The organism is Proteus sp. STS61-E (genome assembly GCF_040932335.1).
GTDB classification, from domain to species: Bacteria; Pseudomonadota; Gammaproteobacteria; order Enterobacterales; family Enterobacteriaceae; genus Proteus; species Proteus mirabilis_B.
Genome location: NZ_JBFQGE010000001.1, coordinates 634388 through 692058 on the forward strand (window position 1 = coordinate 634388; position 57671 = coordinate 692058).

Annotated in this window: 59 protein-coding genes (2 of these 59 running past the window's edge); 37 read left to right on the forward strand and 22 right to left on the reverse strand. The window is 37.6% G+C overall.

Annotation, left to right across the window (positions count from 1 at the left end; genetic code table 11):
• The 3 genes from AB4J89_RS02980 to AB4J89_RS02990 form a co-directional block, all read left to right on the forward strand.
• A protein-coding gene (locus AB4J89_RS02980; protein ID WP_368468006.1) for a hypothetical protein crosses the window boundary here: on the forward strand, positions 1 to 1432 show its end. Its footprint begins 1457 nt before the window's first position; the window shows 1432 of its 2889 coding nt (coding positions 1458-2889); its start codon lies beyond the left edge, outside the window; the stop codon is at positions 1430 to 1432.
• 248 nt (positions 1433 to 1680) lie between these two features.
• Positions 1681 to 2289 carry a 2OG-Fe(II) oxygenase gene (locus AB4J89_RS02985; protein WP_088495438.1) on the forward strand — a complete coding sequence of 203 codons (609 nt, stop codon included), beginning with the start codon at positions 1681 to 1683 and terminating at the stop codon, positions 2287 to 2289.
• Positions 2290 to 2536: 247 nt separating this feature from the next.
• On the forward strand, positions 2537 to 3121 hold the full coding sequence (locus AB4J89_RS02990; RefSeq protein ID WP_088495439.1) for a molecular chaperone: 585 nt from the start codon (positions 2537 to 2539) through the stop codon (positions 3119 to 3121).
• A gap of 109 nt (positions 3122 to 3230) precedes the next feature.
• Here AB4J89_RS02990 and AB4J89_RS02995 read toward each other — a convergent pair whose 3' ends face one another.
• Together AB4J89_RS02995 and mdtH are read right to left on the reverse strand one after the other, a co-directional pair.
• Entirely contained in the window at positions 3231 to 3785 is a 555-nt protein-coding gene (locus AB4J89_RS02995; RefSeq protein WP_311754893.1) for a lipoprotein, read from the reverse strand.
• A 42-nt stretch (positions 3786 to 3827) separates the two neighbouring features.
• A complete protein-coding gene (mdtH, locus tag AB4J89_RS03000; RefSeq protein WP_368468009.1) occupies positions 3828 to 5030 on the reverse strand; it encodes a multidrug efflux MFS transporter MdtH in 1203 nt (400 codons plus the stop codon).
• Between the two features lie 197 nt (positions 5031 to 5227).
• On the opposite strand from mdtH, the gene rimJ reads away from it, so the two are divergent.
• On the forward strand, positions 5228 to 5809 hold the full coding sequence (gene rimJ / locus AB4J89_RS03005; RefSeq protein WP_088495442.1) for a ribosomal protein S5-alanine N-acetyltransferase: 582 nt from the start codon (positions 5228 to 5230) through the stop codon (positions 5807 to 5809).
• A gap of 96 nt (positions 5810 to 5905) precedes the next feature.
• On the opposite strand, the gene AB4J89_RS03010 is transcribed toward rimJ, so the two are convergent.
• On the reverse strand, positions 5906 to 6553 hold the full coding sequence (locus AB4J89_RS03010; protein WP_368468011.1) for a GNAT family N-acetyltransferase: 648 nt from the start codon (positions 6551 to 6553) through the stop codon (positions 5906 to 5908).
• Positions 6554 to 6657: 104 nt separating this feature from the next.
• On the opposite strand from AB4J89_RS03010, the gene AB4J89_RS03015 reads away from it, so the two are divergent.
• The 3 genes from AB4J89_RS03015 (at position 6658) to AB4J89_RS03025 (ending at position 10232) form a co-directional block, all read left to right on the forward strand.
• Entirely contained in the window at positions 6658 to 7254 is a 597-nt protein-coding gene (locus AB4J89_RS03015; RefSeq protein WP_311754891.1) for a TetR/AcrR family transcriptional regulator, read from the forward strand.
• 144 nt (positions 7255 to 7398) lie between these two features.
• The gene (murJ, locus tag AB4J89_RS03020; RefSeq protein ID WP_088495445.1) at positions 7399 to 8934 is read left to right on the forward strand and encodes a murein biosynthesis integral membrane protein MurJ; all 1536 of its coding nucleotides are present in this window, start codon (positions 7399 to 7401) and stop codon (positions 8932 to 8934) included.
• A gap of 1025 nt (positions 8935 to 9959) precedes the next feature.
• Positions 9960 to 10232, forward strand: coding sequence for a hypothetical protein (locus tag AB4J89_RS03025; RefSeq protein WP_088495446.1), 273 nt, complete (start codon positions 9960 to 9962; stop codon positions 10230 to 10232).
• A gap of 145 nt (positions 10233 to 10377) precedes the next feature.
• On the opposite strand, the gene argS is transcribed toward AB4J89_RS03025, so the two are convergent.
• The gene (argS, locus tag AB4J89_RS03030) at positions 10378 to 12108 is read right to left on the reverse strand and encodes an arginine--tRNA ligase (protein WP_311754890.1); all 1731 of its coding nucleotides are present in this window, start codon (positions 12106 to 12108) and stop codon (positions 10378 to 10380) included.
• A 172-nt stretch (positions 12109 to 12280) separates the two neighbouring features.
• Here argS and AB4J89_RS03035 point away from each other — a divergent pair, with 172 nt between their 5' ends.
• Both AB4J89_RS03035 and cutC read left to right on the forward strand, forming a co-directional pair.
• Positions 12281 to 12835 (forward strand): VOC family protein, encoded by a 555-nt coding sequence (locus AB4J89_RS03035; RefSeq protein WP_088495448.1) that lies wholly within the window; start codon positions 12281 to 12283, stop codon positions 12833 to 12835.
• Positions 12836 to 12989: 154 nt separating this feature from the next.
• Complete coding sequence (gene cutC / locus AB4J89_RS03040; RefSeq protein WP_368468014.1) at positions 12990 to 13742, forward strand: copper homeostasis protein CutC; 753 nt, start codon at positions 12990 to 12992, stop codon at positions 13740 to 13742.
• Between the two features lie 49 nt (positions 13743 to 13791).
• Here cutC and AB4J89_RS03045 read toward each other — a convergent pair whose 3' ends face one another.
• From AB4J89_RS03045 to AB4J89_RS03065, 5 genes are all read right to left on the reverse strand, one after another.
• Positions 13792 to 15366 (reverse strand): ATP-binding cassette domain-containing protein, encoded by a 1575-nt coding sequence (locus AB4J89_RS03045; RefSeq protein WP_311754889.1) that lies wholly within the window; start codon positions 15364 to 15366, stop codon positions 13792 to 13794.
• Between the two features lie 228 nt (positions 15367 to 15594).
• On the reverse strand, positions 15595 to 16425 hold the full coding sequence (locus AB4J89_RS03050) for a hypothetical protein (protein ID WP_311754888.1): 831 nt from the start codon (positions 16423 to 16425) through the stop codon (positions 15595 to 15597).
• A gap of 154 nt (positions 16426 to 16579) precedes the next feature.
• Positions 16580 to 17554, reverse strand: a complete 975-nt coding sequence (gene cmoB / locus AB4J89_RS03055; protein WP_194950580.1) for a tRNA 5-methoxyuridine(34)/uridine 5-oxyacetic acid(34) synthase CmoB — start codon at positions 17552 to 17554, stop codon at positions 16580 to 16582.
• On the reverse strand, positions 17554 to 18306 hold the full coding sequence (gene cmoA, locus AB4J89_RS03060) for a carboxy-S-adenosyl-L-methionine synthase CmoA (RefSeq protein ID WP_088496029.1): 753 nt from the start codon (positions 18304 to 18306) through the stop codon (positions 17554 to 17556). The genes cmoB and cmoA overlap by 1 nt, the downstream gene beginning before the upstream one ends.
• 187 nt (positions 18307 to 18493) lie before the next feature.
• Positions 18494 to 18892: an MAPEG family protein gene (locus AB4J89_RS03065; RefSeq protein ID WP_023582071.1), complete on the reverse strand. Its 399-nt coding sequence runs from the start codon at positions 18890 to 18892 to the stop codon at positions 18494 to 18496.
• A 266-nt stretch (positions 18893 to 19158) separates the two neighbouring features.
• Between AB4J89_RS03065 and aspS the strand changes: the two genes are divergently transcribed.
• The 6 genes from aspS (at position 19159) to ruvB (ending at position 24554) form a co-directional block, all read left to right on the forward strand.
• Positions 19159 to 20943 (forward strand): aspartate--tRNA ligase, encoded by a 1785-nt coding sequence (aspS, locus tag AB4J89_RS03070; RefSeq protein ID WP_368468018.1) that lies wholly within the window; start codon positions 19159 to 19161, stop codon positions 20941 to 20943.
• A 3-nt stretch (positions 20944 to 20946) separates the two neighbouring features.
• Positions 20947 to 21381 carry a dihydroneopterin triphosphate diphosphatase gene (nudB, locus tag AB4J89_RS03075; protein ID WP_162556804.1) on the forward strand — a complete coding sequence of 145 codons (435 nt, stop codon included), beginning with the start codon at positions 20947 to 20949 and terminating at the stop codon, positions 21379 to 21381.
• 27 nt (positions 21382 to 21408) lie between these two features.
• On the forward strand, positions 21409 to 22164 hold the full coding sequence (locus tag AB4J89_RS03080) for a YebC/PmpR family DNA-binding transcriptional regulator (RefSeq protein ID WP_098942656.1): 756 nt from the start codon (positions 21409 to 21411) through the stop codon (positions 22162 to 22164).
• A 124-nt stretch (positions 22165 to 22288) separates the two neighbouring features.
• Complete coding sequence (gene ruvC / locus AB4J89_RS03085; RefSeq protein WP_006536599.1) at positions 22289 to 22810, forward strand: crossover junction endodeoxyribonuclease RuvC; 522 nt, start codon at positions 22289 to 22291, stop codon at positions 22808 to 22810.
• 103 nt (positions 22811 to 22913) lie between these two features.
• Positions 22914 to 23534 (forward strand): Holliday junction branch migration protein RuvA, encoded by a 621-nt coding sequence (gene ruvA / locus AB4J89_RS03090; RefSeq protein WP_075671063.1) that lies wholly within the window; start codon positions 22914 to 22916, stop codon positions 23532 to 23534.
• A gap of 12 nt (positions 23535 to 23546) precedes the next feature.
• Positions 23547 to 24554, forward strand: a complete 1008-nt coding sequence (gene ruvB / locus AB4J89_RS03095) for a Holliday junction branch migration DNA helicase RuvB (RefSeq protein ID WP_102949499.1) — start codon at positions 23547 to 23549, stop codon at positions 24552 to 24554.
• Positions 24555 to 24647: 93 nt separating this feature from the next.
• Here the strand turns inward: ruvB and znuB are convergent, their stop codons facing one another.
• Both znuB and znuC read right to left on the reverse strand, forming a co-directional pair.
• A complete protein-coding gene (gene znuB, locus AB4J89_RS03100) occupies positions 24648 to 25433 on the reverse strand; it encodes a zinc ABC transporter permease subunit ZnuB (protein WP_088495456.1) in 786 nt (261 codons plus the stop codon).
• Positions 25426 to 26151: a zinc ABC transporter ATP-binding protein ZnuC gene (gene znuC / locus AB4J89_RS03105; protein ID WP_088495457.1), complete on the reverse strand. Its 726-nt coding sequence runs from the start codon at positions 26149 to 26151 to the stop codon at positions 25426 to 25428. The genes znuB and znuC overlap by 8 nt, the downstream gene beginning before the upstream one ends.
• Positions 26152 to 26225: 74 nt before the next feature.
• Here znuC and znuA point away from each other — a divergent pair, with 74 nt between their 5' ends.
• The 3 genes from znuA (at position 26226) to lpxM (ending at position 29588) form a co-directional block, all read left to right on the forward strand.
• The gene (znuA, locus tag AB4J89_RS03110; protein ID WP_088495458.1) at positions 26226 to 27170 is read left to right on the forward strand and encodes a zinc ABC transporter substrate-binding protein ZnuA; all 945 of its coding nucleotides are present in this window, start codon (positions 26226 to 26228) and stop codon (positions 27168 to 27170) included.
• 12 nt (positions 27171 to 27182) lie between these two features.
• Positions 27183 to 28508 (forward strand): murein DD-endopeptidase MepM, encoded by a 1326-nt coding sequence (mepM, locus tag AB4J89_RS03115; protein ID WP_088495459.1) that lies wholly within the window; start codon positions 27183 to 27185, stop codon positions 28506 to 28508.
• A gap of 105 nt (positions 28509 to 28613) precedes the next feature.
• Positions 28614 to 29588, forward strand: coding sequence for a lauroyl-Kdo(2)-lipid IV(A) myristoyltransferase (gene lpxM, locus AB4J89_RS03120; protein WP_088496030.1), 975 nt, complete (start codon positions 28614 to 28616; stop codon positions 29586 to 29588).
• 80 nt (positions 29589 to 29668) lie between these two features.
• Here the strand turns inward: lpxM and pyk are convergent, their stop codons facing one another.
• Together pyk and AB4J89_RS03130 are read right to left on the reverse strand one after the other, a co-directional pair.
• Complete coding sequence (pyk, locus tag AB4J89_RS03125; protein ID WP_088495460.1) at positions 29669 to 31111, reverse strand: pyruvate kinase; 1443 nt, start codon at positions 31109 to 31111, stop codon at positions 29669 to 29671.
• A gap of 231 nt (positions 31112 to 31342) precedes the next feature.
• Positions 31343 to 32185 carry a MurR/RpiR family transcriptional regulator gene (locus AB4J89_RS03130; RefSeq protein WP_088495461.1) on the reverse strand — a complete coding sequence of 281 codons (843 nt, stop codon included), beginning with the start codon at positions 32183 to 32185 and terminating at the stop codon, positions 31343 to 31345.
• A 351-nt stretch (positions 32186 to 32536) separates the two neighbouring features.
• Between AB4J89_RS03130 and zwf the strand changes: the two genes are divergently transcribed.
• The 5 genes from zwf to mdtI all read left to right on the forward strand — a co-directional run bounded on the left by zwf (position 32537) and on the right by mdtI (position 36057).
• Positions 32537 to 34012: a glucose-6-phosphate dehydrogenase gene (zwf, locus tag AB4J89_RS03135; protein WP_088495462.1), complete on the forward strand. Its 1476-nt coding sequence runs from the start codon at positions 32537 to 32539 to the stop codon at positions 34010 to 34012.
• Between the two features lie 99 nt (positions 34013 to 34111).
• On the forward strand, positions 34112 to 34369 hold the full coding sequence (locus AB4J89_RS03140; protein WP_088495463.1) for a type II toxin-antitoxin system HicA family toxin: 258 nt from the start codon (positions 34112 to 34114) through the stop codon (positions 34367 to 34369).
• The gene (locus AB4J89_RS03145; RefSeq protein ID WP_088495464.1) at positions 34363 to 34707 is read left to right on the forward strand and encodes a type II toxin-antitoxin system HicB family antitoxin; all 345 of its coding nucleotides are present in this window, start codon (positions 34363 to 34365) and stop codon (positions 34705 to 34707) included. The genes AB4J89_RS03140 and AB4J89_RS03145 overlap by 7 nt, the downstream gene beginning before the upstream one ends.
• Positions 34708 to 35281: 574 nt before the next feature.
• Positions 35282 to 35722: a multidrug/spermidine efflux SMR transporter subunit MdtJ gene (gene mdtJ / locus AB4J89_RS03150; RefSeq protein ID WP_075671146.1), complete on the forward strand. Its 441-nt coding sequence runs from the start codon at positions 35282 to 35284 to the stop codon at positions 35720 to 35722.
• 2 nt (positions 35723 to 35724) lie between these two features.
• Complete coding sequence (mdtI, locus tag AB4J89_RS03155) at positions 35725 to 36057, forward strand: multidrug/spermidine efflux SMR transporter subunit MdtI (protein WP_023582084.1); 333 nt, start codon at positions 35725 to 35727, stop codon at positions 36055 to 36057.
• 141 nt (positions 36058 to 36198) lie between these two features.
• Here mdtI and AB4J89_RS03160 read toward each other — a convergent pair whose 3' ends face one another.
• Positions 36199 to 36543, reverse strand: coding sequence for a RidA family protein (locus AB4J89_RS03160; protein ID WP_088495465.1), 345 nt, complete (start codon positions 36541 to 36543; stop codon positions 36199 to 36201).
• A gap of 85 nt (positions 36544 to 36628) precedes the next feature.
• On the opposite strand from AB4J89_RS03160, the gene AB4J89_RS03165 reads away from it, so the two are divergent.
• The 5 genes from AB4J89_RS03165 to rnd all read left to right on the forward strand — a co-directional run bounded on the left by AB4J89_RS03165 (position 36629) and on the right by rnd (position 43263).
• The gene (locus tag AB4J89_RS03165; RefSeq protein ID WP_368468028.1) at positions 36629 to 38572 is read left to right on the forward strand and encodes an ATP-dependent DNA helicase; all 1944 of its coding nucleotides are present in this window, start codon (positions 36629 to 36631) and stop codon (positions 38570 to 38572) included.
• Between the two features lie 92 nt (positions 38573 to 38664).
• Positions 38665 to 39366, forward strand: coding sequence for a tRNA (adenosine(37)-N6)-threonylcarbamoyltransferase complex dimerization subunit type 1 TsaB (tsaB, locus tag AB4J89_RS03170; protein WP_194950572.1), 702 nt, complete (start codon positions 38665 to 38667; stop codon positions 39364 to 39366).
• A 92-nt stretch (positions 39367 to 39458) separates the two neighbouring features.
• A complete protein-coding gene (locus AB4J89_RS03175; protein WP_088495468.1) occupies positions 39459 to 40055 on the forward strand; it encodes a Slp family lipoprotein in 597 nt (198 codons plus the stop codon).
• Positions 40056 to 40356: 301 nt separating this feature from the next.
• Positions 40357 to 42045 (forward strand): long-chain-fatty-acid--CoA ligase FadD, encoded by a 1689-nt coding sequence (gene fadD, locus AB4J89_RS03180; protein ID WP_088495469.1) that lies wholly within the window; start codon positions 40357 to 40359, stop codon positions 42043 to 42045.
• 99 nt (positions 42046 to 42144) lie between these two features.
• The gene (gene rnd / locus AB4J89_RS03185) at positions 42145 to 43263 is read left to right on the forward strand and encodes a ribonuclease D (RefSeq protein WP_088495470.1); all 1119 of its coding nucleotides are present in this window, start codon (positions 42145 to 42147) and stop codon (positions 43261 to 43263) included.
• Positions 43264 to 43635: 372 nt separating this feature from the next.
• Here rnd and minE read toward each other — a convergent pair whose 3' ends face one another.
• The 3 genes from minE to minC are packed head-to-tail and all read right to left on the reverse strand — an operon-like array spanning position 43636 to position 45445.
• Positions 43636 to 43905: a cell division topological specificity factor MinE gene (gene minE, locus AB4J89_RS03190; protein ID WP_023582089.1), complete on the reverse strand. Its 270-nt coding sequence runs from the start codon at positions 43903 to 43905 to the stop codon at positions 43636 to 43638.
• Positions 43906 to 43908: 3 nt separating this feature from the next.
• On the reverse strand, positions 43909 to 44721 hold the full coding sequence (minD, locus tag AB4J89_RS03195; protein WP_023582090.1) for a septum site-determining protein MinD: 813 nt from the start codon (positions 44719 to 44721) through the stop codon (positions 43909 to 43911).
• Positions 44722 to 44743: 22 nt separating this feature from the next.
• Positions 44744 to 45445 carry a septum site-determining protein MinC gene (minC, locus tag AB4J89_RS03200; RefSeq protein ID WP_311754883.1) on the reverse strand — a complete coding sequence of 234 codons (702 nt, stop codon included), beginning with the start codon at positions 45443 to 45445 and terminating at the stop codon, positions 44744 to 44746.
• 133 nt (positions 45446 to 45578) lie between these two features.
• Here minC and AB4J89_RS03205 point away from each other — a divergent pair, with 133 nt between their 5' ends.
• From AB4J89_RS03205 to AB4J89_RS03230, 6 genes are all read left to right on the forward strand, one after another.
• The gene (locus AB4J89_RS03205; RefSeq protein ID WP_069369136.1) at positions 45579 to 45866 is read left to right on the forward strand and encodes a YcgL domain-containing protein; all 288 of its coding nucleotides are present in this window, start codon (positions 45579 to 45581) and stop codon (positions 45864 to 45866) included.
• Between the two features lie 24 nt (positions 45867 to 45890).
• Positions 45891 to 47018, forward strand: coding sequence for a lytic transglycosylase domain-containing protein (locus AB4J89_RS03210; protein WP_088495472.1), 1128 nt, complete (start codon positions 45891 to 45893; stop codon positions 47016 to 47018).
• Between the two features lie 53 nt (positions 47019 to 47071).
• Positions 47072 to 47728: a fumarylacetoacetate hydrolase family protein gene (locus AB4J89_RS03215; protein ID WP_075671101.1), complete on the forward strand. Its 657-nt coding sequence runs from the start codon at positions 47072 to 47074 to the stop codon at positions 47726 to 47728.
• Positions 47729 to 47764: 36 nt separating this feature from the next.
• Complete coding sequence (locus AB4J89_RS03220; protein ID WP_088495473.1) at positions 47765 to 48208, forward strand: YcgN family cysteine cluster protein; 444 nt, start codon at positions 47765 to 47767, stop codon at positions 48206 to 48208.
• Positions 48209 to 48266: 58 nt separating this feature from the next.
• Positions 48267 to 48743: a DUF6392 family protein gene (locus AB4J89_RS03225; RefSeq protein ID WP_088495474.1), complete on the forward strand. Its 477-nt coding sequence runs from the start codon at positions 48267 to 48269 to the stop codon at positions 48741 to 48743.
• A 524-nt stretch (positions 48744 to 49267) separates the two neighbouring features.
• On the forward strand, positions 49268 to 49999 hold the full coding sequence (locus AB4J89_RS03230; RefSeq protein WP_227719050.1) for a DNA/RNA non-specific endonuclease: 732 nt from the start codon (positions 49268 to 49270) through the stop codon (positions 49997 to 49999).
• A gap of 82 nt (positions 50000 to 50081) precedes the next feature.
• Here AB4J89_RS03230 and fetB read toward each other — a convergent pair whose 3' ends face one another.
• From fetB to AB4J89_RS03250, 4 genes are all read right to left on the reverse strand, one after another.
• Positions 50082 to 50855, reverse strand: coding sequence for an iron export ABC transporter permease subunit FetB (fetB, locus tag AB4J89_RS03235; RefSeq protein ID WP_088496032.1), 774 nt, complete (start codon positions 50853 to 50855; stop codon positions 50082 to 50084).
• Positions 50856 to 50905: 50 nt separating this feature from the next.
• Complete coding sequence (fetA, locus tag AB4J89_RS03240; protein ID WP_368468034.1) at positions 50906 to 51556, reverse strand: iron ABC transporter ATP-binding protein FetA; 651 nt, start codon at positions 51554 to 51556, stop codon at positions 50906 to 50908.
• A 219-nt stretch (positions 51557 to 51775) separates the two neighbouring features.
• The gene (locus tag AB4J89_RS03245; RefSeq protein ID WP_368468035.1) at positions 51776 to 52735 is read right to left on the reverse strand and encodes an acyl-CoA thioester hydrolase/BAAT C-terminal domain-containing protein; all 960 of its coding nucleotides are present in this window, start codon (positions 52733 to 52735) and stop codon (positions 51776 to 51778) included.
• Positions 52736 to 52917: 182 nt separating this feature from the next.
• A complete protein-coding gene (locus AB4J89_RS03250) occupies positions 52918 to 53832 on the reverse strand; it encodes a helix-turn-helix domain-containing protein (protein ID WP_368468037.1) in 915 nt (304 codons plus the stop codon).
• Between the two features lie 90 nt (positions 53833 to 53922).
• On the opposite strand from AB4J89_RS03250, the gene AB4J89_RS03255 reads away from it, so the two are divergent.
• The 3 genes from AB4J89_RS03255 (at position 53923) to AB4J89_RS03265 (ending at position 57204) form a co-directional block, all read left to right on the forward strand.
• Positions 53923 to 54543, forward strand: a complete 621-nt coding sequence (locus AB4J89_RS03255; RefSeq protein WP_088495479.1) for a TetR family transcriptional regulator — start codon at positions 53923 to 53925, stop codon at positions 54541 to 54543.
• Between the two features lie 65 nt (positions 54544 to 54608).
• Positions 54609 to 55085 (forward strand): NUDIX hydrolase, encoded by a 477-nt coding sequence (locus AB4J89_RS03260; RefSeq protein ID WP_088495480.1) that lies wholly within the window; start codon positions 54609 to 54611, stop codon positions 55083 to 55085.
• A gap of 520 nt (positions 55086 to 55605) precedes the next feature.
• Complete coding sequence (locus tag AB4J89_RS03265) at positions 55606 to 57204, forward strand: methyl-accepting chemotaxis protein (protein WP_311754881.1); 1599 nt, start codon at positions 55606 to 55608, stop codon at positions 57202 to 57204.
• A gap of 89 nt (positions 57205 to 57293) precedes the next feature.
• On the opposite strand, the gene AB4J89_RS03270 is transcribed toward AB4J89_RS03265, so the two are convergent.
• On the reverse strand, positions 57294 to 57671 hold the 3' end of the coding sequence (locus tag AB4J89_RS03270) for a 2-hydroxyacid dehydrogenase (protein WP_088495482.1). 621 nt of this gene lie beyond the right edge of the window; only the last 378 of its 999 coding nucleotides appear in the window; its start codon lies off the right edge, out of view; its stop codon occupies positions 57294 to 57296.

The window sequence follows — 57671 nt, forward strand, 5'->3', positions numbered from 1 at the left end:
GAATCACTCACTTACATTATCAAAAAATAAAAAAGATGAAGTCATGTTTTCATTTGTTAATAAAGTGAATACCAATATCTCTGGTGGTCTATCAGCAGGAGTAACAAGTTATAATAAGCAATGGAAGGAAGGTACTATTGATTATGGTCTTATTACTCCCGTCATGGCAAGTGTACTCCTTAATATAAATCAAGAGAAACAATCTAATTTTTCATTTTCAGTTGAATTGAAAAATGTAAGTGAGTTTATTAATAAAGGATTAGATCTCTCTGAAAACGAGCTTCAGTATAATTCAATGCTTGAAAAAAAGAATAAAATAGAATTGTCATTAGGAGGCGAATTAAGAAGTGAGATAAGCTTCAATGTTGAAACTGCGCTCAATAAAAATACAAGTGTTATTATACCAAGAAATGCTATTGGTGGTAATGTTGCATTAAACTTAATGAAATTAAATTCAAATGTAAATAAGCTTATTTCTCATGGACAGGTAGACAATGAAAATTCTGAAAGAAAAGTTGATTTTGATTTTTTTGAACTTAATTTTGAATTTTATCGAGATCTAAAAATAACTCCATCAACAACAAGTTCTCAAAGTACTATTCAATGGTATCCTTTAGCTACCGTTAAAAACTTTGAAACGATGCTACAAAAAAAGATTAACTCTTTATTTAAAACACCTGTTTATGATAGTGAATTTTATAAAAACAAGAAAGAATTTGAAGAAAAAAGGAGGAATTTAAAAGGAATATATAAAAGGGTGCTTAAACTAAATAAGTTATTTGATATATACCCTAAAGAATATGATGTTGCCAGTGGTATTAATAAGCTAGATAATATTTATTTATCTTTATCTTCTAATAAAAAACAAAATGAAAAGTTGAATAGTTCATTAAAAATTGAAAAGTCAAATTATAAAAGTGATTTAATAAATAAGCCAGTATATTTAGCTAATGAAAATGCTAATGTAAAACAATTTTTGTTAGATTTAAAAGAGAGAAAAGAAACACTCTCTTCACAAGAAAAAGATAATATGAATGAAAAATTCAAACCTTATTTTATTTCCAAGTATCAATTAGATGCGAAAAGTGAAAATATTTATACTGAGATTAAAGCAAGAGTTCAAACACTTTTAGATGAAGTGAAAACAAATAATAATCTTACATTAAATGAAATCAAGAGTAAGTTAGATAGCTTATATAATGCGTCTAAGAAAGAGTTAAATAAAATTAAGTATAATATTAATTCTATAGATGTTATGTCTGTGAGTGAGCTAGCTGATAAAGGGAAATCATTACCTCTTATATTTTTGCGGTTGGAAAGTAAAAAGTCGATTTCACACCATCAAGTAAAAGGCGAAATTAAATTTGATTACGAACAAAAAGAAAATGGTGATAGAGCATTGAGTAAAATTAACACAAGCTACTATTTCTAAAGAAATTATTTATTTTTCTTAACTATTCTGTAGTGTTATCAGTTATTTTTTCTATAAATAGCTACATTATCAGAATGTTATAAGGATTATCAGGAATAGTAAGTTTTGTTTTATATTGTGATTGTTTGATATTTCAGGGTTTATCACTAATAAAATGAAGTTATCGAAAAGATAAGTTTATTAAATTGTAATTTCACTTAATTTGGTGATATAAAGTTATTTCCCATGTTAATAAGACAATATACTTAATGAATATAGCAGAACTTCTTGAGCAAATAGCAGAGAAAGGATGGTGTGTATGGGATGATTTCCTTACACCCGAGGCTGTTCAACAACTGCGAACTTGTTTTGGTGACAATGCACAACAAGCTCGTATAGGGCGTCGTGAAAATCGGCAGGCAGAGACGGCGATACGTAGTGATAAAATCAGTTGGTTAGAACCAGAAATGGGAGCACCCGTTCAGCATTATTTAATGCAAATGGAGTCTATTCAACGTGCGGTAAATCGTGAGTTTTTTCTTGGACTTTTTGAATATGAAGCGCATTTTGCTTGTTATGAAAAAGGTGCTTTTTATAAAAAACATCTGGATGCATTTAAAGAAAATGTGACTCGGCGATTAACAACAGTATTGTATCTTAATGAGGATTGGAAAAAAGAAGACGGCGGCGAGTTAGTTATTTATGATTTAGAAGATAATAAACTTGCAACAGTTGCTCCTAAAGGTGGACGTTTGGTTGTTTTTCTTTCAGAACAATTCCCTCATGAAGTACTTCCTACTTATAAAGAAAGAATAAGTATTGCAGGGTGGTTTCGTGTGAATGGTGTAAGAGACAATTTTCTTGATATAGCCAGTTAACAAATGCAATAAAATGCTGTTGTCATAAAGTAGTTTATTATAAAACTGCTTTAGAAGATAAGTAGCATGGGATTAGGCGCGTTTCTTATATTAAGTAAAAGACTTAATAATAAGAGCGCGCTTTTTCTGTTTTAAGCGATTAAAAATAGTAAGATTTATATTAACAATAAAAGAGAAATGACGAAAAAAGTTGATTTTCTTACCGTTAAACGCACAATAACGCGAAACTTTTTAGGGTAAAAATACAATGAATGAATTCTCAATAGTTTGCCGGCTTTTAGGTACATTATTCCAACGTGATCCCAATGATCCTATTTTATCACCAATTATTAAAATGATTGGTGAAGGAAAACTTAGCCAGCTATGGCCATTAGAGCAAGATGAGTTATTTAACACATTAAAAAACAGCGTCAAAGATTTAGCCAGTGTTGAAGCGGATTATCAGTCTCTTTTTGGTAGCGAAACTCCGGCTGTGTCTATTTATGCCCATGATTATGAAGAGATCAAAGAAGACGATATTCGTCAATTTTTGATCGCAAGGGGTATGCCTGTTACAGATAATGCAACAGACAGTTTTGGTGCTTTACTACTTGCTGCTTCATGGCTTGAAGATAACTCAGCAGAAGATGAAGTATTGGCACAAATACAATTATTTGATGAATATCTGTTACCTTGGGCTGGAACATTTTTAGGTAAGGTTGAAGCTCATGCAACAACTGGTTTTTATCGCACACTAGCAGGTATTGCGCGTGGTGCATTATCAGCATTACGTGAAGAACTCTCTGATGATGAAGAAGAGAGTGACGATACTGAAGATATGCAAGCAGAGTAATATAACTATTTCTTTGCAAAAGTATTTTATTATTCATAAAAAAGGCAAACCATTAGGTTTGCCTTTCTCATTAATGACGATAAATATTTTTAATCAACTTGCGTAACTATTAGAGTTGGATCACGAATTTACCCGGTTTAACTTCAATTCCTTTAGCCAGTTTAAACGCGGCAGCTTCAGCACTGTTTTTTTCTGGATTAAGAACATAAACAGGGTGATTATCAAAGTAAGTCGTGATTGTTGTATCCAAATAAGGTTTTAGTGCCACAACCACAGCATCCATTTTTTCTGGAGAGACTTTGTAACTATCAATAGCCATTGATTTTATGTATATCGCCCCTTTATCAGCCTGATAAGAAGGTTGCCCTGATAACGTAAGCTCAACTTTAGCGCTAGTCTTACCAAAGAATGAATTAATTATCAGATCAGTTGTACCAGAAAGACTTATTTTACCCGGCTCAGTACGACCAATTTGAATAGAAAGATTGCTTAATTTAATATCAGCAGATACAACCTCATCTTCACCAATATGTTTCTGAAGATTTATTTTTTGACTGATATAGTCATTAATAAGGTTTTCACTCACATCAAATTGCTTGAGCTGATCACACCCTGTGATTAAGCTTGTTAATACTAATATACTGGTTAGAAAAATTGCTTTCATAAACACTCCTTGATCATTGATAACTAAGAGTTTACCTGATCTCTAGGGAGTAAGCATGGCTGTTTCTATTTTTTTACGATTAAATTGGCGATGTAACGCATAAAGTGTTATTAAACCTACAGTTCCTAGTAAGAACCAAGGTAATTCAGGCATGTCAAATTGATTACCTAAATCATACATCCATCCGCCACCTGTATATCCAATAGCTCCACCAAATGCCAAGCCTAAGCGACTAAACCCCATATAACTACCACGAGCGCGAGGATCAGCAAGTGATGCACTTAAGGTTTCGCGTGCAGGCTCTGCTGTAATGGTACCAAGATAGAATAGACCAATAATCAAGAAGATACTTTGTAATGAATGGATCATGCCAACAGGGAACATGCTGATGCTCATTAAAAATAAGCCAGCCATTAAACGCTGTTCTAATTTGAAACGTTTTTCACTCCAGCGAGCAATAGGATAAAGCAACGTTAAAGAAAGTAGAGCTTCAATGGCATACATCCATTTTACAGCAGTTGGTGTACCCGCAATATCATTGACGATAATAGGAAACATCAACATAACTTGAACAGATAATACAAAATAACCTGTCAGGGTTAAGACATAACTGACAAAGCGCTTATCAAGGCATACTCGCTTTAACCCTTCTTTAATTGGTGTTCGGGTTGTGGAGATACGATAAGCAGGTAATAACCAAGCATTAAATAAGGCTGTGATAACAAAAACACCAGCACCGACCCAGCATACTAAATGAAAATCATACTGTAATAACCAGCTACCAATGAGTGCGCCAATAACGGCACCAGCGCTATCTTGCATTAACAATAAAGAGTAAAAACGACCGCGTTCATAAGGACGGGTTAATTTTATAACTAGCGCTGTGCGAGGTGGATCAAATAAAGTTCCACCTAATGCAGATAAAATGCAAGATAACCAAAGTATCCAAGGTTGATCGGCCATTGCCATTAAAGCAAAACCTAAAGCTCGTAATAACATACCTGTTATTATCATTGGTTTTGCACCAAAACGGTCTGCAATAGCGCCGCCAAAAATGCCAAGGCCTTGTTGTACGAGTTGTCTAAGCCCTAAAGCAAAACCGACAATAACACCAGCCCAACCTAATTGTTCGACGAAACGAATAGAAATAAGCGGAAAAACGACGAAAAAACCTAAGACAACTAACATATTGTCAATTAGGAGGAAGTATTTACCCAAAGTACGGGCTTGTGTTACCAGCGCCATTACTCACCATCAATAAGCAAATAATTTAAATAAAATAAGGGGGGAATGAAATAATTTATTTCTTCGACTATTCTGTCTCTAAATGTGCATAATTCCTAGTAAATTAAAGATGATATTTTTTTATTAAGGTTAGTGGCAGAATAAGAAGAGTTGCTTCAGAATTAGGCTTATTTATATCAAAGGATAATGAGATCGTAATGTTTGGTTATCGTGGCGGAATTCCTAAAATTCGTTTTGAAACACAAAGAATGGTAATTCGTTTAGCATACGAACGAGATGCGGAAAGATTGGCTAATTATTATACATTAAATCGTCGTTTTTTAATTCCATGGGAACCCGTAAGAGATAAAACACATTATATACCCTCTGGTTGGGAACACCGTTTACAATATATGAACGAACTGCACCGACAAGAAAGTGCTTTTCATTTTCTACTATTAACACAAAAGGAAGATGAAATTATTGGTGTCGCTAATTACAGCAATGTTATGCGTGGCGCTTTTAATGCCTGTTTTTTAGGCTATTCAGTCGGTGAAAAATGGCAAGGCGAAGGCTATATGTCTGAAGCTTTAACGGAAACACTTCGTTATATGCAGCGACAGCAGGGGATGCATCGTATTATGGCGAATTATATGCCTCATAATTTACGTAGTGGAAACTTATTAGCTAAACATGGTTTTGAACGTGAAGGGTATGCCAAAAACTATCTTCAAATTAATCAAGAGTGGCGAGATCACGTACTGACTGCATTAACAACGCGAACCTATTTTAAACGTTAATATTGGTCATTATGGAAGAAAAGCACTGTTTATAATCATATTAGAAACGTCTTTATGTCAGTGCTTTTAGCCTCTTTTTGATGATAATCGTAATATTTAATAAGCCATTTGATCTGTTTTTTTCAACATATAGTACCAATGTTGAATATGGAAAATAGACTGTGTTAAGCGTGATGACTCTTCTTTTTCAATATAAAATCCATTCTTTTGATACAAATAAAGCGCACCTTTATGATGAATATCGACATAAAGTGATAAATACGCTTTTTTCAGAACATCTTTACTATATTGGGTTATCCACTCAAGTATAGCGTAGGCAATACCGTGTCCTTGATATGATGATAAAACGGCAATATGTGCCAAGTAAGCTTCATTTTCATTTGGCGTATAATCAAATAAAGAAAAGAAAATCTTTTGCCTAATATAATGAATAATACCAAAGCGCCAATAATTTAAGGAGGGTGTTTTAATAAAGGAATTTGCAATAAAGTCGTTTTCTTTTATTACTAAACAAAATGTTGCGATAATTTTTCCATTATCAGTGACAACAAATTGTTGGCTGTTTTTTTTACATGCTAATGAATTCCAAATAGCTTCTAATTGCTGACGTTGATTAGGATTAGTGCTATCAATATTAAAAGCATTTAATTTAAAACGAAATGCTTGTGCAAATAATTGAATAATTTCAGGAATATCTGAAGGTTCTGCAACACGAAGCTGATAGTGTCCATTAAGTAATTGCATGATATCGTTACTCTGCAATAATAGGGTTAACTTTTTAGACTGTTTGGTCTAGTTATTTATAGACTAATCAGTCTAATTTATTTTGTCCAGAGATTTTTAATGTTATGAACAAGACTGTTACTGAAAAACAAAAAGCGAAAATGAAGCATATTATTGATGCTGCAATACGTTGCTTTGCTGTAAAAGGTTTTCACTCCACATCAACAGCAGAAATCTGTCATGAAGCAGGTATGAGTCCAGGAAATGTATTTCATTACTTTCCAAATAAAAATTCGATTATTGAAGCGATAGCATTAGAAGATGCACAACTATTTGACGATATTTTTTGTCGTTATGAAACTGAAGAAGAGTGCATACAGGCAATTATCGATTTAATGAAGGAAATTATAGAGCTCTATAATCACCCAGAATATGCACGTATTAGCATTGAAATTTTTGCTGAAGCCTCACGTAATGCGAGCATTCACGAGATTTTTATTGAAAATGAGAGAAACAATAAACAACGTTTGATTGCGATGCTGAAAAACGGTATTAAAAAAGGGCAGATAGACTCAACACTTGAGCCTGAGAAAATTGCAACATGGTTGTTAGTTATCGCAGATGGTTCAATGGGAAGAAATGTTATTGATCCTGAATTTAATGAAAGAGAGAACCAAATTATGCTGGAAGTGATGTTGAAAAAAATGCTCACGAAGCCATAAGTTGCTATTTTTTAATCGCTTTGGTTAGTCGAAGATAAGTAGAGTCAGCGTATTCTTAGCTAATTGAAGATTGATTTTTCGATGTTAGAGACGGAGTATAGTCCCTTTCTTTTTATTCCATTCAACAAAAATTAGAATGACTTTATGAATTTACTTAAATCACTCGCCGCCGTGAGTTCAATGACCTTATTTTCACGGGTACTTGGATTTATTCGTGATGCAATTATTGCGCGTATTTTTGGCGCAGGTATGGCAACAGATGCTTTTTTTGTTGCTTTTAAATTGCCAAACTTATTACGTCGTATTTTTGCAGAAGGGGCATTTTCTCAAGCATTTGTTCCCATCTTGGCAGAATATAAAAATCAGCAAGGTGAGGAAGCAACGCGTACCTTTATTGCTTATGTTTCGGGTATGCTGACGCTTATTTTAGCCGTGGTCACCGTGATTGGTATTATTGCTGCGCCTTGGGTGATTTATGTTACAGCACCGGGTTTTAGTAGTTCACCTGACAAATTTCAATTAACAACTGATCTATTACGGATCACCTTTCCTTATATTTTTCTTATTTCATTAGCTTCATTGACAGGCTCTATTTTAAATACTTGGAATCGGTTTTCAGTACCCGCTTTTGCACCGACGCTCCTCAATGTCAGCATGATCTTTTTTGCTTTAGTCGTCGCCCCTTACTGTAATCCTCCTATTATGGCTTTGGCGTGGGCGGTTGTTGCGGGAGGGATATTACAACTTGGGTATCAATTACCACATTTGAAAAAAATCGGTATGCTTGTTTTACCGCGTATCTCATTTAGAAATAGCGGTGTTTGGCGTGTGATGAAATTGATGGGACCTGCTATTTTAGGCGTTTCAGTTAGCCAAATATCATTGATTATCAATACTATTTTTGCTTCCTTTTTAGTTTCTGGTTCCGTTTCTTGGATGTATTACGCAGACCGCTTGATGGAGTTACCGACAGGGGTATTAGGGGTTGCATTAGGTACAATCTTACTTCCTTCATTATCTAAGAGCTTCGCCAGTGGCAACACTGAAGAATATAGAAAACTGATGGATTGGGGGTTAAGACTGTGCTTTTTATTAGCACTGCCTTGTACTATTGGTCTAGCGGTACTATCAGGGCCTTTAACAGCATCTTTATTCCAGTATGGTAATTTTAATGCTCATGATGCATTGATGACACAACAAGCACTAATCGCTTACTGTGTTGGGCTAATGGGGTTGATTATCATAAAAATCTTAGCACCAGGTTTTTATTCTCGTCAGGATATTAAAACACCCGTAAAAATTGCAATTGCCACATTGATCCTCACACAATTAATGAACCTTGCATTTATTGGTAGTTTAAAACATGTGGGCCTTGCGCTCTCAATCGGTATTGCGGCTTGTTTCAATGCTTCTATGTTGTTTTGGCAAATCCGTAAGAAAGATATCTATCAACCTTTAGCTGGCTGGCCTGTGTTCTTATTGAAACTTATTATTGCGCTTGCCGTAATGGGCGCTGTATTAGCTGGAATGTTGTGGATCATGCCAAGTTGGGATATTGGTAGTATGCCAATGCGTATATTGCGCTTGTTGTTGGTTGTAGTTGCCGGAGCAGGGAGTTATTTTGTTGCGCTGTATGCATTAGGGTTTAGACCTCGTCATTTCTCACTACGTGCGTTATAACTGAAACAGTGACTCCTCGCTTTTGTATAAAAGCGAGGAGTTGCAAAATTAACAATGTTTTTATCAACACAACTTTCCTCGTTTAGAACCTTTCTCTATTTTTAGACTATTTATAATGCGTCATAGATCACACTTCTAGCATTTAGTCACATGATTCTGACTACTCTTAGAAAGAGAAAAAAGAGCAAGAAAAAACAAAAAACATTTTTCTTGCTCTTTTTTTTATTAAATTTTTTTTCCAATTTCTAAATAGTTTATACAGATTTTAGGCATTGGAACACATTTTTTGATGGTTATTAATAAGTTTATCTAATCATTAATCATATCGAATATCTTTAGACAATTTGTTTACTAATGGTGAGATTCTACATAAAGTAAAAAAATAGACACTATATTCTAAGCACTTACGGTTTGACGAATTATCTTTTTTTAGATAAACTCTCTTGTGTTGTATAGGTTTAAAAATTGACACATCTGTTAAATATTTCTTACTTAATGATGAGATATTGCAAATATTTCAAAATATTGCAGTATATTTTAAAACATTTAATTTTTTTGATTTAAGACATATTATTATTTCTTTATTCAGGTAGATTAACCGTGACTGTAAAGTTATTTGCTTGTTATCGTTCAGTACTACTGAAAGTGATCATATCTATTTTGTCTGCGCTTCAAATAGGTAACACGATTGCTGGGGATAAGCAGTAAACAATAAGTCGTGTGAATAATGAAATTAATGCTAAATCTATTTTTAATAGATAATTAGATTACTGAGAATTCAGTATGGTACACTAATTATTGCTTTCATTTGTCCGCCGTTGTTTTCTGTTTTTCCCTCTCTTTTCTATTCCTTCTCAATATTTCTTATTTTTTTTTATTAATAGCTCAATAACTCAAATATTTCTCCATTTATTCGTTATACTCAAAGCAGTTATAAATCATTAAATATTTCTAGTTTAAAGACTACTAAATAATCACTTTGTGGTTTTTGGTAAAAATAAAAATAAAAGCGTCAAGGAGCTACTATGAAAAAAGCAATTATCATTTCTGTATCATTAGCTACATTATTTCTTGCAGGTTGTACTGCTGACGGAAAAATTAATACCTCAAGACTCACTCCAGTTAACTGTGTGGGCGTATTTGACAAAACTAATGAGAAGCTTGCTTTCACCGCTAAAGATGTCAATGACCGCTTATACAGCCCTAGTAAGCCAATAGATAGTGTAGATGGTTGGATTGATGCAAAAGATATTAGAGGGCTACTGTGTCAGGATGTTATAACTGCTAATGAAGACTAATGATTAAGTAGCATTTGGAAGTTTGATTAGACAATTGTTTGAAGTGTTATTTTAGCTATATTGAATTAAGACTTAATGCATAATAAAAAACCGATGGTTAATGCCATCGGTTTTTTTATCACTGCTATTTGAAAATAGAGATGAATTACATTCTATCTACGGTTTCAATGCCTAAAGTATCTAAACCTTGTTTTAAGGTTCTCGCGGTTAAACGAGCCAGTTTTAGACGGCTTTGACGAGTGTTTTCATCTTCAGCAGATAAAATAGGGCAGTTTTCATAAAAACCAGAGAAGGCTTGTGCCAGATCATAAAGATAAGCACACATAACGTGAGGCGTTCCTTCACGGGAAACTTGCATAATGGTTTCATCAAATTGGACTAAACGTAATGCAAGTTGTTTCTCATGAGATTGTGTTAGTGCGATAGGTTGTGTTAACGCATTTTCATCAATTTCTGCACGTTTGAAGATTGAAGCAACACGAGTATATGCATATTGCATATAAGGTGCTGTATTACCTTCAAAACTTAACATCAGATCCCAATCAAAGATGTAATCTGTTGTACGGTTTTTTGACAAGTCAGCGTATTTAACAGCACCAATACCCACAACGCGAGCAACGTTATTTAATTCGTCTTTATCCATATCTGGATTTTTTTCAGCGATTAATGTACGCGCTCTTTCTTGAGCTTCATCAAGTAAATCGGTTAAACGAATAGTGCCACCAGAACGAGTTTTAAACGGACGACCATCTTTACCTAACATCATACCGAACATATGGTGTTCGAGTGACATTGAATCAGGGATGTAGCCTGCTTTACGAACAATCGTCCAAGCTTGCATTAAATGCTGGTGCTGACGAGAGTCAATATAATAGAGTACGCGATCAGCGTGTAATGTTTCGTGACGGTATTTTGCACAAGCAATATCGGTTGTTGTATATAGGTAGCCACCGTCTTTTTTCTGAACGATAACACCCATAGGTTCACCTTCCTTGTTTTTATACTCATCAAGGAAAACAACCGTTGCACCTTCACTTTCTACTGCAAGACCTTTTGCTTTTAAATCAGCAACAATACCCGCTAACATTGGGTTATAAAGACTTTCACCCATAATGTCATCTTCGGTTAATGTGACGTTAAGGCGTTGATAAGTCACTTGGTTTTGTTGCATGGTGATATCAACTAATTTGCGCCACATTGTACGGCAGTATTCATCACCACTTTGTAATTTCACAACATAATTACGGGCACGCTCTGCGAATACTTCATCTTCATCATAATGTTTTTTCGCTTCGCGATAGAATTCTTCGAGATCAGACAACGCCATATCAGCGGCATTTTCATTCTGTTTTTTCTCTAAATACGCAATTAACATACCAAATTGCGTACCCCAATCACCAAGGTGATTAGCACGAACAACATTATGACCTAAGAAAGACAAAGTACGCGCACTTGCATCACCAATAATGGTCGAGCGTAAGTGACCAACGTGCATCTGTTTCGCAACGTTCGGAGATGAGTAGTCGATAACAATAGTTTGAGGTTCAACGGGTGTTACGTTTAGATGTTCATCCGCTAATGCGGCTTCAGCTTGCTTGGCAACCCATTGTGGAGATAAAAAGATATTGATAAAACCCGGGCCTGCGATTTCAACTTTATCTGCAACATCCGTAATATCGAGCTTTTCTAAGATCTTTTCTGCGAGTTGTCGGGGTGGGGTCCCCATTTTTTTTGCAGCTCCCATGACACCATTTGCCTGATAGTCACCAAATTGTACTTTGGCTGACTGACGGACAAGAGGTTCGCTATCAGCGGGTGCGCCAGCAGCACACATTGCCACACTGATTTTTTCTGAAAGAAAAGCCTGAATATTCACCGGGTTACCTTAAATTATTGAGAAAATAAAACCTGACGACAAAAGCCTGACAGGTTTTTTATAAAGAATTGGGATTAACCTTGAATTTATAACATATTCCGGCTAGAACATGCTACCATCTCGGCCTTATCTTTAAGGTTTTTTCTCTGTTTTTTCATTAAGGTTATTCAAAATGGTGTTATTTTCTTCAATTCCTCAATTAAATGATTTAACTCACGAGCTTTCTTTGTTTGAAGAAAATATGACGCTATTTGCCAATAGTTTGAGTATAGATTTATCCGCCCATCTCACGGATCACGTATCGTTACGTTGTCACGATTTAGCGTTAGCGGAGCAGTGGAGAGCAGGATTAAGTCAGTGTGGAAAGTGTATTTCTGATAATGTAATTAATGGACGACCAATATATTTATTTCAATTAGAAACGCCATTAACTATTTTAAATCAATCTGTTTCCATCGTTGAGTTACCTTTTCCCACAAATAAAAAATATGAGTATCAAGGTTGGGAGCATATTGAGCAAGTGATCCCCGTTGAGCCAACTGATTTAGTGACTAAAGTTATGTCATTTTTACCTGAAATGTTACCTGAGAGTGTTAGCTTAAAAATCAGTGAACCTAAAGGTGAGAAAGAACGTTTACCTAATCCAACAGTGGCTATTTCTAATGGAAAAGTCACAGTGAAGTATCATCCTTATTCGTTACTTGAAATCGTAGAAAGTGAGTGTTGAGCGACACTTTCAGAAAATAGTTTGCTTGTGTCAGCACAAAATTCTGATAGCAGAATTGAATGAATAACGAGATTCGACAACTATTGTTAGAAATCGCTAAGAAATGATGTTTATTTTCTGATTACTTTCTTTATTAAGGATGGAGAGGGATGATATGGCTACGTTGGAGATTTGTTGTTTTGGCACTGAATGTGCGTTGGTAGCAGAACGAGCGGGTGCAGACAGAATAGAGCTGTGCACGAGTCCAGCAGAAGGTGGCATTACGCCAAGCTTTGGAATGCTAAGACAAGTCAGAGATTTGGTTCGTATTCCCGTTCATCCCATTGTTCGCCCTCGTGGTGGTGATTTTTGTTATACACAAGCTGATTTTTCAGCAATGAAAAATGATATTAGTTTGATCCGTGATATGGGGTTTTCAGGAGCAGTTGTTGGTCTTTTAAATGAAGAAGGGCATATTGATTTACCTAAAATGGAAATTTTAATGGAGCTTGCAGGCCCATTAGCCATTACTTTTCATCGCGCTTTTGATATGTGTATTAATCCATTATTAGCGCTAGAACAACTGACTCAGCTAGGTGTTTCTCGTATTCTAACGTCAGGGCAGCAGGCAAACGCGGAACTAGGTTTGCCATTATTACGAACGTTAAATGAGAAAACACAGGGCCCTATCATTATGGCGGGGGCTGGTGTAAGGCTCAGTAATATCCAAAAATTCCTAGATGTAGGATTAAAAGAAATACACAGTTCAGCAGGAAAAGTAGCACCTTCAACTATGATTTATCGTAAAGCGGGTGTAACAATGAGCTCTGATAGTGAAGTAGATGAATTTACGCATTACTGTGTGGATGAAGATACGGTTGGAGCAATGAAAGATATTATGAGTATTCATGCACCATTAGCATCTTAATTAGCACAAATTAACGATTTTAGAACTGCGCCTTTATGGCGCAGTTTTTTTATATAATCTCGCCTAATAATAACGTATGTGTAATGCCACAGCGTTCCACAAAAGCTTCATCATGCGAAACTAGTAATAATGTCCCCTGATATTCAACGAGTAAATTTTCCAATAGTTGTTTGGACTCGATATCAAGGTGATTATCTGGCTCATCGAGTAATAATACCGCAGGTGGTTTTGGGCTATGAGTTAAGGCCAATAACGTTGCTTTTAATTGCTCGCCACCACTTAGTTTTTCGAGCGGTAGTAAAGATTTATCACCTCTAATTCTCAACATACCAAGGCGTGTTCGCCATTGCTCAATAGAAATAGCAGGCTGATATTGGTGTAGTGCTTGTGCAACAGGCAATGTTTTATCAAGTAAAGCAAGGTGTTGATCGAGATAGCAATAGTCTTTGTTTAGACGAAACTCACCAGAAAGAGGTGCAATTTGTTCGATCAAACATTTTAATAATGTTGATTTCCCACATCCGTTTTTACCTTTAATATGCCAATGTTCATTACCGTAAGCTGAAAATGAAATCGGGCTCTGATAACCATATGGAAGTTGAAGATTATCAACAAATACATTTAAACGGTGACCATCACTTTGATAATTCAACACCATTTTTTGTTGATGAACATGTGATTTTTCCTCATCGACACCTTGTTTTTGAGATTGCATATCATCGATTACGCGCTGATGACGCTTTGCAACTGCAGATTGTCTTTGTTCAGCCCGATTTGTTTGCATATCCAATAAAAGTAAGCACTGGGAGCCACTTTGCCTAATTGATTCGCCTTGTCGTTTTCGTTGTGCTGCTTTTTGTAATGTCGCTTGTTGCTGGCGTTTCTCATTTTTAATTTGGCTGTTTAGTCGATCACTTGCGGCTTCCAACGAGGCTATTTCTGCACTTTTTTGTGTCTCATATAAAGTATAATTTCCTCCATATTCAGATAAACCTTTCTCACTTAATTCAAGAATCGTATCCGCATATGAGAGCAAGTTTCGATTATGACTAACAATAAGAGATCCTGCTTTGTGCTGAGCTAACTGTTTTATTAACCATTGTTGTCCTTGATAATCAAGATGGTTATCTGGCTCATCTAAGAGCAGAAAACTCTGCTCGCATAAAAAAGCGCGGCAAAGTGCTAAACGTGTCTGTTCTCCACCACTTAGATGTGCGATAGGGGTATCTAATGCGACAGGGAGTTGTGCTGAATCTAATAAATTCTGCCACGTAACAGGAAGCTGCCATTTGCCATCGAGTAACTCAATATCTTCTAATGTAGCAATACCTGCATCAACGCGTTGAAATGCCAGATAAATTTCATGAATATCTAACGCTTGAGCAAGTGTATCGCCTTGTAATCGGGTTAATTGATCAACGTGAACAAAAGGCATATTCCAATTAACTTTGCCTGATGTCGGTAATATTTTTTGTGCTAATAATCTTAATAGTACAGATTTTCCTTTACCGTTATGACCGATTAATGCATTTTGCTGACAAGCCAATGAGCGAGTTAATGGTGGAAAAAGAACTTGCTGATTAAATTCGATAGTAAGTTGTGAGAAGTGACAGGCTATTGTCATAGTAATACCTCCTAAACGAAATAGGTGGCAGACAGCCGTGATCTATTTTAGATGCGACGAAATAAATTATTGTCTGCCAGTAACAGAAAATAAATACCCAAAAGGTATTTGAAAAAATTTTCTGGCAGAATTTAATTCATCGTAGGGAAGTGCCTCTTAAAAAATAAAATAGGATAGGGAATGTAACGCGCTCATTATAGCGACAAACATGCCCAGATCAATAGGAGATTAACGTCGTGATCCGCGAGTTGCTTTTTCTCTGTTATAACTATATTTAAATTTAATTTTTCTATAAAGAGGTGAAAACATTGTCATTGTCAGAAAAATAAAAGGAATGGTATATAAAAGTGTTCCTAACGCCATGCCAACATGAGGTGCATTAAAATATTCACTATGAGAGGTGATTAAATTTAAATAATTTACTTTGTTTAAATATTCAGGTGTTAATCCACCATAAGGAACAATAAAGCGAATTATTGCAATTAAGAATATGCAAAATAGAAAATTGAGCGTCATATATGCGGAATTAAGAACGTTTTTATTCCAAGCTTCTCTACTTTTTGCTTGATAGCTACCAATAAGGCGATTAGCGATGATAACCGCGTAGAGCCAAAGTACAATGTTTTCATCGCCCATAACAAAACTATTAATCATAAAGGCGAATACGCTATAAGCAGGGATAAGAACAAAAATAAGTTTAGTTCGTGCTAGCACAGCCATAAATAGGCCTGAATGAACAAGAACAAACTCAAAGATAAAAATAACGGTTAAATTATAAATGGTTTGAACGCTAAACAACGCGGGATAACACCATGCGGTAATAATAAAAGCGATATAAAAGAATTGAGTAAAATAATCAAACCAAGAGAATAACGCACTGATTTTACGCTGCAATGGCGTAAGTACAATAGATGACTCACTTTCTAAAAAATTTTGATTAGAAAAAAAGAGTTCTCGTTTTTCATTCTCTTTTCGGCACTCGTTAAGAGCCAGAGATTGTTGTTTTTGTTGTGCGATCCTTTTTTGTTTAGCTTGTTTGTTTTCTTTATATTTCGCCATGATGAACTTTTATAGAGTCAATTTTATCGATGTAAATATGGTTTAAGTTAGAATAAGTAATTTTAAATATTTAGATTGATATGAAAAAAAGGATATCTCGATAAGATACCCTTTTTGTAATGATTATCTGTAACACACTTAAAATAAATAAAACTTAAGGCTTAGTTGCAATTAATATCGCACGTTTAGGTGCCGGATAACCTTCAACTGTTTTTGTTTTATCATCAGCATCTAAGAATGCCTCTAATGAATCCGTTACCATCCAATCCGTTTTACGTTGTTCATCAAGAGAGGTTGTGTTTTCATCGACAATGCGCACATCTTTAAAGCCACATTTTTCTAGCCAAACTTTCAGCATTTTTGCAGATGGAATAAAGTACACATTACGCATTTGCGCATAACGTTCACCCGGGATCAGACATTGGAATTCATCACCATCAACAACGAGGCTTTCTAATACTAATTCGCCACCAGACACTAATTGGTTCTTTAATTGCCATAAATGATCAAGAGGTGAGCGGCGATGATAAAGTACACCCATAGAAAATACGGTATCGAAGGCATTTAATTCTGGCATTTGCTCAATACCAACAGGAATTAAATGTGCGCGTTGGTCATTACCTAATAATTTTCTGACTGCTTCAAATTGACATAAGAAAAGTTGAGTAGGGTCGATCCCGACAACAAATTCTGCGCCTTCACCTAACATCCGCCACATGTGATAACCACTGCCACAACCAACATCTAATACTAAACGGCCTTCAAGTGGTGAAAGATGCGGTAAAACACGATCCCACTTCCAATCAGAGCGCCATTCTGTGTCGATATCGACGCCATAAAGTGAAAATGGACCTTTACGCCACGGCATTAAATTTTTTAAAACGTTGCTTAATCCCAGTTGCTCGCCTGCGCTTAATGCTGGAGTATGCTGAGCAATCACGCCATTTTTTAAGTCAATCTCAGTAGGGGCAATCTCTGGCAAGCCATCAAGCATTCTTTCCCATGAGGAAAAGTGACCGTGTAACGCATTTGAGCGCCATTCTGATAATTGAGCAGGTAATGTATCTAACCAATGAAATAAGCGCTCATCTTGCGCAATAAGTTGATAAAACGAGCCAAAATTAATCATTAATTATTGCCTTTAATCGCTAAAAGAGAGCCGAAATTAAAACATTGGAACCAAACTTCCGCATGTGGGAAACCTGCATTATGTAAGCGCGTTTTATGTGTTTCAACAGAATCGGTCAGCATAACATTTTCTAACATGCTACGTTTTTGGCTAATTTCTAATTCACTGTAACCATTAGCGCGTTTGAAATCATGGTGCATATTAAACAGTAACTCACCAATTTCTTTATCTTCAAAACTGAATTTTTCAGAAAGTACTAACACACCGCCGGGATTAAGACCTTGGTAAATTCGGTTTAATAATATTTGGCGATCGTTTGGTGCTAAGAATTGCAAGGTGAAGTTAAGTACGACCATTGAGGCGTTGTTGATCTCGATATCAAGAATATCACCTTCAATAATATCAACGGGTGTATCTGCTTTATAGGCATCAATATGGCGCTGACAGCGTTCTACCATTGCCGGTGAATTATCAACACCAATAATTTTGCAACCAGTGGCATCAATATTACGACGCATGGAAAGGGTTGCTGCACCTAAAGAACAGCCTAAATCGTAGACTTGGCTATTGGGTGTAACAAAGCGACCTGCAAGCATACCAATCATGGAGATGATATTAGAGTAACCCGGTACTGAGCGTTTTATCATATCAGGAAACACTTCAGCGACTTTTTCATCAAAGCGCCAGTCACCAAGGTTAGCGATAGGTGTCGCAAATAAGCTGTCTTGTTGTGATGATTTTGAATTCGACATAACTAAAATAGGTTTAAGGAATAAAAGAAGCAAGCATTCTACCAGAAGCGACGGTGCTCACAAAGTTGCATTATTTAGAAAGAAATTGGAAAAAATAAATAAACCTTTTTGATACCTTGCCGTTATTAGACACAACAGCAAGGATGTCGGTTTTGATCATGGATGATCATGTTATTCCCGCGAGGACTTAGTAATAAAAGGAAAAGATTTGTATCCAAGGAAGGAAATAAATATTAGCAATGATCATCAATACCATTGATAAGTAAGTGGCTGCCATGCCTGAACGACGCCAGCGAAGTTCACGGTGTTTTAATCCATAAGAGTGTAAAAAACGACCTGCGATTAAAATTGAGCCACAGATGTGTACCATCCAAACAAAAGCACCATTCATTTCCATGACCAGCAATAAGATCATGGAAATAGGAATATATTCTACCGCATTGCCGTGAACACGGATGGCTGTTTGTAATTCATAAAAGCCACCATCACCATAAGCAACCCGATATTGTGTTCTGAGTTTTACGACATTGAGGGACAATTTAATCAATAATAGTGCGCCCAGTACGATATAAAGCGAGCTAACCATCTTTTCTCCATTGCCAAAGCCAAAAAACGGCGAATTTAATGATAAACCTCAAAGCGACTTCTGTCGCTATAAATAATTATTATTAATTAATTGTTTGGGGATTAGCAAATCCTTGAAAAGATGTATCATATAAACTAGGTCTATACTCTTATCTCCGGGAAGAATTTTCGTTATAATGTCTGCCTTTTTTTTGACACTACTCGAAAAAGACTATTGCCAAAATTTCCGCAGCAGAAAGCACAACAAGCTGAGTAAAAGGATATTGTATGCGTACTAATTATTGTGGGCAGTTGAATAGCGCCCATGTGGGCCAAAAAGTGACTCTTTGTGGTTGGGTTAACCGTCGCCGTGACTTAGGTGGACTTATCTTTATTGATATGCGAGATCGCGAAGGTATTGTTCAAGTCTTCTTTGACCCAGAGCAGAAAGAGGCATTTTCTCAGGCTTCAGAACTGCGTAATGAATTTTGTATTCAAGTCACAGGAACAGTACGCGCTCGTCCTGATAGCCAAGTTAATAAAAATATGGCAACAGGTGAAATTGAGTTAGCGGCAGAATCTCTGTCTATTTTTAACCGTTCAGAGCCATTACCGTTAGATAGCAATCAAACAAATACTGAAGAGCGTCGTTTAACTTATCGTTATTTAGACCTGCGTCGCCCTGAAATGTCAGATCGCTTAAAAACCCGTGCTAAAATCACAAGCTTTGTTCGCCGTTTTATGGATGGTGAAGGTTTCCTTGATGTTGAAACCCCAATGCTGACAAAAGCGACACCAGAAGGTGCGCGTGACTATTTAGTCCCAAGCCGTGTACATAAAGGTAAATTCTACGCATTACCACAATCACCACAGCTTTTTAAACAGCTACTGATGATGTCTGGCTTTGATCGTTACTATCAAATCGTAAAATGCTTCCGTGATGAAGACTTACGTGCTGACCGTCAGCCTGAATTTACACAAATCGATGTTGAAACCTCTTTTATGAGTGCAGACCAAGTGCGCGAAGTGATGGAGCGTATGATCCATGCATTATGGTTAGATATTCTGAATGTCGATTTAGGTGCGTTCCCAGTAATGACTTTTGCTGAAGCAATGCGTCGTTATGGTTCGGACAAACCAGATTTACGTAACCCAATGGAACTTAAAGACATCGCTGATTTAGTCAAAGATGTTGAGTTCAGTGTATTTGCACAAGCAGCAAATGATGAAAGATGCCGTGTTATCGCATTGCGTGTACCGGGTGGCGCATCATTAACCCGTAAAAATATCGACGAATATACACAGTTTGTTGGTATTTACGGCGCTAAAGGCCTTGCGTGGATGAAAGTCAATGAAAGCGCGAAAGGCATTGAAGGTGTACAAAGTCCAATCGCTAAATTCCTGACTAACGATGTTGTTAACTCAATTTTAGAAACAACAGACGCAACAGACGGTGATTTAATTTTCTTTGGTGCAGGTCGTAAAGGCACAATGAGTGATGCGATGGGTGCTCTGCGTCTGAAAGTGGGTCGTGATCTTGAGTTAACCGATTTAAATGCATGGAAACCATTGTGGGTTATCGACTTCCCAATGTTTGAAGAAGATGAAGAAACAGGTAGCTTAAGTGCGATGCACCATCCATTTACTTCTCCAAAAGACTTATCACCAGCTGAATTGACTGCTCACCCAGTAGGTGCAGTGGCAAATGCTTATGATATGGTTATCAATGGTTATGAAGTAGGTGGCGGTTCAGTACGTATTCACCGTAATGAAATGCAACAAGCAGTCTTTAGCATTTTAGGTATTGCACCGAATGAGCAACAAGAGAAATTTGGTTTCTTATTAGATGCGCTTAAATTTGGTACTCCACCACATGCAGGTTTAGCATTCGGTTTAGACCGTTTAGTGATGTTATTAACGGGTACTGATAACATTCGTGATGTTATTGCTTTCCCTAAAACAACTGCTGCTGCGTGTTTAATGACTAATGCACCAAGCTTTGCTAATGAAGATTCTTTAAAAGAGTTAGCGATTGCAGTAACTCAAAAAGAAGTTAGCGAAGATAAAGAGTAAATGATGAAATATAAGCGCCCGATATCCGTTTTAGTTGTTATTTATGCAAAAGAAACCAAACGGGTGCTTATGCTAAAGCGTCGAGATGATCCTGATTTCTGGCAATCTGTGACCGGCAGTTTAGAAGCGGAAGAATCGCCTTTTCAAACGGCGTTGCGCGAAGTGCAAGAAGAAGTTGGAATTGATATCATAAAAGAAAATCTTGAGCTGGTGGATTGCCACCGCTCAATTCTTTTTGAGATTTTTGCACATTTTCGACATCGTTATGCACCAGATGTCACACATTGTCAGGAACATTGGTTTACATTAGCACTGCCCACAGAGCGAGATATTGTGCTAACTGAGCATTCGCAATACCAATGGCTAGACGCACCACTGGCGGCAAAATTAACAAAATCCGCCAGTAATCAGCAAGCGATTGAAGAATTTGTTATTTAATGATTAGACCACGTTTGGAGATATTTCATGGCAGGTCATAGTAAATGGGCCAATACAAAACACCGTAAAGCAGCGCAAGATGCGAAACGCGGTAAAATTTTCACTAAAATCATCCGTGAATTAGTTACAGCAGCACGTTTAGGTGGTGGTGATCCTGCAACTAACCCGCGCTTACGTGCGGCAGTTGATAAAGCATTATCGAACAACATGACTCGTGACACCTTAAACCGTGCAATTGCACGAGGTGTGGGTAATGATGAGAACGATAATATGGAAACCATCATTTATGAAGGCTATGGCCCAGCAGGTACTGCTGTGATGGTTGAATGCTTAAGTGATAATCGTAACCGTACTGTTTCCGATGTTCGCCATGCATTTACCAAAACAGGTGGTAACTTAGGAACAGATGGTTCTGTATCTTATCTGTTTACCAAAAAAGGTGTTATTTCATACGCACCGGGTGTTGATGAAGATGCTATTATGGAAGCTGCGTTAGAAGCCGGTGCTGACGACGTTGAAACTTTTGATGATGGTGCTATTGATGTTTACACCACACCAGAATCTTTTGGTGAAGTAAAAGATGCGATGGATGCAGCAGGTTTTGTTGCTGAATCAGCAGAAGTTTCTATGATCCCATCGACTAAAGCAGAATTAGATATTGAAACTGCACCAAAATTAATGCGTCTTATCGATATGTTAGAAGACAGTGATGACGTGCAAGAAGTGTATCACAACGGTGATATCTCAGATGAAGTTGCAAAACAACTGGAAGATATCCTGTAATCGTTCTAGCGATTATCAAAAATAACGGTGTTTAAGGCTGTTATTAAAAGTGCGAAGAGAAGAGCAGAGCAGATTTTTTTGCTCTTTTCTCTCGCCATCGACCATATCGGCAACAGGAATTGATATGGCTATCATTCTAGGTATAGACCCCGGTTCGCGTGTTACAGGCTACGGTGTAATTCGGCAGCAAGGGCGACAACTTATCTATTTGGGAAGCGGTTGTATTCGCACACAAGTTCCCGACCTTCCAAATCGACTTAAACGTATTTATGCTGGTGTTAGCGAAATTATTACTCAATTTTCGCCAGATGTGTTTGCCGTTGAGCAAGTGTTTATGGCAAAAAATGCTGACTCGGCACTCAAACTTGGGCAAGCGCGTGGTGTAGCAATACTTGCGGCAGTTAATAACGATTTACCTGTTTTTGAATATGCAGCTCGCCAAGTTAAACAGACCGTTGTGGGTACAGGTGCGGCTGAAAAAAGCCAAGTGCAACATATGGTGCGTTCAATATTAAAATTATCCGCGGCACCACAATCGGATGCAGCCGATGCATTAGCAATTGCGATTACACATTGTCACTTTAACCAAAATTTATTACGTGTAGGTGATCCGCGTCTGGTTTTAACGCGAGGTCGGTTAAGATAAGTTGTTATCTTGGCAAATGTCTTTGGTTTTTCACAAGCTGGATATACGTCCAGCTTTTTTTATGTTATAAACTTGACGTAATTATTTTTGCGGAGGCGTTAGGGTGATAGGTCGTATCAGAGGAATTATTCTTGAAAAACAGCCACCAGTGGTGCTGATCGAGGCAGGTAATGGTGTAGGTTATGAAATCAATATGCCAATGACCTGTTTTTATGAATTGCCTGATATTGGTCAAGAAGCCATTATCTACACGCAATTTATCGTGCGCGAAGATGCACAATTACTTTATGGTTTTAACCAAAAACAAGAGCGCGCACTCTTTCGTGAATTAATTAAAGTCAATGGTGTGGGGCCTAAACTCGCTTTAGCCATTTTATCTGGCATGTCTGCTCGCCAATTCGTGACTGCTATTGAAAATGAATCTATCACTTCATTAGTGAAATTACCGGGCGTAGGTAAGAAAACCGCTGAGCGTTTAGTGGTTGAAATGAAAGATCGCTTTAAAGGTCTTAATGGTGATTTATTCGAAAATAGTGATATCGAGCTACCAGAAAGCACTTCACCTAAAGCGCCAAAAGCGGCTGATATTGAAGCCGAAGCCTCTGCTGCATTAATCGCATTAGGCTATAAACCACAAGAAGCTGCAAAAATGATCAGCAAAGTGGCAAAACTGGGTACAGATAGCGAAACGCTTATTAAAGAAGCGTTGCGCGCGGCTATTTAGGAGTAACACATTGTGATTGAAGCAGATCGCCTGATTTCAGCAGAAATTCAACAACCTGAAGAAGAAATTATTGATAGGGCTATTCGCCCTAAATCTCTCGCCGAATATGTTGGGCAACCGCAAGTTCGAGAACAAATGGAGATTTTTATTCAGGCGGCTAAATTGCGTCATGATGCACTCGATCATTTGCTTATTTTTGGACCTCCCGGATTAGGTAAAACCACCTTAGCAAATATTATTGCTAATGAAATGGGTGTTAATTTACGCACGACATCAGGTCCTGTGCTTGAAAAAGCCGGTGATTTAGCGGCTATGCTAACTAACCTTGAACCTCATGACGTGCTGTTTATTGATGAAATCCATCGCCTTTCACCGGTTGTTGAAGAAATTCTTTATCCTGCAATGGAAGATTATCAACTCGATATCATGATTGGTGAAGGACCGGCGGCTCGCTCAATTAAAATTGATTTACCTCCATTTACCTTAGTGGGGGCAACCACACGAGCAGGCTCTTTAACGTCTCCATTGCGTGACCGTTTTGGTATTGTTCAACGTCTTGAGTTTTATAATGTTGACGATCTTCAGCACATTGTCTCTCGCAGTGCTAGTTTTATGGGATTAGAGATGACAGACGAAGGTGCTCGCCAAATTGCTATGCGTTCACGAGGTACTCCACGTATTACTAATCGACTATTGCGCCGTGTGAGAGACTTTGCCCAAGTAAAGGGCAATGGTGCTATTGATGAAGAAATTGCGTCTAAAGCACTTGATATGTTGAATGTGGATGCGGCAGGTTTTGACTATTTAGATCGTAAACTTCTTTTTGCCATCATTGATAAATTTATGGGTGGCCCAGTAGGATTAGATAACCTTGCAGCAGCTATTGGTGAAGAGCGTGAAACTATAGAAGATGTATTAGAACCTTATTTAATTCAGCAAGGTTTTATTCAACGCACACCAAGAGGTCGAGTTGCCACTAATCACGCCTATCGTCATTTTAATCGTATTGTAGAAGACTAAATTTACGTTTTGTCATTTATCATAAATAAAAAATAACCCTTGATGGAGTCATTCCATCAAGGGTTATTTTTGTATTAAATTTGGATTATTTGATTACTGTTTAGTAGGTGCAAATAAACTCAAGATAAATAGACAACTCGCGGCTAAAACAACAGAAGGGCCCGCAGGTGTGTCATAGAAAGCAGAGAAGGTTAAACCACCTGTAATTGCCAACATACCAACAGCGATTGCAATCAGAGCCATTTGTTCTGGAGAACGAGCGAAACGACGAGCGGTTGCTGCGGGAATGATCAGTAAAGAGGTAATGATCAGTGCACCTACAAATTTCATGGCTAAACCAATGGTTAGCGCGGTGATCATCATTAACTTTAAGCGTTCTCGTTGAATATTCACTCCATCAACAAACGCCATATCTTGATTAATTGTCATGGAAAGCAGAGGACGCCATGAGCGAATAATGACAAATAAAACAATCACAACACCAACAAAGATACTGATAACGTCTTGATAGTTTACAGACAGCAAATCACCAAACAGATAAGCCATTAAATCAACACGCACATTCGACATTAAACTGACGACCACAAGCCCTAAAGAAAGTGCACTGTGTGCCATGATCCCTAAAAGCGTATCGACAGAAAGTTGAGGTTTTAATTCTAACCAAACCAATAGAATAGCGAGAAGAAGGGTGACTGCAATAACAGCGTAAAAAGGTTCGATATTAAACAGTAAACCAAACGCAACACCAAGTAGTGAAGCATGCGCCAAGGTATCACCGAAATAAGACATACGACGCCAAACGACAAAAGAGCCCAAAGGGCCCGCCGCCATTGCTAAGAGCATACCGGCAATCCAACCCGGTAACAGCAACTCAATCATGACGACACTCCTTACTATGCTGGTGATGATGACGATAAATACCAAGTTGCTCAGCACCACGACTTCCAAACATGGCAATAAATTCGGGATGAGAAGAAACAACGTCAGGTGTGCCTGAACAGCAAATATGACCATTTAAGCAGAGGACTTCGTCTGTTTTTGCCATCACAAGATGAAGATCATGAGAAACCATTAAGATGGCACAACCTAATTCGTGACGAAGCTGATTAATCAAATCATAAAGTGCTAATTGACCATTAACATCAACACCTTGAGTGGGTTCGTCTAAAACTAAAAGTTGGGGCTGATTAAGCAACGCTCTTGCTAACAAGACACGTTGAGACTCACCACCAGAAAGTTTCTGCATAGGCTGATCGATTAATTTCGCCGCATTAACTCGTTCTAAAGCTGGGAGAATATCTTTATCATGAACACCTGGTTTTAGTGTCATAAACCGTTTAACGGTGAGTGGCATTGTGGGATCGAGATAAAGTTTTTGTGGCACATAGCCCACGCGTAGCGCATTTTGACGCTCAACTTTTCCTGAGGTTGGATTTAATAAACCAAGAACTAAACGGATAACCGTAGATTTACCCGCACCATTAGGGCCAAGTAAAGTAAGAATACGGCCTGCTTTTAGATCAAAAGAGATATCTTTTAAAATTTCTCTTTCACCAAAAGAAACACAAACCGATTTTAAACAAATCAAGTCAGACATAAAATTAGCACTTGCAGAATCATTGAAACGTTATAATATAACATTTCCAATGATGATTCACGAGAATTCTTCTTATGTTACATAAAAACAACAAATTTGCGCACCGTTTTTTATTGAAATCATTTTTAGCTACAGCGATGATAAGCTCATTCAGTGCTTCAGTGCAGGCTGATGTCGTCGTTTCCATTAGACCACTAGGATTTATTGCTGCTGCTATCGCTGATGGAGTAACACCAACAGAAGTTTTATTACCAGATGGGGCATCTCCACACGATTATGCGTTAAAACCCTCTGATTTGAAAAAAATCACTTCAGCAGACCTGATGGTATGGGTGGGGCCTGATATGGAAGTGTTTTTAGATAAGCCATTAAACAGACTTACTGACAATCATAAGTTGGCTTTAGCGGAAACTGACGAAATAAAGTCACTTTTATTGAAAGATGATGATGACAATGTGCATAAACATGAGGAAAATCACGAACATCATTCTCACGGTGATTATAATATGCACATCTGGTTATCGCCAGAGATTGCGTTGTCGTCTGCAAAACAGATCCACGAAAGGTTAATTACACTCTATCCAGATAAAAAAGAACTTCTGGACGTAAACCTAGGTAAATTCAGCGAACAACTCAAGCAAACTGATAAGAATCTTGTTAATATTCTGTCGCCTGTGAGAAATAAGGGTTATTTTGTCTTTCATGATGCTTATGGCTACTTCGAAAAACATTATAATTTAAAGCCGTTAGGTCATTTTACGATCAACCCTGAAATACAGCCGGGTGCGCAGAAATTACATCAAATACGAACACAGTTGGTTGAGCAAAAAGCAACTTGCATTTTTGCTGAGCCACAATTTAGGCCGACAGTAATAGAAACAGTGGCGAAAGGCACTGGGGTTAAAATGGGTGTATTAGACCCCCTAGGAAGTGGGATTGCTCTGACTCAAGAGAGCTATATAAAATTCCTTACCCAACTAGCTAACCAATATGCGAGCTGCCTGAATGAAACACAATAAGGAATTAAGAACGTGCAGCAGAAGAAATCCATTGCACAGGTATATTTAAGTTTACCACTCCCACATAAGATCATGCTTGGTTCGTTAACTGCAGCAACACTGGCCGTCGCAATTTGGCGACCAGTGGTTCTTCAAAATGAGCAAAGCCGAGACGTTCCTGTCAGCATCCAAATGCCTCTTGTCAATCAAGATGAAAATACAGATGACATTATCACTGACAGTAGTGATCAACTTACTGACGAAGGCTTAGTTGATGCTGATGATGGTTCCGATACAAGCACCGCAGTTGCACAAGTCCCTCATACTTATATTGTCTCTAGTGGTGATTCATTAAGTTCAATATTGACTCAGTTTGGCATTGATTCTGCTGATATCGCGACTATCTCCAATCAAAATAAAGATCTTAGAAACCTTAAAATCGGGCAACCTATTAGTTGGGAACTTGATGATAATGGGTTACTAAAAGAGTTAAGTTGGGGTGTTTCTCGCCGTGAAACTCGTGTTTATACCCGTACAGAAACGGGCTTTAAAGAGACAAAAGAGTTTCAAAAAGGTGAGTGGAAAAACAGTGTTACCACCGGTGTTATTCGTGGAAGTTTCTCTGTTAGTGCAACGAATGCAGGTTTAACTAATTCAGAAGCCCGTGCGGTGACTAAAGCATTGCAATGGCAAGTAGACTTTAAAAAACTACAAAGTGGCGATCAATTTGCAGCACTCTTTTCTCGCGAAGTGCTCGATGGCCGTACAGAACAAAGTGAACTTATTGGTGTGCGTTTACGCAGCGCAGGTAAAGACTACTATGCTTTCCTTGCTGAAGATGGTCGTTTTTATGATAGCCAAGCTGGTGGATTAGAACGTGGATTTATGCGATTCCCAACAGTGAAGCAGTTTAGAGTTTCCTCTCAATTTAACCCTCGTCGTATTAACCCTGTGACAGGTCGTTTAGCTGCTCATAAAGGTGTCGACTTTGCTATGCCAGTAGGTACACCAGTATTAGCAACAGGGGATGGCGAAGTTATTGTGGCGAAATACAGTGGTGCTGCAGGTAACTTTATCGCTATTCGTCATGGTAGCCAATATACGACACGTTATATGCACTTACGCCAGTTACTTGTAAAACCAGGGCAACGTGTTAAGCGTGGAGATAGAATTGCGTTATCAGGCAATACAGGGCGTTCTACGGGACCTCATTTGCACTATGAGCTGTGGATCAACCAACAAGCAGTCAATCCACTAACAGCGACCTTACCTCGTGCTGATGGTTTAACAGGTAAAGATAAACAAGAATATCTAGCTAAAGTAAAAGAGATTAAGCCGCAATTAGTGCTAGCCGATTGACAATAAACACGATTTTAAAGACATAAAAGCGGATGATTGATATCATCCGCTTTTGTTTTAATGTTTTTTACGCCTATTTGGGGTATCAGTTCAGAGAGTTATCTGATGAATAAAGAAAAAGATACAGATAGCAAAGCGGGTTATGTACCCACTTTTCACCGTGCATATTTGCATCCTCGTCATTGGGGAACATGGTTAGGTGCAGGTGTATTAAGTGCATTGGCTTATATGCCAGTAAAATGGCGTGATCCATTTCTTGCTTCTATTGGTCGTTTTGTTGGACGTAAAGCGAAAAGCGCAAGACGTCGTGCAGATATCAACTTGAGATACTGTTTTCCAACATGGAATAAAACGCAACGTGAAAATGTACTCGACAGTATGTTTGAAACTGCGCCTCAATCCTTTGTGATGTTAGCAGAGCTTTGCTTAAGAGGCCCTGAGCGTATATTAAAGCGCACATCTTGGCAGGGACTAGAAATCATTGAGCGTTTTAAAGAGCAAGGCCGTAATGTTATTTTTATGGTGCCTCATGGATGGGCAGTTGATATCCCTGCAATGCTGTTAGCATCAACAGGTCAGAAAATGGCAGCGATGTTCCATCATCAAAAAGATCCCGTTGCTGATTATTTATGGAATAAAGCACGTCATCATTTTGATGGTCGATTACATTCACGCGAAGCAGGTATTAAGCCATTTATTTCTTCTGTACGACAAGGTTACTGGGGCTATTATCTGCCAGATCAAGATCATGGTGCAGAGCATAGCCAATTTGTAGATTTTTTCGGGACTTATAAAGCGACATTACCCGCGATTGGGCGGTTAATGAAAGTGTGCCGAGCGGCTATTGTGCCTCTGTTTCCAGTGTATTGTCATAAAACGCATCAACTTAGTATTATTGTGCGTGAACCAATGGATGATATTGAAGATAAAGATGATGAGTATATTGCACGTAGAATGAATGAAGAGTTAGAAGCTCTAGTGACACCAACGCCAGAACAATATACGTGGATCTTAAAATTACTGAAAACACGTAAAGAGGGCGAAATAGAGCCTTACGCTCGTGAGAATATTCTGGACTAGTTCTTGTCCGAAAAATAAGTAAATAAAAAACGGGCACTTAATGAAGTGCCCGTTTTGCTATTAAGATTTTGGACTCTGTGTTATTCAACCGTCAGAATACGGCATGTATTGGTGCTACCCACAGTGCCCATTTGGTCACCTTGAGTGACTAACACTAAATCACCAGAAACTAAGAAACCTTTATCACGTAAACGGCCGATTGCTTCATTAGCAGCGGCAATACCATCAGTGTGAGTACTGCAATAAACGGGTGTTACACCACGATAAAGTGCGGTCTGATTTAATGTTTTCTCATGACGAGACATTGAGAAAATCGGTAAACCTGTACTGATGCGAGACATCATGCGTGCAGTACGACCTGATTCAGTCATCGCAATAATCGCATTAACGCCTTTCATATGGTTAGCTGCATACATTGTAGACATCGCAATGGCTTCTTCTACTGTATCAAACACCATATCTAAACGGTGCTTAGAAACATTGGCAGCTGGCATTTTTTCAGCGCCTAAGCAGACTTGTGCCATTGAAGCGACCGTTTCTGCTGGATATTGTCCTGCTGCGGTTTCTGCTGAAAGCATAACAGCATCAGTGCCATCTAATACGGCGTTAGCAACGTCCATGACTTCAGCACGAGTTGGCATTGGATTTGTTATCATTGATTCCATCATTTGAGTAGCAGTGATAACGACACGATTAAGCTGACGAGCACGACGAATTAATTTTTTCTGTACACCCACCAGCTCAGGATCACCAATTTCAACACCTAAATCGCCACGAGCAACCATCACCACATCAGAAGCAAGAATGATTTCATCAATGATTTCATCATTAGCAACCGCTTCAGCACGTTCTACTTTAGAAACGATTTGGCATTCACAGCCTGCATCACGGGCTAAACGGCGAGCAAGGTTAAGATCTTCACCTGTTCTTGGGAATGAAACGGCAAGGTAATCAACACCGATTTTTGCAGCAGTGATAATGTCTTGCTTATCTTTTTCTGTTAATGCATCAGCAGAGAGGCCTCCACCGAGCTTATTAATGCCTTTATTGTTAGATAAAGGACCACCGACAGTCACTTCAGTAAAGACTTTTAAACCATCAACTTTGAGGACTTTTAACTGAACTCGACCATCATCAAGAAGTAAAATATCGCCTGGAACCACGTCAGCAGGTAAGCCTTTATAATCGATACCCACTTGATTTTGGTTGCCTTCGCCTTTTTCAAGCGCTGCATCAAGTAAGAATTTATCACCGACATTCAGGAAAACTTTTCCGTCTTTAAAGGTAGATACACGGATTTTAGGACCTTGTAAATCCCCGAGGATAGCAACATGGCGACCTAATCTTGCAGCAATTTCACGCGTACGATTAGCGCGAGCAAGATGGTCTTCCGCAGAACCATGAGAGAAATTTAATCGAACAACATTTGCGCCAGCAATAATAATTTTTTCTAAGTTATTATCACGATCTGTTGCTGGGCCTAAGGTGGTAACAATTTTTGTTCTTCTGAGCCGTCTGGACATGTATTACTCCGTTGACCTTGAACGAAAGGTGTTGGCAATTGGATAAAACAGAAATCAGATAGTGCTTTACCCAATATGTTAAGTGAAACGCTTCAAGCTAATTGCAACATACACTACTGTTTTCATTATATGCGAGAGTTAGCTCGCAGATATGCTACCATTTTTCAAAAACTTATCTAGTCAGGGGCACAAATTGAAGTGTGACAATACTAACAGAATAATTAAAAACGGTTACTTATCAAACCGTGAATCACGTAAAGCTTCTTTGACGCGCTTCAAGTTATCTCTGAATTTTGGTCCTCGGCGTAAAATAAATCCTGTTGCGAGAACATCAATAATAGTGAGTTGAGCAAGGCGGGAGATCATCGGCATGTAGATATCAGTATCTTCAGGCACATCAAGCAATATAGGAAGGGTAGCTTCAGAGGCTAAAAGAGAGCCTGGAGTGGTAATGGCAATGACGGATGCATCGTTTTCACGCGCGATTTTTGCGATTTCCACTAAATTCTTAGTACGTCCTGTATGTGAAATAATAACCACCACATCACCATCAGTACTATTTATGCAACTCATACGTTGCATAACAACATCATCAAAATAAGTGACAGGAATATTAAAACGAGAAAACTTATTCATGGCATCGTGAGCAACGGCTGCTGATGCACCTAAACCAAAAAAAGAGATTTTTTTAGCTTGCGTCAAAATATCAACTGCACGATTGATAGCTGCGATATCAATATTATTTTTAACATTTTCAAGTCCCGCCATTGCGGATTCAAAAATTTTATTGGTATAAGAAGAGACGGTATCGGAATCATCAATATTACGATTTACATAAGGCGTACCGTTGGCAATGCTTTGTGCTAATTGTAATTTGAAATCAGGAAATCCTTTTGTTGCCATACGTCGGCAAAATCGATTAACAGTGGGTTCACTGACATCAGCCGTTTTAGCCATTAAGGCAATACTTGAATGGATAACGGTTTGTGGAGCAGTTAAAACAGCCTCTGCGACTTTTTTTTCTGATTTACTCAAGATGTCCAGATTAGACTGAACCCTTTCCAATATATTCATTAAATATACAGATCCTTGGCTTTGCCAATTTCAATAAAAGGAGAAATCTATAACGGTTTTATGAAAATATACTACGCAAAGAACAAGGCTTGCAGTGTAAACCATCGGTAAACAGGGCTTTTTTCGTTAAAGTATGACGTGTGTCTAACTTTCAAAGCTGAAAGCAAGATACAAAACTGTTGTAAAGTTACAAGAAAGGATAAAACACTAGGCATAAAATGAAGCATTATAATATGTGTGGTAAGTTAGGGACTAAAATGTGCAAGTGTATTTACTGAATACATCCAAAAGAGTACATTAATAAAAAATTCTGTAACAAAATTACAAAATCTCATCATGAGGAGACGTTCTATGGCAGCGATATCGACTGCTCAGGCCTGTGATCTGGTTATCTTCGGTACGAAAGGGGATCTAGCACGCCGTAAGCTCATTCCATCATTATATCAATTGGAAAAAGCAGGATATATTCACCCTGACTCTCGCATTATTGGTGTCGGTCGTGCTGATTGGGATGTTGAGGCATATAAAAATGTCGCTCATGAAGCGTTAAAAACCTTTTTAAAAGAAGAAATTAACCCTGAAATTTGGCAACGTTTAAGTGATCGCTTAGATTTTTGTAATCTTGATGTTAATGAAACCGACCATTTCATTGAGTTATCAAAGCATCTAAAACAAGATAAATTACCGGCTATCTATTACTTTGCTATGCCTCCAAGCACCTTTAGTGCGATGTGTCAGGGATTAGGTCATGCAAAATTAAACAAAGAGCCTAATCGTGTCGTAATGGAAAAACCATTAGGGACTGATTTAGCGTCTTCGGTTTCTATTAACGATAGTGTGGCGAAATACTTTAAAGAGACACAAATTTATCGTATTGACCACTATTTAGGTAAAGAAACCGTTTTAAACTTATTAGCATTGCGCTTTGCAAACTCACTATTTGTCAACAACTGGGACAATAAAACGATTGACCATGTCCAAATTACGGTTGCAGAAGAAGTGGGTATTGAAGGGCGTTGGGGATACTTTGATCAAGCCGGTCAAATGCGTGATATGGTGCAAAACCACCTATTACAAATCCTGACTATGATAGCGATGTCACCACCTGCTGATTTAACGGCTGACAGTATTCGCCAAGAAAAAGTGAAAGTCTTACGTTCATTACGCCGTATTGATAACACCAATATTCGCGAAAAAACGGTTCGTGGACAATATACTGGTGGCTTTGTACAAGGTAAAAAAGTACCTGGTTATCTTGACGAAGAAGGTGCTAATAAAACCAGTAATACAGAAACATTTGTGGCAATCCGCGCTGATATTGATAACTGGCGTTGGGCAGGTGTTCCGTTCTATCTAAGAACAGGTAAACGTCTACCAAGTAAATGTTCAGAAGTTGTGGTTTATTTTAAAAAGCCTGCGCTGAATATCTTCAGTGAGACTTATCAAGAGTTACCACAAAATAAGCTGACTATTCGTTTACAACCAGATGAAGGTATCGATATCGAAGTGCTAAATAAAGCGCCGGGACTCGATCATAAACACCGTTTACAAACAACCAAGTTGGACTTGAGTTTCTCTGAAACATTCAATCAAACGCATTTGGCGGATGCTTACGAGCGCTTATTGTTAGAAGCCATGCGCGGGATACAAGCGCTATTCGTGCGTCGTGACGAAGTGGAAGAAGCATGGAAATGGGTAGATTCAATCATTAACGCATGGGAATGCGATAATGAGTTGCCTAAGCCATATCAAGCGGGCACTTGGGGACCTGTGGCATCTGTTGCCATGATCACCCGCGATGGTCGTTCTTGGAATGAAATTGAATAACTGATTTTGATTATCCATTCTAAAAAGAAAACACCCAGCTCTGCTGGGTGTTTTTTAACCGTAAGTTGACATGGTATCAATCTATGGTATCGTGAACCAATGAACAAACGACACCTAAAGACATTGTCAGATGTGTTTGCTCGCCCTGTTAATGGTTCAATAAAATGGTCAGATATTGAGTCTTTATTTATCGCTCTTGGGGCAGAGGTTCACGAAAGAGAAGGATCTAGGATTGCTGTTTTGTTGAAAGGAGAAAAACGCATCTTTCACAGGCCACATCCAAGACCTACGACTGACAAAGGAGCGGTTAACTCCATTCGAAACTGGCTAGATAGCTTGGGGATTAAACCATGTTAAATAACACACTAAAAATTGATGGTCATATTGCTGTTATCAATTTTGATCCTGAAATAGATATGTTTCGAGGTGAATTTATTGGTTTAAATGGCGGTGCTGACTTTTACGCTTATAGCGTTGATGAGCTAAAAAAAGAGGGCTCAATTTCCTTAGCTGTTTTTCTTGATGAATGTAAAAAAGATGGGATAAGCCCGTATAAAAAATATAGTGGTAAAATTTCTGCTCGGCTGACACCAGAACATCATCATGCCTTAACAATAGTATCTCAGGCATCAGGATTATCACTCAACGAACTTTTAAATGAAGGTGTTGAGTTAGTATTAGAAAAACATGCTTAAGAATTAAACCATAATAGTTTTCTCTAATTAACACCCAGCTATGCTGGGTGTTTTTGTATCGAATAAATATCTTTAAGCATAATTACAGCAATTTAGATGAATAAAACTACTGAAGGATCGTAAAACCACTGATTAACTATGCAATCTGATTTTATCTAGAAACTAAAACTTAAATAAAACCAATCAATTAACAAAAAAATTTTGCTGAAAGACGTTGCTTTAAATAATTTGGCATGATAGAAATATCATGTAACATTTAACCATCTTATATGAGGGTTCGGAGTATATCGTGCGGATGGTCTGTGCGATGAAAGAATAAATAATCATGACTAGCGCCAAAAGCGTCAAAGTTAAACGTTCTACCTATAAGTTATTCCTTTCTGCTATTTTATCCAGCGAACACTACTGGTGTGGCGCATTATAGAAACCTCTCATCTTAATTCCTGAGTTATCAGGAAACGACGTTGCCTTAACGTTCGGCTATTATTGCCGCCAGAAAGACTATCTACATATTCTCTATCTTCTGCGCAAGAAACGTTTTGGCGTATTTCGAATGTGTATGAGAGATGAAAAAATGATTTATTGGATATTTTTAGCATTAGCTATTGTTTGTGAAGTTATCGGTACTTTATCTATGAAGTACGCCAGTGTGAGCGGTGGTTACACCGGTATGATTGTGATGTGGTTAATGATTGCCACTTCCTATATCTTTTTAGCCATAGCCGTAAAAAAAGTGGCATTAGGTGTAGCGTATGCACTGTGGGAAGGTATTGGAATTGTCATTATTACGACATTCAGCGTTCTGTGGTTTGGTGAATCACTCTCACCATTAAAATTAGGCGGCCTAGCAATGTTAATTGCGGGGATCACGCTTATCAAATCAGGTACTAAAAAATCGGCTGTTGCTAAGAAAACAACAGAATCGGTAAAAAGTATTGCTGGTAAAGCCAAGCACGTTGCCAGTGCTGTAAAAGGAGCGAATAAGCCAATTCCTGCCAATATCAAGGAGGCTTAATTATGTTAGCTCAATTTGAATGGTGGCACGGTGCATTTTTAATACTTGCCGTAGTGCTCGAAATTGTCGCGAATATATTCTTAAAAATGTCTAACGGCTTTAGCCGAATGGGATTAGGAATATTATCACTGTTTTGTGTGTTAGGTGCTTTTAGTGCGCTTGCGATGGCAGTCAAAGGGATAGAGCTTTCGGTAGCTTATGCACTTTGGGGAGCATTCGGAATTATTGCAACTATCGCCGCCGGTTGGATTTTATTTAATCAACGACTCAACTATAAAGGATGGGGTGGAATTATATTATTACTAGTTGGTATGGTAATGATTAAATTTGCCTAAATCTAATTAACTTAATGAGCGAGATATTGATAAAACAAAAAATCTAATTATCACAGCAAAATAAGTGACATTAAAAAAGCTGAGTTCTTATGAATTCAGCTTTTTTCATATAAGCGCAAGCAGACAATAAATAATATCTATTTACATTGCCGCAATAATTTTGATTTCGACTTTATATTCAGGGTGCATTAATTGTGCTTGTACAGTACAACGTACAGGTGCGCTACCTTTGGCAACCCATGCATCCCATGCTTTATTCATACCTTCAAAATCGGCTTTATCAGCTAAAAAGATTGTTACATCAAGAATTTTAGTTTTATCAGAACCTACACGTTGTAACAAAACATCAATTGCCGCTAATGTATCTGCTGTTTGTTCAATAATATCGCCTGATAAATTCTCTGGCACCGCAGTGTAATAAATAGTGTCGTTATGAATAACGGCTTCAGACCAGCGATCTTCAGGGTCGATACGTTTAATTGTCATTATGAGTTCTCCTTTGTATTAACGGCATAGGTGGTACTTTTGGTTATCCACTGGCATAATTTACGTCTTATTTTATAAAAAGAGTATGCCTGTGTCAGACGATTTTGCAGAAAACGGGATTTTAACCCGAACTATTCCAGGATTTCATCCCCGTGAAGCTCAACGACAAATGGCGAAATCAATAACGGAAACTATTGATAAGCAAGGTGTACTTATCGCTGAGGCGGGTACGGGTACCGGAAAAACGTATGCCTATCTTGTACCGGCTTTGCGTTCGGGTAAAAAAACTATTATCTCAACAGGCTCTAAAGCCTTGCAAGATCAATTATATAGTCGAGATTTACCTACAATCATTGAAGCGATTAATTATGATGGTAATACAGCCTTATTAAAAGGGCGCTCTAACTATCTTTGTTTAGAACGACTTGATCAGCAAATGCTCAGTGGTGGTGATCTGGAAGCTGAAGTTTTGTCTGATGTTATGTATGTACGCCAATGGTCAACACAAACAGAAGATGGTGATGTTAGCCGTTGTCATAGTGTTGCTGAAGATAGCCGAGTTTGGCCTTTAGTCACCAGCACTAACGATAACTGCTTGGGAAGTGATTGCCCTCGTTATAAAGAATGCTATGTTCTAAGCGCACGTAAAAAAGCAATGGATGCGGATATTGTGGTGGTTAATCATCATTTATTTATGGCGGATACTGTTGTTAAAGATACCGGTTTTGGTGAGCTAATTCCGGAAGCTGAAATTATGATCTTTGATGAAGCCCATCAAATTCCAGATATTGCGAGCCACTATTTTGGACAACAACTTACCAGTAGACAGCTATTTGATCTCGCCAGAGATATGACGGTTGCTTATCGCACAGAAGTAAGAGATCAAGTTCAGTTACAAAAAAGTGCTGATAGATTAACGCAAATGGTGATGGATTTTCGCCTAGTGTTAGGTGAAACAGGCTATCGAGGAAACTTACGTGAGTTATTGCAAGGTGGCGAAACAAAACGTTTTCTTACGTTACTGGATGATGCCTTAGAATTGAGTTATGACGTAATGAAACTCTCGTTAGGGCGAAGCCAATTACTTGATAGTGCTTTTGAACGTGCCACTGTTTACCGCAATCGCTTAAAACGCCTGATTGACACCACAATTCCGGGTTATAGTTACTGGTTTGAAAGTTATGGTCGCCATTTCTTATTAGCTATCACACCACTGTCTGTTGCAGATAAATTTCGCGAATTAATCAAATCGCATAAAAGCAGTTGGGTATTTACCTCAGCAACACTTTCTGTAAATGAGCAGATGTCTTATTACACAGATAGATTAGGCTTAGAAAATGCGACAACACTGATTTTAAACAGCCCATTTGATTATCAACATCAAACATTACTCTGTGTACCGCGTTATTTACCACCATTAAATCAGCCTTATACAGCGAAACGTTTAGCCGCTATGCTAACGCCCGTTATTTTAAAGAACCAAGGCCGCTGTTTTTTCCTCTGTACCTCACATGCCATGATGCGTGGACTTGCTGAAGAGTTTAAAGCCAGTTTGCCATTACCTGTATTGATGCAAGGTGAAATGAGCAAGACGCAATTACTGCAAAAGTTTGTTTCATCAGGAAATGCGCTTTTAGTTGCGACCCAAAGTTTTTGGGAAGGCGTTGACGTGCGTGGCGATACGTTGTCTTGCGTGATTATTGATAAATTACCCTTTACAGCACCTGATGATCCTTTATTAAGAGCACGTATTGAAGATTGTGAATTGCGAGGCGGAGATGCTTTTAGAGACGTCCAAATTCCTGATGCTGTTATTAGTTTAAAGCAAGGTGTTGGGCGATTAATTCGTGATGTACACGATTATGGTGCAATTATAGTTTGTGATGATAGGTTAGTTTCTCGTGCTTATGGCGAAGTTTTTTTAAGCAGTTTGCCTCCGTCACCTCGCACGCGTTCACTCGAAAAAACAATGAATTTTTTGAGCCAACGCGCACAGCAGAAAGAAATACAAGAAATATCGGATTCATAATAGCGATCGCACAGAATGTGTGTTTATTCTGTTGAACACTATTATGATATTATTCTTCCTCTTTTAATTATCGAATTTGCCGGAGTTATGGCGTGTCACTGCGAATTTTAGCAATTGATACTGCAACAGAATCTTGTTCAGTTGCAGTTTGGAATGAAGGCGTTGTTGCTTCACGTTTTGAAATCTCACCTCGTGAACATACACAAAAGATTTTACCTATGGTGAAAAGCGCCTTAGAAGAAGCAAACATCACATTGCAATCATTGGATGTTCTTGCTTTTGGACGAGGTCCCGGAAGTTTTACAGGTGTTCGCATCGGTGTAGGTGTTGCACAAGGTATCGCGTTAGGTGCAGAGTTGCCAATGATTGGTATTTCATCACTTGCCACAATGGCTGAAGGTGTCTTTAGAACAACGGGTATTAAACAAGTTCTTGTAGCAATAGATGCGCGTATGGGTGAAATTTATTGCGCTCAATATCAGCGTAATGATGCAGGTGTTTGGATGGGCGAAGACACTGAAGCGGTGATGAAACCTGAGCAATTTATTGAAGCATTACAGTCAACAACAGGAACATGGGCAATTGCAGGTACAGGCTGGCAAGCATATCCTGATTTAAAAGAGGCACTGCCTTTCACTGTTGTTGAAACTGAGATCACGCTTCCCGCTGCACAAGATATGTTACCTCTTGCTGTAACTGCTTGGCATGAAGGTAAAGCCACGAAAGTTGAAGATGCTGAGCCAGTTTATTTACGTAATGAAGTGACGTGGAAAAAATTGCCTGGTCGTGAATAGATTTAGAAGTATCTATTAGAAGCCGAAGAGTGAAGCTAAGCTATAATATTATTATAGAGTAACGTTAATATTGACTTGCAATGAGGTGGTTTATGAACAGACAATTAAACTACCGTTTGGTAAGCAAAGCGCTATTTCTATCTAGTGCTTTGTTTCTAGCGGGATGCGTCTCTATACCTGAATCAATAAAAGGTACATCAGCAACACCAGTGACTAATTTAAATGGCGTTTTTGCTGCACCTGAACTTTATCTTGGTCAAGAAGGGCGCTTTGGTGGACGTGTGATTGATGTTAAAAATCTTCAATCATCAACACAGCTAGAAATTGCCGTTATGCCTCTTTCTCAATACGATGCTGCACCAGAATTGAAACAGCCTTCTGTTGGGCGTCTCTATGCTAATGTTATGCATTTCTTAGATCCCACTGATTATAAAAATCAATATGTAACTGTTGTTGGTACTATCAAAGGTGTTGAAACTGGCAAAGTTGGTGAGGCGAGTTATCCATTTTTACGTATTGATGTAACAGGTATGAAACGCTGGACACTGACACAGCAAGTCATTATGCCCGCACCTGTTATGACATGGGGATATTATGGCGATGGCCCATATTGGGGTTATCACCATGGATATGGCGGTTACGGTGGATATCCATATGGAACTGGTCAGGTCGTGCCCGTTTTAGAATAAAAAGTGGGTATTAGATCGCATGACGATATAATATTTTATCTCCATTTGTATGAAACGGTGTATAATCAATATCTATAATATATTAGGTAACTATCTAATAGAGTTATTAAAGTTGAATAAAAATAAAAGAGAGGGCGGTTTTGACCGCCTTCTTTTTTGTTAATCTAAAAATAAAATATTTAGTGACACACTTCGCATCTTCACAACAGAAAATTGTTTGTGCTGGTAGGATGAGTTAATACTTTGTTAAAAATGAAACACAATATTAACCCAAGAAGTGCGATTAATCAGGAGTACTACTTTGGAAAAAGTCTGGCTTAAACGTTATCCGGCAGATGTTCCGGCTGAAATTGACCCGGACCGTTTCGCATCCCTTGCTGAGATGCTTGAAAACGCTGTCGCAAATTACGCAGATCAACCCGCCTTTATCAATATGGGCGAGGTCATGACTTATCGCAAACTTGAAGAGCGTAGCCGTGCTTTTGCAGCATATCTGCAAAATGGCTTAGGATTGAAAAAAGGTGATCGTGTTGCCTTAATGATGCCTAATTTACTGCAATATCCTATCGCGCTTTTCGGTATTCTTCGTGCAGGCATGGTTGTCGTAAACGTAAACCCACTTTACACACCAAGAGAACTTGAACATCAGTTAAATGACAGTGGTGCAAGTGCCATTGTAATAGTCTCCAACTTTGCGCATACACTCGAAAAAATCGTGTTTAATACCAATATTAAACACGTTATTTTGACCCGAATGGGTGATCAACTCTCTCGTCCTAAAGCAACATTAGTCGATTTTGTTGTTAAATATATCAAACGATTAGTACCTAAATATAACTTGCCTGATGCAATTTCATTTCGTCGAGCAATGCATTTTGGCTATCGTATGCAATATATTAAACCTGAAATTACAGGTAAAGATTTAGCCTTTTTGCAATACACGGGTGGCACAACAGGAATTGCTAAAGGCGCAATGTTAACGCATCGCAATATGTTGGCAAACCTTGAGCAAGCGAAAGCGGCTTATGTACCTGCACTAAATGTAGGTAAAGAGCTGGTGGTCACTGCATTACCGCTGTATCACGTTTTTGCTTTAACCGTTAACTGTCTACTCTTTATTGAAATTGGTGGTAAAAACTTACTTATCACTAACCCTCGCGATGTGAAAGGAACAATTAAAGAGTTAGGACGTTACCCTGTCACGGCAATCACAGGTGTAAATACTTTATTTAATGCTTGGTTGCAAAATCCAGAATTTCGTCAGCTCGACTTCTCGAAACTGAATCTCTCTGTTGGCGGCGGTATGCCTGTTCAAAGTAGTGTTGCTAAAGAGTGGGAAGAGTTAACTGGTAAACATCTGTTAGAAGGTTATGGTTTGACGGAATGTTCTCCTTTAGTCACCGGTAACCCTTATAATCTGAAAAAATACAGTGGCAGTATTGGATTGCCTGTACCTTCAACGGACGTTAAGTTTATTGATGATGAAGGTAACGAAGTTGACCGTACGGTAGGCGGTGAAATGTGGGTTCGTGGCCCTCAAGTCATGAAGGGCTATTGGAATCGCCCTGATGCAACTGATGAAGTCCTACACGATGGTTGGGTTGCAACAGGTGATATTGCCACAATGGATGACGAAGGCTTTATTCGTATCATTGACCGTAAAAAAGATATGATCTTAGTTTCTGGTTTTAATGTATACCCTAATGAAGTTGAAGAAGTCGTTACGGCACATCCTAAGGTTTTGGAGTCGGCTGCAATTGGCGTACCCAGCAAAAACTCTGGTGAAACCGTTAAAGTTTTCATTGTGAAAAAAGATCCATCATTAACGGAAGATGAGATAAAAACACACTGTCGTCGTTACCTAACAGGCTATAAAGTACCTAAAATTATTGAGTTTCGTGATGAATTACCAAAATCAAATGTTGGTAAAATTTTACGCAGAGAGTTAAGAAATGAAGAAAAAGAGTTGAAAACCTCAACTGAATCTTGATACAACACTCAATAACCTTTTTCAATTTCGCCGGTTTATACCGGCGTTTTTGTGATTACATAAAAAAGTCATTAGACATAAAAACAAGAGAAACCTGTTTTGAATTATCAATTGATTACGACAGACACTGCACTGAATACCGCCTGTAAAGCCGCTTCAGAGGCTTCACAAATTGCTTTAGATACAGAGTTTGTCCGCATACGTACCTATTACCCTCATCTTGGTTTGATCCAGATGTATGACGGTAAACAGATCTCTCTTATTGATCCGTTAGCAATTAAGGATTGGGCTCCTTTCGTTGAGCTATTAATAAACCCGGGCATTATGAAGTTTCTCCATGCTGGAAGTGAAGATCTCGAAGTTTTCTCTCACCAGTTTGGTTGTGTTCCAACACCAATGATTGACACTCAGGTGGTGGCTGCATTTTTAGGGCATCCTATCTCTTGTGGTTTTGCGACATTAGTTGAGAAATATGAAAATGTTGCACTAGATAAAAGTGAGTCCCGAACAGACTGGCTAGCGCGTCCTTTAACTGAAAAACAGTGCCAATATGCCAGTGGTGATGTTTTCTATTTGCTACCTTTAGCTAAAAAATTAATTAAAGAAGCAGAAGAAGCCGGCTATATGGATGCAATCGCAGATGAATGCAAAATGATTGCAGAACGTCGACAAGAAACGGTTGTACCAGAGCTAGCCTATCGTGATATTAGCAATGCATGGCAATTAAAAGGCCAACAGTTAGCATGCTTACAAATGCTTGCTCAGTGGCGCTTAAATCAAGCCAAAGCTCGAGATATGGCATTAAACTTCGTTGTAAGAGAAGAACACCTATGGTCTGTTGCTCGTTATCTTCCATCGTCATTAGCAGAACTCGATGCATTGTCGCTTTCAGGTCAAGAAATTCGTTGTCATGGCCGTCGATTATTAGATTTTGTTGTTAAAGCTAAAGAAGTTAAAGATGAAGATTGCCCAGAGCCTATTGGTAATTTAATTGAACAACCAAACTACAAAAAAGCATTTAAAGCGATTAAAGCGATTATTCAAGAAATTAGTGAAGATAAGCGCTACAACCCTGAATTATTAGCTTCAAGAAGACAGATTAATCAGTTATTAAGTATTCACTGGAAAATAAAAGAAGGGCAACCTGAATTAATTTCGCGCTGGCGTAAAGCATTGTTAGAAGAGAAAGTGACAGAAATTCTGGCGCAATATCCATAGTCTTGTTAATTGTCTATTTTCCAACCTCTAACATCCAAAATAAAATGGGAACGTTAGTTTAATAAATAGACAAAATAAAGAATAACAAATAGGAGTCTCTTTTGAGGCTCTTATTTTTTGCACACAAAAAACACCTAAAGAAGGTGAAGGCAGAAATAGGCTAAATAGATTATTGGTAAATATAAATGTTATGACGAAATAACGGGTCTCCTGTGACTTATCACCAATGATTAAAATAGCAACGAGATATAGCGCTATTTGCGCATTCAGGTGTATTCAATATGTATATAATTAAACACAGAGCCAATCAAATTAATTATAGTTCATGGCTGGCTCTGTGAATAATGACTTAGATAAAGCGTAAAATATGATTTACTTTGTAGGCTCTTCACTCTCAGGTAAAGTCACATTTAGCTCTAAAACAGAGATATCATCGCCTTTTTGTTCAAATTGAACAGAAAGCATCTCTGGATCAATCTGTACATATTTACAGATGACACCTAATAAATCTCTTTTCATATCAGGTAAATAAGCTGGCTCGCTATCACCACGGCGACGTTCTGCTACGATAATTTGCAGACGCTCCTTGGCAATATTAGCTGTCGACTTTTTACGCGACAGGAAAAAATCTAGTAAAGCCATCTTTTACCCCCCAAAAAGGCGTTTCAGAAAGCCTTTTTTCTCTTCTTCAATAAAACGGAATGGATGTTCTTCACCTAACAAACGATTTACTGTATCTGAATAGGCTTTACCTGCATCAGATTCGCCATCTAAAATAACAGGTTCACCTTGGTTAGATGAACGTAAAACAGATTGATCTTCTGGAATAACACCCAATAGTGGAATGCATAGAATTTCAAGAACATCTTCCATACTTAACATGTCACCACGGTTAACGCGGCCAGGATTATAACGAGTTAATAGCAGATGTTCTTTAATTGGATCTTCACCACGTTCAGCACGACGTGATTTAGAGGCAAGAATGCCTAAAATACGGTCGGAGTCACGTACAGATGATACTTCAGGGTTTGTTGTGATAATAGCTTCATCTGCGAAATAAAGGGCCATTAATGCGCCACTTTCAATACCCGCAGGAGAGTCACAAATAATAAAGTCAAAACCCATTTCATCGAGTTCATCTAATACTTGTTCTACACCATCACGGGTGAGAGCGTCTTTATCTCTTGTTTGTGATGCAGGGAGAATAAACAAATTTTCTGTACGCTTATCTTTAATCAATGCTTGATTTAAAGATGCATCGCCCTGAATAACATTAACAAAATCATAAACAACCCTACGTTCACAACCCATGATAAGGTCTAAATTACGTAACCCAATATCAAAGTCGATAACAACCGTCTTATGACCTTTTTGAGCGAGGCCGGTAGAAATGGCCGCGCTGGAAGTTGTTTTACCAACCCCACCTTTACCTGACGTAACAACAATAATGCGTGCCATGGAGTGATTCCTTGTCGATGCTCTAAATTAAGTTCTCGATTGTTAATTCATTCTCTTGCAGACTCAGTTGTACTGACTTACCAACAAAGTCCGTAGGAATTTGGTCGCTTAGCCAATATTGACCAGCAATAGAAACAAGTTCAGCAGACAGATGTGTACAAAAAATATGGCTCTCTTTATCACCCGATGCGCCTGCAAGTACGCGTCCACGCAATACACCGTAGACATGAACATTGCCATCAGCAATTAATTCAGCACCTGCACTCACATTACTAATAACAACTAAATCGCTATTTTGTGCATAAATTCGCTGACCTGAACGAACAGGAGCATGGATGATTTTTGTTTTTTGACGAACAACTGCCGGAGCTTCATTCGTTTTATCGTTATTTGCCTGAGTGCTTGGCTTAACTATTTTACCTTCATTTAAGATAGGTAACTGTGCGGCAATTATCGCTTCTTTCTGTTGAGCGTCTGAACTACCACTAATTCCCACGACTCGTAAGCCAGCATCTTCTACAATTCGCCTCAGTTTTTTAAAATCAATATTCTCATCTGCTAAAGCAGAGACATTGATAACCACAGGTGCGTTTTTCAGAAATTGAGGCGCTTGTGCAATTTTTTCTGAAATAGCCTGACGAATAACTTTCGGTGTTCCATCGTTTAAATGGAGTACTGAAAGGGTAAAATTACTGCCTTTTAACTCAATGGGCGTGTTTGACATCTATCTGACTCAGTAAATTTTTTATAATCTGGCACAAAAAACCAGAGACGATATTACGAAAGTATATAAGCATGTTATATTTACTAAAATATTCAGGCAAGTCGCTTATTTTAATAATTAGAGTTTAATGAAAATGATTTGTGCAATTTACCGTAGTACCAAACGTGATCAAACTTATTTATACATCGAAAAAAAGGATGATTTCTCTCGAATTCCGGACGAATTATTACAAAGTTTTGGCGAACCACAATTTTCAATGTTGCTTAATCTCGCGGATAGACAGCGTTTAGCGCATGCTGACATTGAAAAAGTCAAAAAAGCATTAGTTGAGCAGGGTTTTTACTTACAAGTTCCACCACCTGTCGAAAGTATGTTAAATGCTTATTTAGATGAATTAAAAAAATCAGAAAAAACTGAATAAATCATCGAGATAAAAGGAGCATAAATGTTCAAATATTCATTCATCGCTGTGATTGTTTCCGGTTTAATGTTATCTGCGTGTACTAATAGCCAACAAAAGTTGGCTGAAAGACAAATTACCGCACCAGAGGCAACGGCAGTTGAAACACAAAAAATGCCTCGATGGAAACAAGTGGATGTTGCATCGTTAGAACAAGCGTTTCCTAAAGAAACTCGTACTTCTGCACAATTTCCTGCTTATGTTGAAGCATTGAAATTGAAAGCCGCTCAATTGGGATATAAACAAGAAACAATAGATTTTGCTTTTTCAGAAGCACATTTTATTGAACGAGTGATTAAATCAGACCGTAATCAGCCGGAAAAGAAAATTACACTCGATGTTTATTTACCACGCATTGTCACCAACGGCCGTTTAAACCAAGGTGCTAAACTCTATCAAGAGAATCAAGATACTCTAGAACAAATCAGCAAAAAATATGGTGTACCTGCAAACTATATTGTTGCGTTATGGGGACTTGAGAGTGGCTTTGGTAAGGTGCAAGGCAAAGAAGATGTTGTCTCTGCACTTGCAACGCTCGCATTTGAAGGCCGTCGAGAAGAACTCTTTGCCCGTCAATTAATGGCAGCATTAGAGATTATTGAGGAAGGACATATCCCTCAGGGACAGCGCCTTAAAGGCTCCTGGGCAGGAGCGATGGGACAAACTCAGTTTATGCCATCTTCTTTCCTAACTTATGCCGCAGATGGCAATGGTGATGGAAAAATCGATATTTGGAATACTCAAGAAGACGCATTTGCTTCGGCTGCTAACTATTTGGCGACGGAAGGTTGGAAAAGTGGACTTCCTTGGGGAGAACAGGTTACTTTATCGGTAGATTTTAACCAACAGCTTGAAGGTATTAAGACCGAACAGAAAAAAACGGTCGCTCAATGGAAAGCATTGGGTGTTCAATTACCAGCAAATAGTCAATTGAACGATACTATGCCTGTATGGTTAATTATTCCTGATGATGATTTGCACAGAAGCTATTTAGTGACACAGAACTTCCGTACGATTATGCATTGGAACAGCTCTTACTTTTTTGCCCTTAGCATTGTCACAATGGCTGATGGCGTTGCTAATAAAATAAATTCACTGCCTAACGCGAGCTAATCACGTTTTTACAGTGAAATAAAACACAGCAATTTACCTAAAAGGAACACATTATGTATCAACATCGTGATTGGGAAGGTGCGTTACTTGATTTTCCTGTCAATAAAGTAATTTGCGTTGGTAGTAACTATGCAAATCACATTAAAGAGATGGGATCAGTTCGCTCAGAAGAGCCTGTGATTTTTATCAAACCAGAAACAGCTATGTGTGATATTCGCCAACCTATTGCTATCCCAAAAGATATGGGGGCGGTTCACCACGAAATTGAATTAGCAGTACTTATTGGTCAGCCACTTAAACAAGCTAATGAAGATAGAGTTGATCGTGCAATTGCGGGTTTCGGTATTGGCCTTGATCTCACATTGCGTGATTTACAAGGTAAATTGAAAAAAGCAGGGCAGCCGTGGGAAAAAAGTAAAGCGTTTGATGGCTCTGCACCATTATCTGGCTTTATCCCTGTCAATTCATTTGGCGACCCGCAAAACGCGGATTTAATGTTACGTGTTAATGACGAGATTCGTCAGCAGGGTAACAGTCGTGATATGCTAACCCCTGTTTTACCCCTTATCAGCTATATGTCTCGCTTTTTTACCCTACGTCCTGGTGATGTGATTTTAACGGGAACACCTGAAGGTGTTGGCCCTCTAGAATCAGGCGATATGTTGGTATTAAGTGTTAATGAACATCAGCTGACAACGCGGGTTATTTAATTCGTATTAGATGAGCAATAAGGTAATAACGTAGAGATGACACAGGCTTTTTGGCAGACTAAAACATTGGATGAAATGAGTGATGATGAGTGGGAATCGCTCTGTGACGGGTGTGGGCAGTGTTGTTTACACAAGTTAATGGATGATGATACTGACGAGATATATTTTACCAATGTCGCTTGTAATCAGCTAAATATTAAAACCTGCCAATGCAGTAATTACGAAGATCGTTTCCGTTATGAGCCAGATTGTATCAAGCTTACACGGTATAATTTACCGACATTTGAGTGGTTACCAATGACATGTGCGTATCGTCTGTTAGCAGAAGGTAAAACGTTACAAAGCTGGCATCCGCTTATTGCAGGTAATAAAGCAAAAATGCACCAAGGTAATATTTCTGTAAGATATATTGCAGTGCCAGAAACTGAAGTTGAAGATTGGGAAGATCATATTCTTAATCGTCCGAAAGGACGTGGTTAATTTCTTATTTTCATTAAAAAGCTCCTTTATAGGAGCTTTTTGTTAAGGAATATAAGTAATGACAATAGATATTGCTGGGCTAATTGCTCAATTAGGGAAAAAATATCAAGATGTTTACGATCAAAATTTAATTCCTTATAAGTCCAAACCTAAAAGTGGCAGTTTAGCGATGAGAAAAGAATCTCTTCACTTATATTTTGAGCCGTATGGTGTCGGTTTAAGTGAAATCACGCTGACACTATTTGATGAAAAAACAAAGCAATTTCATTTCCCTCATGCACTTCCTTTCGGGTTACAGCCATTAATGACACAAGAGTGGTTACATGCTCATTATGGAAAACCGATCCGTTTTTCTAAAAAGAAAATTGTGATGTCACTTCCTTTAGGTGAAGCGGAAGTCTTTGAATTACCTAATAATAATCAGGTTATTTTTATCGCCAGATACCCTTACGTTGGTGAGAATGTGGTGATTTCGCTTACCTTTGAATTACGCGAAAGCTTAGAAAAACGATGGGATGTTAACTATACAGCTTGATATTACATTAAAGATAAAAAATTCCCCTTTTGATGTTAATAATAGAATAAATCATTCACCAAATAATTTTTTTAAGAAAATCTATTGACTAAATGGGAAATATAGTTCACTATTATTCTCATGGTGGGAGATTTGAATTTCACCAACCCAATGAATAAATGCCTCGCTTATGCGGGGCTTTTTGCATTCTAGGGTTGTGAAAACCTCCATCATATTTCGTAGCAAAATTCTGAGTCATATTCAGTGATTGAAACGTACATCATTATTAAAATGATGCGTTTTTCTTCGCCGTTTATTACCTGAATTTACTGAAAGAGAAGATTGGATTTTCTCTTATTTGAACATCAAAACTCGCTTCGGCGAGTTTTTTTGTTTCTTCATTTTATAAAAAGGAATTTTATATGAAACGTATTACCCCAATTGTTTTATCACTGCTTATGGTTTCAACCAGTTATGCCAATTCAGAGATGACAGTAGTACCTGAACTTGAAACTCAATCATCTGCTGTTGCGCGTGATACTTCAATGCGTGCAATGAATGATGAAAACTGTGGTATTGGTTGTCCATTAGGTGGCAGTGAAACCACTATTCAACGCGATGTTTATACATTAAATAATAATAGCGAAACCAAGTTTGCAGATTGGGTTGCTTATTTAGTGACTAAAGACAGTATTGGTAGTGGTAAAGCACGTAACTGGAAAAAAGATCCGGCTTTAGGTAATGATGAAACCTTATCGCCAACGGATTACAAAAATGCCAATGCCACATTAAAAGTTGACCGTGGTCATCAGGCTCCTCTCGCTTCATTAGCTGCGTTACCAGGTTGGAATGCGCTTAACTATCTTTCTAATATTACACCGCAAAAAGCAGACTTAAACCAAGGTGCTTGGGTGCGATTAGAAGATCAAGAGCGTAATTTGGCAAAAGAAGGCCACAAAGTCTTTACAGTTACAGGACCTATCTACGAAAGAGATATGGGTAAATTGCCAAGTACAGATAAAGATCACACAATCCCAAGTGCTTATTTTAAAGTGGTTTTTCTAAATGATTCACCAGAAAGCTCCTCTTATGCAGCATTTATTATGGATCAACAAACACCGAAAAAAGCAAATTTCTGTGAATTCCAAGTAACGGCAGCAGAAGTGGAAGCTCGTACTGGTTTAACACTTTGGAGTCAGTTACCTGAAAGTGCTCAAGGTGTGAAATCTCAAGCCGGTGAGTTAGTCAAAAAAATGGGATGTACGGTATTAAAATAAGCTTTTAAACCAACCTCTCAGTAAGTAATAAAAAAGGTCACTTTATTAAGTGACCTTTTTAAATATTGCTAAATAGATATATTTAGCGGTTTTCAAAATTAATAAGCTGGTGGCGCTGATTAAAAAACTTCTTATAGGTTAAATAGCAAGCAATAATGGTTGAAATACTGGCTGTTGCCATCAACATAAAAGTCACCATAATTTGATATTTAACGGCTTGTAATGGATCAACACCAGCAAATATAAGCCCTGACATCATACCCGGCAAACTCACAATACCGACAGTTTTTGCTGCATCAACCGTTGGGATTAATGAAGATTTAATGCTATCTCGAATAATACTCATTGAAGCTAACTTAGGTGTTGCACCAAGGCTTAACATTTCTTGCAATTGCTGTTGTTGATTTTGAAAACGTTGACCTAAATTATTATAACAAAGCCCCGTTGCTATCATTGCATTACCTGCAATCATCCCCGTAATTGGAATAATTTGAATGGGTGTAAAAGCAATGGAACTAGTGAGCAATAAAATAGTTAAAGTTAATAATGCCCCAGTCGTAATAGCGGTAAAAGAGATCAGAAAGATATCTTTAACATATTTACTCCGCTTTTTAGCATTATGGGCTGCGTTATAGCAGATAAATAACACCATTAAGAAAGTAAGAATAAAATGGTCAACATGGAAAATATAGGTCAATACATAGCCAACAATTAATAGTTGAACAATGGCTCTTGCTGTACTCCAAATAATATCTTTTTCTAAAGCTAGTTTTTCTTTACGGCTAATAAAAATGGCCACGAGAACTAATAAAAGCGAGAAAATTAGAGATTCATTGCTTATCGTATGTTCGTTCATAATATTATGTTCGCTCATAACAAAAGGGTGACTGATAAAAAAATAAAAAATCAGGCATCATTGTGAGAAGGTAATAAGATCACATCATTAGCATGTTTTATTTCATTTTGATCGTGAGTGACCCATAACACAGCGAGATTTTGATCTTTAACGTAGTGGTGAATAACATCATTCACTTTTGTTTTATTATCTTCATCTAATGCGCTTGTTATCTCATCAAGTAATAAGATTTTTGGCATAAATTGTAGATTTCTTATCAGTGAAATACGTTGTTTTTCGCCTCCCGAAAGTTCATTAATTCCCTTTTTCATAATGGATGTAGGCAAACAAAAATAATCCAAATCATGGGCTATTTTCTTATCATCCACAGAGCGTTTTCGTAAGAAATAAGGAAATTTAAGGTTATCGTAAACAGTCTCACCAAATAACATAGGTGTTTGAGTACAATAAGAAACTTGCTGGCGATATTCTTCAGGTGAAAACGTTAGATAGTCTTTATTTTCAAAGAAAATTGAACCACTGGTAGGTGATAGTAGTGAAGCGACAATCTTGAGTAAGGTGCTTTTACCACAACCTGAAGGGCCTGTGATAAGTTTAAATTCAGAAGGTTGAAGTTCAAAATTGATATTATCAAGGATAGTTTTGTTATCGACTCGATAACCTATTTTATCAAGACGTAAAAGTGCAGTCGTGCTTTCCATTCTTATCCCAAACTTAAAAGAGAGAATAATTATCATTATACAGAGTTAACGATATAAAGATCCTGCTTTAAATCAGTTAGTAAGCAAATTTGTTACTATTTAAGTATAGGATAATAAGAATATGAGCCAATAAAAAAGATAAATTTATTTTTCTCGATTGACTAAAAAATGCCAAGTAAAATTAATAAACCTGAAATTAAAGTAATACTTGATAGCGCTTCATTTAGTCAAAAATAACCTAAGATCCCCGCTTTCGGATTGTTTTTCATATTGAGAGTACCAATGCTTTATATCATTGATTATTTCATTCGTTAAACGCTCGCCTTGTTCATTATAAAATCCATGATCTAACTTATCGTATTTAATAAACTTCACATTAGGTTGGTTGATATCTTGGCTTAATTGATTAAATGCATCGACATTTACATTCGCGTCATTAAGTGTCTGAATAATTAAGATAGGGGTATGCTGATTGCTTTTAATTACGTTAAGTAAATCAATAGCAAAATATTGTTGCCACCATAATTTACTGTGCTCACTGACAAATTGTTCATCATCGATTTGATTATTTTTGATGGCATCAGCAAATTGCTGAAAGCCATCTAGAGCATCTTTAATGTGCTCTTTAGGTGTGGTAAGACGAATATTATAAAGAACATCATCAAGAAAAAAACGACCCCCACCATTTAGTGCAATAGCCGCTTTTATATCATCGCGTTTAGCTACCACTAAATGCGCCATCGTGGCACCTTCACTTCCACCAATTAAAATAATATTCGGATACTGTGACGATAATTTATCTAACACAGCCTCATAATCTTCAGTTCGTTGTTTAGGATTATCATGAAGCTTATAGGTTTCAGGGCAATCAGCACGTTCACCATCATATTGTGAATAAGGTAATTGAGCAGTAATACCGTATTTTTCTACCATTAAAACATCACTATTGGGTAACCACTGACCAAAGGTTTCTTGAATAAAGGTATTATTTTTAATGCTGTTACAGTCAGAGCCTTGCATTAACACCAAGAGAGTTTGATTTTTTTCAGCTCGTTTATCTAAGTAATAGCTAATTTCACTGCCATCTTTACGTGAGAGTAAATGTGTCGATATTTCGGCATAACTTGCAAAAGAAGGAAGCAAAAACGTAGAGAGTAAAAATAGAAGTGAAGTGCGCATGGTCACCTTGTTTGTTTTCGTAGGGATGTAATAAGAAATTTTATTTTAATAATAAGTAAACAGCTAATTTAGTGAATTATTGTACAGAAACAAGCGAAGAAAAGTTTATCGCACAGATAGTCTCTATAAAATTAATTTACTCTTAATAAAATAGCCTGAAAATTCAGGCTATCTGGGGATCATCAATGAATGGGAACGAAATAATCAATCTCTAAGGTTCTAGGTAATTCCATTAAATCAACATCAGTTTCTATACTGACATATCTTTCAATATCGGCACCTAAGCGACGACATAAACCTAATGCGGGAAGGGTATAAAAATAAATTTTCATCGCAAACTGTTTATATTCTTCTAGCGTTCCCTTAAATTGGAATCTGACATAGCGTCCTGCCTCAATCACTCTTTTTCTAAAACCACTGGTTTTTGTGAAATGATCTAAGCTATTTAACCCAATTTCATAATCAATCTGGATTTTATTTTTACGTAATGTGTTCGGTTGGTATGAAATAAGCACAGTACTTTCTGTAAAGTTTTTATCCGTATACAGTAAAAAATCATTCCAAAATTGGTGGCGAATATCTTCGTGCAATTTACCTATATCTTCGATAGAGCAAAAATACTGATATTGCATCCCATAAACGTAACTTTCAGGTAACTCCATAATTTTAGGAATAGGCAAATCAACAACATCAAAATTGATTGGTGGCTGAAAGTTATCACCACAAAGATTATCTAGTTTACGATATTCTGTGGGTGTTACACCAAAGGTGGCTTTAAAACGACGCGTAAATGATTGCTGGGAATCAAACTGATAACGCAATGCCACAGTCAGAATAGGCAATTTAGTTAATCGTAATTCGGTTGCCGCTTTTGTTAAACGCCTTCCTCGAATATACGAAGCAAGTGTTAATCCCGTCGCTTGTTTAAATACGCGTTGTAAATGCCATTTGGTATAACCAGAACGGATCGCAACGTCATCAAGTAGCAACGGTTTTTCCAGATTCACCTCAATCCAGAGAAGAAGTTCTTTGATAATTTCTATATTAAAAGTGGATAAGGTATTTGAGGGGGTAAGCCCATTGTACTGAGATGACATGATAATTTCCTGAAAATATTTTGTTCAGTTTACACGAAACTGATACCCATATATTATTACATACTTATGGTATGTTTTAAGGGTTTTATCATGAAAATAAAATCACGGCAACAAGAGAATTCAGAGCAAACGCGCACTGCATTACGTGAAGCTGCGCAAGAACTATTTATAAATCAGAACTATTGTGATGTTTCCGTTGATGAAATATCACGTCACGCAAGAGTAACGAAAGGGGCTTTTTATCACCACTTTAGTAATAAGAAAGCACTATTAAAAGAGTGCTACCTTTTTCAGGTTGATAAGGTCGTCGAAAAACTGGTTCAAATTCCTACCTATGATGATCAGTGGCAAGAGTTAGAGGTTATTTTTAGTTTCTGTGTAGATCATATTTATCAACATAAAAATAAGCTTATTCCCTTACAAGAAATAATTTCTGTTCTAGGTTGGAAAGAATGGGATGAAATTGATTCACAAATTCTTATTCCTCGAATTAAAAAGTGTGTAGATACCCTCTATAACAAACAAGAAATTTGTACTTATTCTCCTGATATTGTCGTGAATTTAATTTATGGATTTGTCACGCATATCGCGATTAATTTAAAGAATGAAGCTACATTACCTGAAAATGCCTGTAAGGACTTTAAAACGATATTTTCTGATTTTTTAATGGGCATAAAACAATCTTCAATAAATGCGAAAGACCATAAATAGCACAAAAATAGTGATGGATTGATGTACATTGGATCAAAATACACAAAGTAAGGGTTCAGAATATTATGACAATAGAAGTGCCTAAGAGTCATTTCACCGCAACGGGCATTGTATTCAATGAGCAGGGCAAATTCCTTCTCCATTTACATTCTAAAATAGGCTGTTGGTTACCACCAGGTGGTCATATAGAAGAGAATGAAGAGCCACAAGATGCAGTATTAAGAGAAATAGAAGAAGAAACAGGTTTACTGTGTGAGTGTCTTTGTTATCAACCTGAATTTAGCCTTAACCTAAATAACAATGATGTTATTGAACTTGTAAAACCGCTCGCCATTTTAAAAGAACCCATTCAGGATAAAAAACAAGGATTTCATTATCACATCGATATGATTTACCTTTGTAAGCCGTTAAAAAATAGCCAATTAACAAATAAATCTTTCCAATGGCTCTCTTTGGATGAAGTTAAAAAATTAGAAACGCCATTGAATGTGATAAGACTTATTGAACTAACTGAAAAACTATTAATAAAGAAAATTATTTAAATTTCTTAATAAAGCTAAATTACTCATAATAAATAAACAATAAAAGCAGTTTTTAGAAACTGCTTTATTTTTATTGGAAATAAATCACTTTTAAAACTCACTATAATTTAACTTTGAAGTTAAATAAATTAATGTTAATAGGTAAATACACCTATTAAATATTAATGTGAAAATACACAAATAAAATTACAAAAACTAAAAAATTATTAATAAATTATCTTTTTCTGAGTAAAATCACCTTCATTGCGGGATATTGTATAGTTAATTTGTATCTGGATGGATAAAACAATCGTTTATTTCATAAATGAAAAATGGTTTTCACTGCACTCTAAAGTTTTTCCTCATTATTACCGACATTATAAACAAAGGCAGATCCTACGAGCCTTTATATTCTAATGAATAAATTTTAGCCTTATTTTATTTACACCAGGGAATATGCTCTTTGTCAGAGAAAGAGTGCATTCTGATATCTTACAAATGTACAGATAAAAAATTCTGTATATTTTGATGGAATATGACCATGTTTAAAAATATCAGTATAGAAAAGACCGTTAAGGTCATGCTGGCCATTTTATTTGCGTTGATTATGAGCATTATTTATTTTAGTTATGATGCTTCCACTCGATCCTATAATAATTTCGTTTCATCAAATAGCCTAAGTCAGCAAATGTTACTTATGGGCAAAGCGCGATATCAAATGGCCGTGATCAGGGCAAATATTAATGGATTAGATGGGCAATTACGCGTTAATGAAAAACCCTCAGCAAAATACTTTCACCAAACTGCAGAATATATTGAAATAACGCGTGAAGAGATCCACCGTTGGTCAGACACGGAAAAACTCACCTTAGAAGGGCGAGAACTAGCCGATGATATGACAAAACGTTTTGATGAATTGCTCGATATCTTTACTGGCGCACTAGAGAGATTGCGTAGAGGTGAGCTAACAACACACTCAGCCAGTGTTAAAATGGATGAGCTTAATGATATCACGATGCAATATTACGCTGTGGCTAATGGTATCGAGAATAGCTATATCGATATTGCAAAAACATCTCAAGAACGTTTAATGCTGGTGTCAATTACGACAGGTATTATTGTTATTCTTTTATTTTTCATTATATTACGTTGGTTCTCCCATACCTTTATTGGCAATATCAAAATATTAATCAATATCTTTAGTAAGATGAGTCAAGGCGATTTAAGTATGCGTGTAGATAATCACGGTACTAATGAATTTGGTCAGCTATTCAATGAAATGAATAAGATGAAAAATTCATTAAGCCATATGATTTCTTCCGTGAAAAATGCCGTTAATACTATTAGTGTTAGTGCAAGTGAAATCGCAACAGGAAATACAGATTTATCATCTCGAACTGAAGAGCAGGCTAGCGCATTACAAGAAACTGTTGCCAGTATGGAGCAAATTAAAACAACAGTTGAGAAAAATGCGGATAACTCACGTGAAGCTAGCAAATTAGCACTAACAGCAACCGCATCTGCTCAAAACGGTGAAAATGTGATGGATAGCGTGGTAGAAACCATGTCTTCAATCTCTGAGAGCGCGAAGAAAATTGCAGACATCAATGACATTATTAACAGCATTGCCAATCAAACGAATATTTTGTCATTAAATGCGGCAGTTGAAGCGGCAAGAGCGGGTGAACAAGGTAGAGGATTTACCGTTGTAGCATCTGAAGTGCGTAGTTTGGCTAGCCGCAGTGCGGAAGCTGCGAAAGAGATCAATGATTTGATAACACACTCTGTTAATAAAGTGCATGTTGGCTCTCAGCAAGTTGCTCAAGCTGGACGCTCAATGTCAGAGATCGTCACAACCATTAATCAGGTGAATGACTTTATGCAACAGATAGCCCTTGCTTCTAATGAACAAAGCATGGGGATTAACCAAATCGCATTGGCTGTTAGTGAAATGGACACCGTTACTCAGCAAAATGCGGCATTGGTTGAAGAATCAGCGGCTATCACAGCGAATATGGATGATGAAGCTCATCAATTAGCTAAATTAGTTTCACAATTTAAAGTAGATGAAGAGAAAGAAACACTTTCACGCTTTGATCCCACACAATCAGCGGAAGCTATCGAGACTCAACAAAAATAAGTGCCATATCGCTAATCAATAAAATAGGCCCCCTTTGCTAATTTATGGCGAAGGGGGCTTTTTATTGCATTTATTCTAAGTGATTAGAATTAAGCTTTGATCTGATTAACGCATTCATTACCTGAAGCAACGTCTTTAATATTGTGCAGTGTTGTTTCGCTAATACTAATCAATGCTTCTTCTGTTAAGAAAGCTTGGTGTCCTGTAAATAACACGTTATGGCAAGAAGATAGGCGGCGGAAAATATCATCTTGAATAACGTCATTTGATTTATCTTCAAAGAAAAGGTCACGCTCATTTTCATAAACGTCCATTCCCAATGCACCAATTTTACCTTGTTTTAATGCATTAATAGCAGCAGCAGAATCCACTAAAGCACCACGACTGGTGTTAATAATCATCACACCATCTTTCATTTGTGCAAAAGCAGTTTCATTTAATAAATGGTGATTATCTGCGGTTAATGG

What these genes read in the sequence shown, in the direction of transcription:
- AB4J89_RS02985 (WP_088495438.1), top strand. Translation starts at nt 1,681, where the DNA reads ATGAATATAGCAGAACTTCTTGAGCAAATAGCAGAGAAAGGATGGTGT.
- AB4J89_RS02990 (WP_088495439.1), top strand. Translation starts at nt 2,537, where the DNA reads ATGAATGAATTCTCAATAGTTTGCCGGCTTTTAGGTACATTATTCCAA.
- AB4J89_RS02995 (WP_311754893.1), bottom strand. Translation starts at nt 3,785, where the DNA reads ATGAAAGCAATTTTTCTAACCAGTATATTAGTATTAACAAGCTTAATC.
- mdtH (WP_368468009.1), bottom strand. Translation starts at nt 5,030, where the DNA reads ATGGCGCTGGTAACACAAGCCCGTACTTTGGGTAAATACTTCCTCCTA.
- rimJ (WP_088495442.1), top strand. Translation starts at nt 5,228, where the DNA reads ATGTTTGGTTATCGTGGCGGAATTCCTAAAATTCGTTTTGAAACACAA.
- AB4J89_RS03010 (WP_368468011.1), bottom strand. Translation starts at nt 6,553, where the DNA reads ATGCAATTACTTAATGGACACTATCAGCTTCGTGTTGCAGAACCTTCA.
- AB4J89_RS03015 (WP_311754891.1), top strand. Translation starts at nt 6,658, where the DNA reads ATGAACAAGACTGTTACTGAAAAACAAAAAGCGAAAATGAAGCATATT.
- murJ (WP_088495445.1), top strand. Translation starts at nt 7,399, where the DNA reads ATGAATTTACTTAAATCACTCGCCGCCGTGAGTTCAATGACCTTATTT.
- AB4J89_RS03025 (WP_088495446.1), top strand. Translation starts at nt 9,960, where the DNA reads ATGAAAAAAGCAATTATCATTTCTGTATCATTAGCTACATTATTTCTT.
- AB4J89_RS03035 (WP_088495448.1), top strand. Translation starts at nt 12,281, where the DNA reads ATGGTGTTATTTTCTTCAATTCCTCAATTAAATGATTTAACTCACGAG.
- cutC (WP_368468014.1), top strand. Translation starts at nt 12,990, where the DNA reads ATGGCTACGTTGGAGATTTGTTGTTTTGGCACTGAATGTGCGTTGGTA.
- AB4J89_RS03045 (WP_311754889.1), bottom strand. Translation starts at nt 15,366, where the DNA reads ATGACAATAGCCTGTCACTTCTCACAACTTACTATCGAATTTAATCAG.
- AB4J89_RS03050 (WP_311754888.1), bottom strand. Translation starts at nt 16,425, where the DNA reads ATGGCGAAATATAAAGAAAACAAACAAGCTAAACAAAAAAGGATCGCA.
- cmoB (WP_194950580.1), bottom strand. Translation starts at nt 17,554, where the DNA reads ATGATTAATTTTGGCTCGTTTTATCAACTTATTGCGCAAGATGAGCGC.
- cmoA (WP_088496029.1), bottom strand. Translation starts at nt 18,306, where the DNA reads ATGTCGAATTCAAAATCATCACAACAAGACAGCTTATTTGCGACACCT.
- AB4J89_RS03065 (WP_023582071.1), bottom strand. Translation starts at nt 18,892, where the DNA reads ATGGTTAGCTCGCTTTATATCGTACTGGGCGCACTATTATTGATTAAA.
- aspS (WP_368468018.1), top strand. Translation starts at nt 19,159, where the DNA reads ATGCGTACTAATTATTGTGGGCAGTTGAATAGCGCCCATGTGGGCCAA.
- nudB (WP_162556804.1), top strand. Translation starts at nt 20,947, where the DNA reads ATGAAATATAAGCGCCCGATATCCGTTTTAGTTGTTATTTATGCAAAA.
- AB4J89_RS03080 (WP_098942656.1), top strand. Translation starts at nt 21,409, where the DNA reads ATGGCAGGTCATAGTAAATGGGCCAATACAAAACACCGTAAAGCAGCG.
- ruvC (WP_006536599.1), top strand. Translation starts at nt 22,289, where the DNA reads ATGGCTATCATTCTAGGTATAGACCCCGGTTCGCGTGTTACAGGCTAC.
- znuB (WP_088495456.1), bottom strand. Translation starts at nt 25,433, where the DNA reads ATGATTGAGTTGCTGTTACCGGGTTGGATTGCCGGTATGCTCTTAGCA.
- znuC (WP_088495457.1), bottom strand. Translation starts at nt 26,151, where the DNA reads ATGTCTGACTTGATTTGTTTAAAATCGGTTTGTGTTTCTTTTGGTGAA.
- znuA (WP_088495458.1), top strand. Translation starts at nt 26,226, where the DNA reads ATGTTACATAAAAACAACAAATTTGCGCACCGTTTTTTATTGAAATCA.
- lpxM (WP_088496030.1), top strand. Translation starts at nt 28,614, where the DNA reads ATGAATAAAGAAAAAGATACAGATAGCAAAGCGGGTTATGTACCCACT.
- pyk (WP_088495460.1), bottom strand. Translation starts at nt 31,111, where the DNA reads ATGTCCAGACGGCTCAGAAGAACAAAAATTGTTACCACCTTAGGCCCA.
- AB4J89_RS03130 (WP_088495461.1), bottom strand. Translation starts at nt 32,185, where the DNA reads ATGAATATATTGGAAAGGGTTCAGTCTAATCTGGACATCTTGAGTAAA.
- zwf (WP_088495462.1), top strand. Translation starts at nt 32,537, where the DNA reads ATGGCAGCGATATCGACTGCTCAGGCCTGTGATCTGGTTATCTTCGGT.
- AB4J89_RS03140 (WP_088495463.1), top strand. Translation starts at nt 34,112, where the DNA reads ATGAACAAACGACACCTAAAGACATTGTCAGATGTGTTTGCTCGCCCT.
- AB4J89_RS03145 (WP_088495464.1), top strand. Translation starts at nt 34,363, where the DNA reads ATGTTAAATAACACACTAAAAATTGATGGTCATATTGCTGTTATCAAT.
- mdtJ (WP_075671146.1), top strand. Translation starts at nt 35,282, where the DNA reads ATGATTTATTGGATATTTTTAGCATTAGCTATTGTTTGTGAAGTTATC.
- mdtI (WP_023582084.1), top strand. Translation starts at nt 35,725, where the DNA reads ATGTTAGCTCAATTTGAATGGTGGCACGGTGCATTTTTAATACTTGCC.
- AB4J89_RS03160 (WP_088495465.1), bottom strand. Translation starts at nt 36,543, where the DNA reads ATGACAATTAAACGTATCGACCCTGAAGATCGCTGGTCTGAAGCCGTT.
- AB4J89_RS03165 (WP_368468028.1), top strand. Translation starts at nt 36,629, where the DNA reads ATGCCTGTGTCAGACGATTTTGCAGAAAACGGGATTTTAACCCGAACT.
- AB4J89_RS03175 (WP_088495468.1), top strand. Translation starts at nt 39,459, where the DNA reads ATGAACAGACAATTAAACTACCGTTTGGTAAGCAAAGCGCTATTTCTA.
- minE (WP_023582089.1), bottom strand. Translation starts at nt 43,905, where the DNA reads ATGGCTTTACTAGATTTTTTCCTGTCGCGTAAAAAGTCGACAGCTAAT.
- minD (WP_023582090.1), bottom strand. Translation starts at nt 44,721, where the DNA reads ATGGCACGCATTATTGTTGTTACGTCAGGTAAAGGTGGGGTTGGTAAA.
- minC (WP_311754883.1), bottom strand. Translation starts at nt 45,445, where the DNA reads ATGTCAAACACGCCCATTGAGTTAAAAGGCAGTAATTTTACCCTTTCA.
- AB4J89_RS03205 (WP_069369136.1), top strand. Translation starts at nt 45,579, where the DNA reads ATGATTTGTGCAATTTACCGTAGTACCAAACGTGATCAAACTTATTTA.
- AB4J89_RS03210 (WP_088495472.1), top strand. Translation starts at nt 45,891, where the DNA reads ATGTTCAAATATTCATTCATCGCTGTGATTGTTTCCGGTTTAATGTTA.
- AB4J89_RS03215 (WP_075671101.1), top strand. Translation starts at nt 47,072, where the DNA reads ATGTATCAACATCGTGATTGGGAAGGTGCGTTACTTGATTTTCCTGTC.
- AB4J89_RS03220 (WP_088495473.1), top strand. Translation starts at nt 47,765, where the DNA reads ATGACACAGGCTTTTTGGCAGACTAAAACATTGGATGAAATGAGTGAT.
- AB4J89_RS03225 (WP_088495474.1), top strand. Translation starts at nt 48,267, where the DNA reads ATGACAATAGATATTGCTGGGCTAATTGCTCAATTAGGGAAAAAATAT.
- AB4J89_RS03230 (WP_227719050.1), top strand. Translation starts at nt 49,268, where the DNA reads ATGCGTGCAATGAATGATGAAAACTGTGGTATTGGTTGTCCATTAGGT.
- fetB (WP_088496032.1), bottom strand. Translation starts at nt 50,855, where the DNA reads ATGAACGAACATACGATAAGCAATGAATCTCTAATTTTCTCGCTTTTA.
- fetA (WP_368468034.1), bottom strand. Translation starts at nt 51,556, where the DNA reads ATGGAAAGCACGACTGCACTTTTACGTCTTGATAAAATAGGTTATCGA.
- AB4J89_RS03245 (WP_368468035.1), bottom strand. Translation starts at nt 52,735, where the DNA reads ATGCGCACTTCACTTCTATTTTTACTCTCTACGTTTTTGCTTCCTTCT.
- AB4J89_RS03250 (WP_368468037.1), bottom strand. Translation starts at nt 53,832, where the DNA reads ATGTCATCTCAGTACAATGGGCTTACCCCCTCAAATACCTTATCCACT.
- AB4J89_RS03255 (WP_088495479.1), top strand. Translation starts at nt 53,923, where the DNA reads ATGAAAATAAAATCACGGCAACAAGAGAATTCAGAGCAAACGCGCACT.
- AB4J89_RS03260 (WP_088495480.1), top strand. Translation starts at nt 54,609, where the DNA reads ATGACAATAGAAGTGCCTAAGAGTCATTTCACCGCAACGGGCATTGTA.
- AB4J89_RS03265 (WP_311754881.1), top strand. Translation starts at nt 55,606, where the DNA reads ATGTTTAAAAATATCAGTATAGAAAAGACCGTTAAGGTCATGCTGGCC.